Annotated in this window: 50 protein-coding genes, 1 tRNA gene and 1 riboswitch; of the genes, 29 read left to right on the forward strand and 22 right to left on the reverse strand. The window is 66.0% G+C overall.

The genetic code is table 11. The annotated features are described in order from the left end of the window. Nucleotides 1–715 precede the first annotated feature (715 nt). The 4 genes from QW881_RS31105 to leuB form a co-directional block, all read right to left on the reverse strand. The gene (locus tag QW881_RS31105) at nt 716–1,657 is read right to left on the reverse strand and encodes an ABC transporter substrate-binding protein (RefSeq protein ID WP_315758738.1); all 942 of its coding nucleotides are present in this window, start codon (nt 1,655–1,657) and stop codon (nt 716–718) included. A gap of 135 nt (nt 1,658–1,792) precedes the next feature. Then, complete coding sequence (locus tag QW881_RS31110) at nt 1,793–2,833, reverse strand: ABC transporter permease (RefSeq protein WP_315758737.1); 1,041 nt, start codon at nt 2,831–2,833, stop codon at nt 1,793–1,795. A gap of 4 nt (nt 2,834–2,837) precedes the next feature. Further along, a complete protein-coding gene (locus tag QW881_RS31115; RefSeq protein ID WP_315758736.1) occupies nt 2,838–4,349 on the reverse strand; it encodes a sugar ABC transporter ATP-binding protein in 1,512 nt (503 codons plus the stop codon). Nucleotides 4,350–4,941: 592 nt separating this feature from the next. Then, nucleotides 4,942–6,054, reverse strand: coding sequence for a 3-isopropylmalate dehydrogenase (leuB, locus tag QW881_RS31120; RefSeq protein ID WP_315740665.1), 1,113 nt, complete (start codon nt 6,052–6,054; stop codon nt 4,942–4,944). A gap of 214 nt (nt 6,055–6,268) precedes the next feature. Here leuB and QW881_RS31125 point away from each other — a divergent pair, with 214 nt between their 5' ends. Beyond that, nucleotides 6,269–7,501 (forward strand): YbfB/YjiJ family MFS transporter, encoded by a 1,233-nt coding sequence (locus tag QW881_RS31125; protein WP_315758735.1) that lies wholly within the window; start codon nt 6,269–6,271, stop codon nt 7,499–7,501. Between the two features lie 167 nt (nt 7,502–7,668). Here the strand turns inward: QW881_RS31125 and QW881_RS31130 are convergent, their stop codons facing one another. The 3 genes from QW881_RS31130 to QW881_RS31140 all read right to left on the reverse strand — a co-directional run bounded on the left by QW881_RS31130 (nt 7,669) and on the right by QW881_RS31140 (nt 9,888). Continuing rightward, complete coding sequence (locus QW881_RS31130) at nt 7,669–8,451, reverse strand: molybdopterin-dependent oxidoreductase (RefSeq protein ID WP_315758734.1); 783 nt, start codon at nt 8,449–8,451, stop codon at nt 7,669–7,671. Between the two features lie 14 nt (nt 8,452–8,465). After that, nucleotides 8,466–9,119 carry a cytochrome b/b6 domain-containing protein gene (locus QW881_RS31135; protein WP_315758733.1) on the reverse strand — a complete coding sequence of 218 codons (654 nt, stop codon included), beginning with the start codon at nt 9,117–9,119 and terminating at the stop codon, nt 8,466–8,468. A 214-nt stretch (nt 9,120–9,333) separates the two neighbouring features. Then, complete coding sequence (locus QW881_RS31140) at nt 9,334–9,888, reverse strand: fasciclin domain-containing protein (protein ID WP_315758732.1); 555 nt, start codon at nt 9,886–9,888, stop codon at nt 9,334–9,336. Between the two features lie 482 nt (nt 9,889–10,370). Here QW881_RS31140 and QW881_RS31145 point away from each other — a divergent pair, with 482 nt between their 5' ends. Next, the gene (locus QW881_RS31145; protein ID WP_315758731.1) at nt 10,371–10,739 is read left to right on the forward strand and encodes a hypothetical protein; all 369 of its coding nucleotides are present in this window, start codon (nt 10,371–10,373) and stop codon (nt 10,737–10,739) included. Nucleotides 10,740–10,751: 12 nt separating this feature from the next. Here QW881_RS31145 and QW881_RS31150 read toward each other — a convergent pair whose 3' ends face one another. Beyond that, nucleotides 10,752–11,939: a DNA topoisomerase IB gene (locus QW881_RS31150; RefSeq protein WP_315758730.1), complete on the reverse strand. Its 1,188-nt coding sequence runs from the start codon at nt 11,937–11,939 to the stop codon at nt 10,752–10,754. 377 nt (nt 11,940–12,316) lie between these two features. Here QW881_RS31150 and acs point away from each other — a divergent pair, with 377 nt between their 5' ends. Together acs and QW881_RS31160 are read left to right on the forward strand one after the other, a co-directional pair. Beyond that, a complete protein-coding gene (acs, locus tag QW881_RS31155) occupies nt 12,317–14,269 on the forward strand; it encodes an acetate--CoA ligase (RefSeq protein WP_315758728.1) in 1,953 nt (650 codons plus the stop codon). A gap of 216 nt (nt 14,270–14,485) precedes the next feature. Next, nucleotides 14,486–14,992: a L,D-transpeptidase gene (locus tag QW881_RS31160; protein WP_409997711.1), complete on the forward strand. Its 507-nt coding sequence runs from the start codon at nt 14,486–14,488 to the stop codon at nt 14,990–14,992. Between the two features lie 84 nt (nt 14,993–15,076). On the opposite strand, the gene QW881_RS31165 is transcribed toward QW881_RS31160, so the two are convergent. Beyond that, entirely contained in the window at nt 15,077–15,331 is a 255-nt protein-coding gene (locus tag QW881_RS31165) for a DUF1674 domain-containing protein (protein ID WP_315758726.1), read from the reverse strand. Between the two features lie 195 nt (nt 15,332–15,526). Here QW881_RS31165 and QW881_RS31170 point away from each other — a divergent pair, with 195 nt between their 5' ends. From QW881_RS31170 to purH, 3 genes are all read left to right on the forward strand, one after another. Beyond that, complete coding sequence (locus QW881_RS31170; protein WP_315758724.1) at nt 15,527–16,879, forward strand: RsmB/NOP family class I SAM-dependent RNA methyltransferase; 1,353 nt, start codon at nt 15,527–15,529, stop codon at nt 16,877–16,879. 244 nt (nt 16,880–17,123) lie between these two features. Further along, a complete protein-coding gene (locus QW881_RS31175) occupies nt 17,124–18,839 on the forward strand; it encodes a heparinase II/III family protein (RefSeq protein WP_315758723.1) in 1,716 nt (571 codons plus the stop codon). 172 nt (nt 18,840–19,011) lie between these two features. Beyond that, nucleotides 19,012–19,092, forward strand: a riboswitch (ZMP/ZTP riboswitch). A gap of 23 nt (nt 19,093–19,115) precedes the next feature. Beyond that, a complete protein-coding gene (purH, locus tag QW881_RS31180; protein ID WP_315758722.1) occupies nt 19,116–20,708 on the forward strand; it encodes a bifunctional phosphoribosylaminoimidazolecarboxamide formyltransferase/IMP cyclohydrolase in 1,593 nt (530 codons plus the stop codon). 78 nt (nt 20,709–20,786) lie between these two features. On the opposite strand, the gene QW881_RS31185 is transcribed toward purH, so the two are convergent. Beyond that, nucleotides 20,787–22,190 (reverse strand): MFS transporter, encoded by a 1,404-nt coding sequence (locus tag QW881_RS31185; protein WP_316159233.1) that lies wholly within the window; start codon nt 22,188–22,190, stop codon nt 20,787–20,789. A 169-nt stretch (nt 22,191–22,359) separates the two neighbouring features. Between QW881_RS31185 and ggt the strand changes: the two genes are divergently transcribed. Then, the gene (gene ggt, locus QW881_RS31190) at nt 22,360–24,066 is read left to right on the forward strand and encodes a gamma-glutamyltransferase (protein ID WP_315758741.1); all 1,707 of its coding nucleotides are present in this window, start codon (nt 22,360–22,362) and stop codon (nt 24,064–24,066) included. A 167-nt stretch (nt 24,067–24,233) separates the two neighbouring features. After that, a complete protein-coding gene (locus QW881_RS31195; protein WP_315758719.1) occupies nt 24,234–25,640 on the forward strand; it encodes a serine hydrolase in 1,407 nt (468 codons plus the stop codon). Nucleotides 25,641–25,643: 3 nt separating this feature from the next. On the opposite strand, the gene QW881_RS31200 is transcribed toward QW881_RS31195, so the two are convergent. Continuing rightward, nucleotides 25,644–26,309, reverse strand: a complete 666-nt coding sequence (locus tag QW881_RS31200) for a glutathione S-transferase (protein WP_315758717.1) — start codon at nt 26,307–26,309, stop codon at nt 25,644–25,646. 164 nt (nt 26,310–26,473) lie between these two features. Here QW881_RS31200 and QW881_RS31205 point away from each other — a divergent pair, with 164 nt between their 5' ends. The 5 genes from QW881_RS31205 (at nt 26,474) to panE (ending at nt 31,110) form a co-directional block, all read left to right on the forward strand. Next, a complete protein-coding gene (locus QW881_RS31205) occupies nt 26,474–27,046 on the forward strand; it encodes a DUF2239 family protein (protein ID WP_315758716.1) in 573 nt (190 codons plus the stop codon). 166 nt (nt 27,047–27,212) lie between these two features. After that, nucleotides 27,213–28,511 carry an MATE family efflux transporter gene (locus QW881_RS31210; RefSeq protein ID WP_315758740.1) on the forward strand — a complete coding sequence of 433 codons (1,299 nt, stop codon included), beginning with the start codon at nt 27,213–27,215 and terminating at the stop codon, nt 28,509–28,511. 104 nt (nt 28,512–28,615) lie between these two features. Next, nucleotides 28,616–29,224: a 2-hydroxychromene-2-carboxylate isomerase gene (locus QW881_RS31215; RefSeq protein ID WP_315758714.1), complete on the forward strand. Its 609-nt coding sequence runs from the start codon at nt 28,616–28,618 to the stop codon at nt 29,222–29,224. Nucleotides 29,225–29,332: 108 nt separating this feature from the next. Next, nucleotides 29,333–30,070 carry an SDR family oxidoreductase gene (locus tag QW881_RS31220; RefSeq protein ID WP_315758713.1) on the forward strand — a complete coding sequence of 246 codons (738 nt, stop codon included), beginning with the start codon at nt 29,333–29,335 and terminating at the stop codon, nt 30,068–30,070. A gap of 116 nt (nt 30,071–30,186) precedes the next feature. Further along, on the forward strand, nt 30,187–31,110 hold the full coding sequence (gene panE / locus QW881_RS31225; RefSeq protein WP_315758711.1) for a 2-dehydropantoate 2-reductase: 924 nt from the start codon (nt 30,187–30,189) through the stop codon (nt 31,108–31,110). 250 nt (nt 31,111–31,360) lie between these two features. Here panE and QW881_RS31230 read toward each other — a convergent pair whose 3' ends face one another. Together QW881_RS31230 and QW881_RS31235 are read right to left on the reverse strand one after the other, a co-directional pair. After that, a complete protein-coding gene (locus tag QW881_RS31230; protein ID WP_315758709.1) occupies nt 31,361–31,942 on the reverse strand; it encodes a c-type cytochrome in 582 nt (193 codons plus the stop codon). Nucleotides 31,943–32,121: 179 nt separating this feature from the next. Next, nucleotides 32,122–33,399 carry a PQQ-dependent sugar dehydrogenase gene (locus QW881_RS31235; RefSeq protein ID WP_315758708.1) on the reverse strand — a complete coding sequence of 426 codons (1,278 nt, stop codon included), beginning with the start codon at nt 33,397–33,399 and terminating at the stop codon, nt 32,122–32,124. 340 nt (nt 33,400–33,739) lie between these two features. On the opposite strand from QW881_RS31235, the gene QW881_RS31240 reads away from it, so the two are divergent. The 3 genes from QW881_RS31240 (at nt 33,740) to QW881_RS31250 (ending at nt 38,038) form a co-directional block, all read left to right on the forward strand. After that, the gene (locus QW881_RS31240; protein WP_315758707.1) at nt 33,740–35,086 is read left to right on the forward strand and encodes an amidase; all 1,347 of its coding nucleotides are present in this window, start codon (nt 33,740–33,742) and stop codon (nt 35,084–35,086) included. 96 nt (nt 35,087–35,182) lie between these two features. Next, nucleotides 35,183–36,487: a nicotinate phosphoribosyltransferase gene (gene pncB, locus QW881_RS31245; protein ID WP_315758706.1), complete on the forward strand. Its 1,305-nt coding sequence runs from the start codon at nt 35,183–35,185 to the stop codon at nt 36,485–36,487. Between the two features lie 117 nt (nt 36,488–36,604). Further along, complete coding sequence (locus tag QW881_RS31250) at nt 36,605–38,038, forward strand: caspase domain-containing protein (protein WP_315758705.1); 1,434 nt, start codon at nt 36,605–36,607, stop codon at nt 38,036–38,038. A 37-nt stretch (nt 38,039–38,075) separates the two neighbouring features. On the opposite strand, the gene QW881_RS31255 is transcribed toward QW881_RS31250, so the two are convergent. After that, nucleotides 38,076–38,150, reverse strand: a tRNA-Gly gene (locus QW881_RS31255). A 288-nt stretch (nt 38,151–38,438) separates the two neighbouring features. On the opposite strand from QW881_RS31255, the gene trxA reads away from it, so the two are divergent. Both trxA and QW881_RS31265 read left to right on the forward strand, forming a co-directional pair. Next, nucleotides 38,439–39,359 carry a thioredoxin gene (trxA, locus tag QW881_RS31260; RefSeq protein WP_315758704.1) on the forward strand — a complete coding sequence of 307 codons (921 nt, stop codon included), beginning with the start codon at nt 38,439–38,441 and terminating at the stop codon, nt 39,357–39,359. 48 nt (nt 39,360–39,407) lie between these two features. Next, the gene (locus tag QW881_RS31265; RefSeq protein WP_315715855.1) at nt 39,408–40,082 is read left to right on the forward strand and encodes an LON peptidase substrate-binding domain-containing protein; all 675 of its coding nucleotides are present in this window, start codon (nt 39,408–39,410) and stop codon (nt 40,080–40,082) included. Here the strand turns inward: QW881_RS31265 and QW881_RS31270 are convergent, their stop codons facing one another. From QW881_RS31270 to QW881_RS31280, 3 genes are all read right to left on the reverse strand, one after another. After that, nucleotides 40,083–40,913 carry an FTR1 family protein gene (locus QW881_RS31270; protein ID WP_315758703.1) on the reverse strand — a complete coding sequence of 277 codons (831 nt, stop codon included), beginning with the start codon at nt 40,911–40,913 and terminating at the stop codon, nt 40,083–40,085. It lies immediately after the preceding gene. A gap of 11 nt (nt 40,914–40,924) precedes the next feature. Continuing rightward, on the reverse strand, nt 40,925–41,272 hold the full coding sequence (locus tag QW881_RS31275) for a cupredoxin domain-containing protein (RefSeq protein ID WP_315758702.1): 348 nt from the start codon (nt 41,270–41,272) through the stop codon (nt 40,925–40,927). A 295-nt stretch (nt 41,273–41,567) separates the two neighbouring features. After that, nucleotides 41,568–41,918, reverse strand: coding sequence for a hypothetical protein (locus QW881_RS31280; protein ID WP_315758701.1), 351 nt, complete (start codon nt 41,916–41,918; stop codon nt 41,568–41,570). A gap of 92 nt (nt 41,919–42,010) precedes the next feature. Here QW881_RS31280 and QW881_RS31285 point away from each other — a divergent pair, with 92 nt between their 5' ends. Genes QW881_RS31285 through QW881_RS31295 form a run of 3 tightly spaced genes read left to right on the forward strand, consistent with a single transcriptional unit; the run spans nt 42,011 to nt 43,740 of the window. Continuing rightward, nucleotides 42,011–42,553, forward strand: a complete 543-nt coding sequence (locus QW881_RS31285; RefSeq protein ID WP_315758700.1) for a TetR/AcrR family transcriptional regulator — start codon at nt 42,011–42,013, stop codon at nt 42,551–42,553. Between the two features lie 56 nt (nt 42,554–42,609). After that, on the forward strand, nt 42,610–42,807 hold the full coding sequence (locus QW881_RS31290; RefSeq protein WP_006613415.1) for a Trm112 family protein: 198 nt from the start codon (nt 42,610–42,612) through the stop codon (nt 42,805–42,807). Between the two features lie 3 nt (nt 42,808–42,810). After that, complete coding sequence (locus tag QW881_RS31295) at nt 42,811–43,740, forward strand: alpha/beta hydrolase (protein ID WP_315758699.1); 930 nt, start codon at nt 42,811–42,813, stop codon at nt 43,738–43,740. A 3-nt stretch (nt 43,741–43,743) separates the two neighbouring features. On the opposite strand, the gene QW881_RS31300 is transcribed toward QW881_RS31295, so the two are convergent. Beyond that, nucleotides 43,744–44,964: a ubiquinone biosynthesis hydroxylase gene (locus QW881_RS31300; RefSeq protein ID WP_315758698.1), complete on the reverse strand. Its 1,221-nt coding sequence runs from the start codon at nt 44,962–44,964 to the stop codon at nt 43,744–43,746. Nucleotides 44,965–45,119: 155 nt separating this feature from the next. Here QW881_RS31300 and tesB point away from each other — a divergent pair, with 155 nt between their 5' ends. Next, nucleotides 45,120–45,995, forward strand: a complete 876-nt coding sequence (gene tesB / locus QW881_RS31305) for an acyl-CoA thioesterase II (RefSeq protein ID WP_315740635.1) — start codon at nt 45,120–45,122, stop codon at nt 45,993–45,995. Between the two features lie 5 nt (nt 45,996–46,000). Here the strand turns inward: tesB and QW881_RS31310 are convergent, their stop codons facing one another. Then, nucleotides 46,001–46,876, reverse strand: coding sequence for a DUF4339 domain-containing protein (locus QW881_RS31310; RefSeq protein WP_315758697.1), 876 nt, complete (start codon nt 46,874–46,876; stop codon nt 46,001–46,003). Between the two features lie 207 nt (nt 46,877–47,083). Here QW881_RS31310 and QW881_RS31315 point away from each other — a divergent pair, with 207 nt between their 5' ends. From QW881_RS31315 to QW881_RS31340, 6 genes are all read left to right on the forward strand, one after another. Continuing rightward, the gene (locus QW881_RS31315) at nt 47,084–47,422 is read left to right on the forward strand and encodes a P-II family nitrogen regulator (RefSeq protein ID WP_172112996.1); all 339 of its coding nucleotides are present in this window, start codon (nt 47,084–47,086) and stop codon (nt 47,420–47,422) included. A 90-nt stretch (nt 47,423–47,512) separates the two neighbouring features. After that, complete coding sequence (locus tag QW881_RS31320; RefSeq protein WP_315758696.1) at nt 47,513–48,823, forward strand: ammonium transporter; 1,311 nt, start codon at nt 47,513–47,515, stop codon at nt 48,821–48,823. Between the two features lie 332 nt (nt 48,824–49,155). Further along, complete coding sequence (locus tag QW881_RS31325) at nt 49,156–49,494, forward strand: P-II family nitrogen regulator (RefSeq protein WP_006611147.1); 339 nt, start codon at nt 49,156–49,158, stop codon at nt 49,492–49,494. 39 nt (nt 49,495–49,533) lie between these two features. Next, complete coding sequence (locus QW881_RS31330; protein ID WP_315758695.1) at nt 49,534–51,036, forward strand: ammonium transporter; 1,503 nt, start codon at nt 49,534–49,536, stop codon at nt 51,034–51,036. 541 nt (nt 51,037–51,577) lie between these two features. Then, nucleotides 51,578–52,954: an IS30 family transposase gene (locus QW881_RS31335; RefSeq protein ID WP_315715219.1), complete on the forward strand. Its 1,377-nt coding sequence runs from the start codon at nt 51,578–51,580 to the stop codon at nt 52,952–52,954. 550 nt (nt 52,955–53,504) lie between these two features. Beyond that, on the forward strand, nt 53,505–54,008 hold the full coding sequence (locus QW881_RS31340) for a DUF2059 domain-containing protein (RefSeq protein WP_316159101.1): 504 nt from the start codon (nt 53,505–53,507) through the stop codon (nt 54,006–54,008). 225 nt (nt 54,009–54,233) lie between these two features. Here the strand turns inward: QW881_RS31340 and QW881_RS31345 are convergent, their stop codons facing one another. From QW881_RS31345 to QW881_RS31355, 3 genes are all read right to left on the reverse strand, one after another. Further along, nucleotides 54,234–54,449: a dodecin family protein gene (locus QW881_RS31345; protein ID WP_042340486.1), complete on the reverse strand. Its 216-nt coding sequence runs from the start codon at nt 54,447–54,449 to the stop codon at nt 54,234–54,236. Nucleotides 54,450–54,616: 167 nt separating this feature from the next. Then, entirely contained in the window at nt 54,617–55,030 is a 414-nt protein-coding gene (locus tag QW881_RS31350) for an EVE domain-containing protein (protein ID WP_315758693.1), read from the reverse strand. 181 nt (nt 55,031–55,211) lie between these two features. Further along, nucleotides 55,212–56,192, reverse strand: coding sequence for an NAD(P)H-dependent glycerol-3-phosphate dehydrogenase (locus tag QW881_RS31355; RefSeq protein WP_315758692.1), 981 nt, complete (start codon nt 56,190–56,192; stop codon nt 55,212–55,214). Nucleotides 56,193–56,274: the final 82 nt, after the last annotated feature.

Here is a 56,274-nt window from a genome sequence, read left to right on the forward strand (position 1 = left end):
CAGAGGCGCTTGACGAGCTGCTGTCACGAATGAAAACACTTGGTGTTGCGACCACCGCTTGAGCCCGCCACCCGGCCTTCCCTGCGCGATGGTTTTCACGCTTACTCTACGCTCTCCCCGGTGTCCGGCCTGTTAGCCACCGTTGTCGTCGGGATCATCGCCCTTCCGACTTGGCGCCAGCATCGGGGCGCCAGGACCACGCAGCTTCACGTCCGCAAGAGCCTCGTTCGTCCGCATGCCCCTAGGACATGCTGCGAGCCTTCGCGGCCACCGCATTCCCGCCTCGCGCCTCGTGACGATCGCGAAACGCCCCTCGCAAGCGAAGCGGGATGGAGGGAGAAGACCATGGATTCTGGAAAAACGAAAGTGAAATTTTTGACGGAGTCCGACTGATCGAGCGGACGAGATTGAAATCGCGGGCGAAATAAGTTCTTCGCCGCGAAGGGAATAGAGCAACGGGACGACCGGCAACCTCCGTCAATCGCCATCGATCGCACCCGAGAACTGATCCGATTTGCCCGACGGGCAGTCGCGACAAGCAAGCGTCCGAGTGGGTTGCTCCGTCATGCCCGGGCTTGTCCCGGGCATCCACGTCCTTCCCGGGATGCCTCGCGACGTGGATGGCCGGGACGAGCCCGGCCATGACGACGCGGAGATGGACCGCCACAAACTCAGATCATCATATGCGATCACCCGGCCCGACCTCGCACCCGTCTCAATCGTATAGCACCGCCGCGATCTTCGGATCGGTGATGTTGGACTTGTCGTACCAGTAGAAGCCGGTGTCGGTGACCTTCGGCAGCTTCTCGCCCTTCAACGCCTTGACCGCTGACTCCACGGTGCAACTGCCGATGCCGATCGGGTTCTGGGTGATGGCGCCGGCCATCTCGCCCGACATGATCGCGGCCTTCTGCTGCTTGCCGGAATCGTAGCCGATCACGGCGATCTTCTTCTTCATCTCCTTGACGCCGTTGAGCACGCCGATCGCCGAGCCCTCATTGGCGCCGAAGATACCCTTGAGATTCGGATTGGCCTGCAGGATCGACTTGGTGATCTCGGTCGATTTGAGCTGATCGCCGCCGCCATACTGCACGCTGACGATCTTGATGTTCGGATGCTTGTCCTTGATGCGCTTGAGGAAGCCGTCGCGACGGTCGATGCCGGTGCGGCTGGTCTGGTCGTGCACGACCACGGCGACGTCGCCGGCATCGCCGATCATGTTGGCCATCTTGTCAGCGGCGAGGCCCGCCGCGGCGACGTTGTCGGTGGTGCAGGTGGTCAGCGGAATGTCGCTGTCGACACCGGAGTCGAAGGCGATCACCGGGATCTTGGCGGCTTGCGCCTTCTTCAGGAGCGGAATGGCGGCCTTGGAATCGAGCGCGGCGAAGCCGATCGCCTGCGGCTTCTTGGCGAGCGCCGCGGAGAGCATGTCGATCTGCTTGTCGACCATGGCCTCGGTTTCCGGACCTTCGAAGGTGATCTTGACGTTAGCGGCCTTCGCGGCCTGCTCGGCGCCGAGCTTCACCGCCTGCCAGAATTGGTGCTGGAAGCCCTTGGAGACGAGGGGGATGTAGACATCATCGGCACGCGCGCTCGCGGACACTCCCGCGACCATGAGGGCGCCGAGCGCGACGCCGAGGAGATGCTTGCTCAACATTGGTGTTTCCTCTGCTCTCTTCAGTGACCTTGTCGTTACATTGATGATCGTGGTCGTGGCCGCTCGCTGTCGGCGGGCAGCGCAATCTTCAGCGCGACGTCGTAGCGGTGCTGGTAGCTGGTCCTCCTTGAAGGGTCAGGCGCGGGTTCGACGGAGCATGTCGGCGTAAACAGCGAGAATGATGATGACCCCGGTGACGACGAATTGCCATTCCTGGGCCACCGAGAGGATGCGCAAGCCGTTGGTCAGAACGCTCATGATGAAGGCGCCGATGATGGTGCCGAGAATGGTGCCGGTGCCGCCGCTCAGCGACGTGCCGCCGATCACGACGGCAGCGATCGCATCGAGCTCATAGCCCTGGCCGAGCGCCGGCTGGGCGGAGTTGATGCGCGAGGCGAGCAGCAGCCCGGCGACGCCGCAGATCGCGCCGCCGAGGCCGTAGATGACGATCTTCCAGCGATCGACATTGACGCCGGACAGCCGCACCGCCTCCTCATTGCTGCCGATCGCGAAGGTGTAGCGGCCGAGCGCGGTGCGGTTGAGAACGACGGCCGCCAGCACCGCCATCACGAACAGGATCAGGGCCGCGTTGGGAATCGGCAGGGCGGGAACGACATAGCCGAGCAGCGAGTCCTGCGAGATCATCGAGAAATTCTCGGTGTTGCTGAAATAGATCGGCTTGCTGCCGGAGACGACCAGCGCCAGCCCCTTCAGCACCAGCATCATGCCGAGCGTCGCGATGAACGGCGGCACCTTCATCTTGGTGATGACCGTGCCCGACACGGCGCCGCTGAGCGCGCCGGTGACGATGGCCGCGACGATGCCCGTCCACATCGGCAGCTCCCAATAGGTGAGAAACACACCCGCCATGACGGCGCAGAAGGTCATCAGCGTGCCGACCGACAGATCGATGCCGGCGGTGATGATCACGAAGGTCGAGGCGATCGCCAGCACGCCATTGACCGCGGTCGCCTGCAGGATGTTGATCATGTTGTCGGTCTGCATGAACGCCGGCGACGCGAAGCTGAAATAGACCAGCAGCAGCACGAGACTCGCGAACGCCAGCAGCTTCTGCAGCGCCGCGGGCCCGAGCAGACGGCGGCGCAGCGCCGCCATCGCGCCGCTCGGCGCGAGGCCATCCCTGACCTGATCCTTGACCAATGCGGGGTCGCTCATGCCGTCAGCCTGCCTTCATGGTTTCGCGCTGGGTGGCCAGATGCATGATCCGCTCCTGCGTGGCCTCGTCCGGCGACAATTCGCCGGTGATGCGGCCCTCGCACATCACGACGATGCGATCGCTCATCCTGATCACCTCGGGAAGCTCCGAGGAGATCATGACGATCGCCTTGCCCTGGTCGGCCAGCGAGCGGAGCAGGCGGTAGATCTCGTTCTTGGCGCCGATGTCGATGCCGCGGGTCGGCTCGTCGAAGAACAGGATGTCGCAATCGCGATCGAGCCATTTGGCGATCACGATCTTCTGCTGGTTGCCGCCGGAAAGCAGGCGAACCTGCTGCGACACCGAAGGCGTGCGGATGTTCAGCATCCGGACGAAGCGGCCAGCGGTGTCGCGGATCGCGCGCTTCCTGAGCACGAACTTCATTGCAAGGTAGTTCGCGAGGTTCGACATCACGACGTTGGATTCGACGTCCATGCCGGTGGCGAGGCCGAAGCGCTTGCGGTCCTCGGAGAGATAGCCGATGCCGTGGGCGACCGCATGCGCCGGCGAGCGGATCGTCACCTTGCGATTGTCGACGAGAATATCCCCGGACGGAACGGCGTCGGCGCCGAAGATCGCGCGCGCGACCTCGGTGCGGCCGGCGCCCATCAGGCCGGCAAAGCCGAGAATCTCGCCCTTGCGCAGGGTGAAGCTGACGTCACGGACCAGCGGCCCGCAGTTGAGCCCGCGCACCTCCAGCGCGATCGCGCCGGCGGGCTGCGTGCCCGCGACGCGCGCGTCGCCCAAGGTGCGGCCCACCATCATGCCGATGATGGTCTCGATCGTGGTGCTCTCGGCCGGCACCGTCGCGACATACTCGCCGTCGCGCAGCACGGTGACGCGATCGGCGATCTGCTTCAGCTCGTCCATCTTGTGGGAGATGTAGACGATGCCGACGCCGCGTGCCTTCAAGGCGCGGATCATCTTGAACAGCTCGGCGATCTCGCGATTGTTCAGCGCGGCGGTCGGCTCGTCCATGATCAGGACGCGCGAGTTGAAGGACAGCGCCTTGGCGATCTCCACCATCTGCTGCCTGGCCACCGTCAGCCCGCCGACTGTCGTGCGCGGGTCGATCGACAGATTGAGCTGGGCAAGCAGCTCGGCCGCCTGCCGGTTGAGCCTGTCCTCGTCCAGCAGCAGCCCGAACGCCTTCATCGGCTCGCGCCCGATGAAGATGTTCTGCGCCACCGTGAGATGATTCATCAGCTGCAGCTCCTGATGAATGATCCCGATGCCGGCGGCCTGCGCCTCGCGCGGGCTCGGAAAATCGACGCTGGCGCCGTCGTAGATGATCTCGCCGGAGTCCTTGCGGTAGACGCCGGCGAGGATCTTCATCAGGGTCGACTTGCCGGCGCCGTTCTCGCCCATCACGGCATGGACCTCGCCCGCGAGCAGCTCGAACCTGATATTGTGCAGCGCCCGGACGCCGGGGAAGCTCTTGCACAGGCCGTGAACGGAGATGAGCGGCGCGCTCATGCGTCAGCGCATGTGGTGAGGGAGGTCGCGGGAGACAGGTCGCGGGCCGGCGCCGCGGCCTCAAGGCAACGAAACTGCCTGCCGCAGTTTGCATCGCGAGCGACATGTCGCATCGCGGTCGCGATCACATCCGTCCTCCCCGGCTCCCGCATCGTCTCTTGCGAATCCGCGTCCATCAGCGATGGCCAGCGATGGCGCGGCTTTGCCGTCAGGCTAATCCACCGGGGATGAAAGTCTACAGGTAAAATCGACAGGCGAGACTGCGCGGGTCCCGGAGGAGACACCCGCCTTCATCAGTTGCTTCCAAGCACTCTCGGCGATCGCGGTGAGCTCCCCTCCCCCTTGCGGGGAGGGGTCGGGGGTGGGGGTCCCCGGACAACGCTCTCTGATGGGTCCGCGCAAACAAGTAAGACGCACGCGCTTCGACGAAAGCGCGTCGGGACTGATGGCAGACATTGATGATTGGGAAAGTGAGACGCGCCTGAAGCGTGGGTCACTGGTTGTGGACCCCCACCCCCAACCCCTCCCCGCAAGGGGGAGGGGAGCACAGCGTCTTCGCGGCGAGAGCTGGATCCCGACCGGCGCCGTCCAACTACGCCGTGAGCTTCTCCAGCTCCTTGATGATCGCCTCGCCCATCTGCGCGGTCGAGGCCGGGGTCGAGCCTTCGGCCTTGATGTCGGCGGTGCGCAGGCCGGAGGCGAGCACGGCGGCGATGGCGGCGTCGAGCTTGTCGGCGAGTGCGCCCATGTCGAAGGAGTAGCGCAGCGCCATGCCGAACGAGGTCAGCATCGCGATCGGATTCGCCAGGCCCTTGCCGGCAATGTCCGGCGCCGAGCCGTGCACCGGCTCGTACAGCGCGCGGCGCTTGTGGGTCTTGGCATCGACCTCGCCGAGCGAAGCCGACGGCAGCATGCCGAGCGAGCCGGTCAGCATCGCCGCGATGTCCGACAGCATGTCGCCGAACAGATTGTCGGTGACGATGACGTCGAACATCTTCGGATATTTCACCAGGTTCATGCCGCCGGAATCGGCGAGCTGATGCTCGAGCGTGACGTCCTTGTATTCGCGATTGTGAACCGCGGTGACGACCTCGTTCCAGAGCACGCCCGACTTCATGACGTTGCGCTTCTCCATCGACGTCACCTTGTTGCGGCGCTTGCGCGCGAGGTCGAAGGCGACGCGGGCGATGCGCTCGATCTCATAGGTGTCGTAGACCTGGGTATCGATCGCGCGCTTCTGGCCGTTGCCGAGATCGGTGATGGTCTTGGGCTCGCCGAAATAGACACCGCCGGTGAGCTCGCGCACGATCATGATGTCGAGGCCCTCGACGATCTCGCGCTTCAGGCTGGAGGCATCGGCGAGCGCCGGGTAGCACACCGCGGGGCGCAGATTGGCGAACAGGCCGAGATCCTTGCGCAGGCGCAAGAGGCCCGCTTCGGGGCGGACCTCGTAGGGAACGCCATCCCATTTCGGGCCGCCGACGGCGCCGAAGATGATGGCGTCGGCCGCCTTGGCCTTGTCCATGTCGGCCTCGGAGATCGATGCGCCGTGGGCGTCATAGGCCGCGCCGCCGACCAGCCCGTCCTCGGTCTCGAACGAGGCGAGCCCCTTGGCGTTGAGCCAGCCGATCAGCCGCTTCACCTCGGCCATCACTTCGGGGCCGATGCCGTCGCCGGGCAGCAAAAGGAGCTTCTGGGTCGCCATGGTCGTTGTCCTCACGGGGCTTGTCATGCCCGGGCGTTGCGCGGGCATCCAGCATTCTTGGCCGGATTGCCGGCCAAACCGGCAATGACGGGAACGAAAATCCGCGCGGAGTGCTAAAGCCCTCCTGCACGGTTGGCAAGCCACCATTGCCGCCGCACGTCTTCTGGACCGGCGTGCCGAGCTGCTATGTTCTCCGGGATCGCCGCTAGAGAGCATGGACTGCCGGACGATCGCTGCGCCGGAGCATGTCTTGCTGAATCCCACGCCCGATCCGCCTCCGGCCCATCCGGCGCGGCTCAACCTGACGCTCTCGCTCGGCCCCATCGTCGGCCTCGGCATCGGCCGCTTCGCCTATGCGCTGGTGCTGCCGGACATGCGGGACTCGCTGCACTGGTCGTACTCGGCCGCGGGTTTCATGAACACCGTGAACGCCGCCGGCTATCTGATCGGCGCGCTGATCGCGTCGCGTCTGATCGGCCGAATCGGCGCACCGGCGACGGTGCGTGGCGGAACCCTGGCGGCGCTGGCCTCGCTCGCGGTCTGCGCCCTGACAGGCGACTTCGTCTCGCTCAGCCTGGCGCGGCTGATCACCGGCGTCGGCGCGGGCGTCGCCTTCGTCGCGGGCGGCACGCTGGCGGCGCGGATCGCGCAATCGCGGCCGGCCCAGGCGAGCTTCATCCTCAGCCTGTTCTATGCCGGACCGCCGCTCGGCATCGTCGCCTCCGGCCTGGTGGCGCCGTTCGTGCTGCAGGCGTTCGGGCCCGGCTCGTGGTGGATCGTCTGGCTGGCGCTGACCGCGCTGGGCTGCGTGCTGATCCTACCGCTGCTGCTGACGCCGATCCCGGCGATGGCGGCTGTGTCCGGCGGCGGCGCAGCCCCGGTCTCGCTGCGGCCGATGGCGATCTATCTGTTCGGCTACTTCCTCTATGGCGCCGGCTACATCGCCTATCTCACCTTCATGATCGCCTATGTCCGCGACCTCGGCGGCGGCGCCGCCGCCCAGTCCGCGTTCTGGTGCCTGATCGGGCTGGCCGGCTTCACCACGCCCTGGGTGTGGCGCCGCGTGATCGCGCTGGACCGCGGTGGGAGGCCGGCCGCGATCATCCTCACCGTCAACGCCATCGGCGCCGCACTGCCGGCGCTCAGCCATTCGCCGGCGATGCTGGCACTGTCCGCCGCGATCTTCGGCGTCGCGTTCTCGACCGTCACGACGGCGACCACCGCGTTCGTGCGCTTCAATCTGCCGCAGGCGGCGTGGTCGCGCGCGATCGCGGCCCTGACCATCGTGTTCGGCATCGGCCAGACGTTGGGTCCGTTCGTGGTCGGGGCAATCACCGATGCGATGGGCAGCCTGACCTATGCGCTGAATGTGTCGGCGGCCTTGTTGCTGTTAGGGGCGGTCATGGCGGCGATGCAGGGGAAGTTGAAAGCCGCCGATCGAGCCTAACAAATGGTGTCGTCCCGGCGAACGCCGGGACCCATACCGCGGAAGCCATCGAGGGACGAGGCTGCCAGTTGCCCGCGTCATCACCGCCGTTGGCTATGGGTCCCGGCTCAAGGCCGGGACGACAGCCGAGGATGTGGCGGCGATCGCGGCTCTATCGATCGACGTCTTCAGCTCCCGCTGAACGAATTGTACCCCTGATCCTCCCAATAGCCGCCCTTGTAGTCGTTGGTGACTTCCATCGCGACGACGTATTTGGGGTTCTTGAAGCCGAGCTTGGTGGGGACGCGGATCTTCATCGGGTAGCCGTAGGCGCGCGGCAGAATCTGGTCGGCGAACTTGAAGGTCATCTGGGTCTGTGGATGCAGCGCGGTACGCATGTCCAAAGGCGAGTTGTAGCCGTCCTTGTCGGCGCAGTTGAACCAGACGTATTTCGCACGGGTGTCCGCGCCGATCAGCTTGAGGAAATCGCGCAGCGGCGTGCCGGTCCAGGAGCCGATCGCGCTCCAGCCCTCGACGCAGATGTGGCGCGTGATCTGCGTCACCTGGGGCAGTGCGTGCAGCTCGTCGAGCGTCCACGACTTCTTGTTGTCGACGAGGCCGCGCACCTCGAGCTTCCAGTCGGCGGCGTCGATCTCCGGCGCCTCGTCGAGCGTGTAGTAGGCGTTGAACGGGAACGGCTTGGTGATCGCGCTCTCCGGAAAGGTCGGTGCCAGCGCGTCCGGATTGAACATCCAGGCCTGCACCGCGTCGTTGAACTTCGAGACCTTCTTGAGCAGCTCCTCGGCGGTGTCGCCGTCGACGACGTCGCAGCCGGCGAGCAAGGTCAGCGCGCCGAGGCTGGCGCCACCGGTGATGAAGCGGCGCCGCGTGAGATCGGGCATCACCTTCAGCGAGTCCTTGATCAGGAGCCGCTTGTCGACGCCGGGAATGAAGAACGGACGTTTCGCCATGGCTGTCTCTCCTCTCAGCGGCCGATGATCATCGCGCGCAGGCTCTTCGGCACCAGCAGCGCGAGCAGAATATGGATCACCAGGAAGGCGCAGATCAGCGCCATGCAGACGAAATGGACGTAGCGCGCCGCCGGATAGTCGCCGAACAGGCTCACCAGCCAATGCAGCTGCACCGGCTTCCACATCGACAGGCCCGTGAGCACGACGACGATGCCGACGCCGATGATGCCGAGATACAGCAGCTTCTGCACCGCGTTGTAGACGGTGAGGTCGTCATGGGCGAGCTTGAAGGTCAGCGCGGCCCTGAGGTCGGCGACGACGGACGCCGGCGAGATCGGCAGCAGCTTGCGGCGGAACCGGCCAGTGGCGAGACCGGTGACGAGATAGGCAAGGCCGTTCAGCATCAGCAGCCACATCGCCGCGAAATGCCACAGCAGCGCGCCGCCGAGCCAACCGCCGAGCGTGAAGCTGCGGTCGAAGCGGAAGTCGAACAGCGGCGAGGCATTGTAGATCTGCCAGCCCGACATGATCATCATGATCATCGCGACGGCGTTGATCCAATGCATGACGCGCACCCAGGCCGGCTGAACGACCTTGGTCGCGACTCCGGTTACAGGTCCCCCGGTCGCCGCGAGGGTCGAAGGGGCGCTGGTGGTGGCGCTCGTCATGGCGGTCGGCTCCGTCGCTTGCGTTTACGTCGCTTGCATTCGTCACGCCAATTATACGCCGGCTCGGCGGGCTCCGTTACACCGCGGCGCCGATCAAAACGATACGCAGAAACTATCGCGTTCACAAAAAAGCGAGCCGGGGTGGCCCGGCTCGCTCCTGGTCACATCCGCGAGGAGGAGGAAGAAACGGATGTGTCCGGTGTCGCGCCGGGCCTCACGACGCCGGCATCAGCACGGTGTCGACCACGTGGATGACGCCGTTCGACTGGTTGACGTTCGGGATCGTCACCATCGAGGTGCCGCCCTTGGCGTCGACGATCATGACGTTCTTGCCCTCGCGCTTGACGGTGAGCTGCTCGCCCTCGACCGTCTTCAGCATCTGGCCGTCCTTCAGGTCGGACGCCTCGAGCTTGCCGGGCACGACGTGATAGGTGAGGATCTTGGTCAGCGTCGCCTTGTTCTCCGGCTTGACCAGGCTGTCGACGGTGCCGGCCGGCAGCTTGCCGAAGGCGGTATTGGTCGGCGCGAACACCGTGAACGGTCCCTTGCCTTCCAGCGTCGGCACGAGCCCGGCGGCCTTCACCGCGGCGACCAGCGTCGTATGATCCTTCGAGTTGACCGCGTTCTGCACGATGTTCTTCGACGGATACATCGCCGCCCCTCCGACCATCACGGTCTTCTCCTCGGCGCTGACAGGCGCGACGAAAGCCGAGGTCAGCGACAGCGCGCCGAAGGCGGCGGCAGCGAGAAAGGCAATGCGCTTGGACATGGGTAGCTCCCTATGAAAGGCGGCGGCAGAGCCGCGTGATGAGTTCGACTGCGACACCGATGCTGATCTTGAGCGGATGCGCTCTTGCGTCGTGTCAGGCCGAGCTACGCCGCGTTCGGAAGCGAGTTTCGGCGCATAATTTAACGTGATCCGTGAAACCTCAGGGCATCGAGATCGTCTCGCCGACTCATTGAACGAGAGCCGCGCCGCAATGTCGCAGCCTGCTGCGAACTGATCAGCTCTCTGTCGGTCATTGGCCGATGCCGATGATCGATCATCGTCGTCATTAACTACAATGCGAGCCAAGCCCGGCCGAACTTGCCGAAAACATTGCGAGTAAGACTTTCTTAAGGTTGATTGGTCGGCACGGCGCCGGCTGCGGGAAGGGGATGTCCCGCACTGTCCGGCGCGATCGGCGGGGGTTTCCTACAGTGAACAGAACGATCTGGATTGCGGGGTTCTGCCTCGTGATAATCTGCTGCTTGCTTGCAACGAAGATGGTGCTTGCCGCGGTATCGCCCGGCGACATCGCGGGCGAAGCGACGTCGTCGCTGATCCGCGAGCCGATTCCCGGCGTTGATACGTTGAACGAGTCCGATCGCAGTTTCGAAACACCGCCGCTCGATCTCAACGAAGGCGCGCGCCTGCCGCTGCTCTCGAGGGCCGTGCGCGCGGAGGGACGTGGTGCGTCGGCTGCCCGCCGCGCCAAGCCGGCCAGCAAGTCGGCCGTGCTGCGGCCGGCCAAGCGTGAGGCCACGACGGTGAAGAGCGCGGCGGTGCCGTGCCGGCAGCTCGATCCGATCGCCCGCTTCCTTGCATCGGCCAAGATCGGGACGCGCTGCCAGGCTTGATCGTTAGCTGCGTCAGGCCGAGACGGCCGTCAGCACTTGCGCCAGCAATTGCTCGCGCCGCGTCTGCGAGCGCTGGCCCTTCATGGTGGCGGCGAAGCGTTCGAGAATGCCGTCCTCGAACGCCGTGACGATGGTGTCGTGCACATAGCTGCGGCGGCAGATCGCCGGCGTGTTGGTGAGCTCGTCGGCGGCGGCGCGGATCGCTTCCAGGATCTGCTTCTTGCGGCCGCGCGCGCTCGCCGCCGGCGTGATCCGCGACAAGGTCTCCAGCGCGACGGCGGAGGCCATCAGGGTGCGGAAATCCTTCAGCGAGATCTTGATGCCGGCGATCTCGCGCAGGAAGGCGTTGACCTGTGTGGTCGAGACCGCGCGCACCACGCCCTGGGCGTCGCGATAGTGGAACATGCGGCGGCCGGGCACGCCGCGCAGGATGCCGACGGCGCGCACCAGCTTGGCGGCGTCGCATTCCTTGCGCACGGCCTTGCCGCCCTTGGCCTTGAAGGTGAGCACCAGGCTGTCGTCCTCGAGCGCGACGTTCGACTTCAAGAGCGTGGTGGCGCCGCGGGTGCCGTTCAGCCGCGCATAGGATTCGTTGCCGGGGCGGATCGCGGTGCGCGCAATCAGCTCGATCACGGCTGCGAGCGCGAACTCCCGCGTCGGCTCGTCGCCGGCGAGATGTTTCGATACCGCGCGACGGATGCGCGGCAGCGCGCCGACCAGCTTGGCGAGGCGATGCGCCTTGCGATGCTCGCGCACCTTCTCCCAGTCGGCGTGATAGCGGTATTGCAGCCGGCCGGCGGCGTCGACGCCGACCGCCTGCAGGTGCAGGCTCGGGTCGGGGGCGTAGCGTACCTCGCGATAGGCCGGCGGCACTGCCATGGCGTGCAGGCGGCGGATCGTGCCGGCGTGGCGGATCGGGGTGCCATTGGCGCGGATGAAGGTATAGCTCTTGCCGCGCTTGATGCGGCGGATGGTCAGCTCGGCCTGGTCACCGAGCTTCAGCCCGATGCGCTTGGCGAGCTCCTCGACCGAGGTCTTGGCATTGCCCTGGGCGTCGGCGGTCTTGGCGTGGGCCAGATCCTTCAAGGTCAGCTTGCGGCGCGGCGGCTTGGACGGCCACTGGCCCAGCGCTTTCGCGAGCGCGACCTCGGCGTCGGCCGGGCCGACCCGCGGGCTCTCGAAATTCTGCTGGTCCATCATTGCTTTAGACGCCCTGCCGTCGTGTTGATCCGCTCAATGCCCCGGAGTCCGGTTTGGATCCGGCCCAGTTATCCACAGCTTCAAGGCGATTTAGGGCGTGATGGGCCGGATAGCGAGTCCCTAATTTTGGGCAAAGCGGTTTCAAAATACCGGACGGCGACCCGATTCCGGGTAACCTTGATGCTGCTGATTGTCGCGACCTCTGCCGCGCGGCCGGCTGCCGCAACCTCCGCGCACAATTCTTTGATCCTGCGCAGACCGGGTCCCCGCCGAAGGTTCTACTTGTCTTGCCTTGTCGCCGCCGGTTACGCGGACGCATAGTGGGAACAACGACGGCCTGCGCTGGACCACGGCGGGCCGCATGTGGAGGGTGTGAAATGTCCGAGAAGATCTACGACGTTCCGGCCGAATGGGCGAAACGCGCCTTTGTCGACGACGCGAAGTACCAGGAGATGTACGCGCGCTCGATCAAGGATCCCAACGGCTTCTGGGCCGAGCAGGCCAGGCGCGTCGACTGGGTCAAGGCGCCGACGAAGATCGAGAACGTCTCCTTCGCCCCCGGCAACATCTCGATCAAATGGTTCGAGGACGGCGTCCTCAACGCCGCCTACAACTGCGTCGACCGTCACCTCGCCACCCGCGGCGACCAGACCGCAATCATCTGGGAGGGCGACGACCCCTCGCAATCCAAGCGCATCACCTATCGCGAGCTGCACGACGAGGTGTGCAGGATGGCCAATATCCTGCGCAACCGCAACGTCAAGAAGGGCGACCGCGTCACCATCTATCTGCCGATGATCCCGGAAGCCGCCTATGCAATGCTGGCCTGCGCCCGCATCGGCGCCATCCACTCGGTGGTGTTCGCCGGGTTCTCGCCGGACTCGCTTGCCCAGCGCATCAAGGACTGCGATTCCAAGATCATCATCACCGCCGACGAGGGCCTGCGCGGCGGCCGCAAGGTGCCGCTCAAGGCCAATGTCGATGCCGCGCTGAACAAGGTCGACAATGTCGACTGGGTCGTCGTGGTCAAGCGCACCGGCGGCAAGATCGAGATGAACCCGAGCCGCGACCTCTGGTACCACGAGGCCGCGGAGATGGTGACCACCGAGTGCCCGTGCGAGCCGATGCATGCGGAGGATCCGCTGTTCATCCTCTACACCTCGGGCTCGACCGGCCAGCCCAAGGGCGTGCTGCACACAACCGGCGGCTATCTCGTCTACGCCGCGATGACGCATCAATACGTGTTCGACTATCACGACGGCGACGTCTACTGGTGCACCGCCGACGTCGGCTGGGTCACCGGCCACAGCTACATCCTCTATGGGCCGCTGGCCAATGGCGCTGTCACGCTGATGTTCGAAGGCGTGCCGAACTATCCGGACAATTCGCGGTTCTGGAACGTCATCGACAAGCACAAGGTCAACATCTTCTACACCGCGCCGACCGCGATCCGCGCCCTGATGCAGGGCGGCGACGGGCCGGTCAAGAAGACCTCGCGCGCGTCTCTGCGCCTGCTCGGCTCGGTCGGCGAGCCGATCAATCCGGAAGCCTGGGAGTGGTATCACCGCGTCGTCGGCGACGACCGCTGCCCGATCGTCGACACCTGGTGGCAGACCGAGACCGGCGGCATCCTGATCACGCCGCTGCCGGGCGCGACCAAATTGAAGCCGGGTTCGGCGACGCGGCCGTTCTTCGGCGTCGTGCCGGAGATCGTCGATGCCGACGGCAAGCCGCTGGAGGGCGCGACCGAAGGCAATCTCTGCCTCACCCGCTCCTGGCCGGGCCAGATGCGCACCGTCTATGGCGATCATGCCCGGTTCGAGATGACCTACTTCTCGACCTACAAGGGCAAGTACTTCACCGGCGACGGCTGCCGCCGCGACGCCGACGGCTACTATTGGATCACCGGCCGCGTCGACGACGTCATCAACGTCTCCGGCCACCGCATGGGCACCGCCGAGGTGGAGAGCGCGCTGGTCGCCCACGCCAAGGTCTCGGAAGCCGCCGTGGTCGGCTATCCCCACGACATCAAGGGCCAGGGCATCTACGCCTATGTCACCCTGATGGCCGGCGAGCAGCCGAGCGAGGAGCTGCGCAAGGAGCTCGTCGCCTGGGTGCGCAAGGAGATCGGCCCGATCGCCTCGCCCGACCAGATCCAGTTCGCCCCTGGCCTGCCCAAGACCCGCTCCGGCAAGATCATGCGCCGCATCCTGCGCAAGATTGCCGAGGACGAGCCGGGCGCACTGGGCGACACCTCGACCCTCGCCGATCCCGGCGTGGTCGACGACCTCGTGCAGCACCGTCAGAACCGCAAGGAGAAGCAGGCGTAGGCACGCCGTGCCCGGCGGGCGCGAGAGGCGCTCGCCGCATTCGTCAAGGCTCATCGCACTCCCGCGGCTGATTCCGCGGGAGTGTTGTTTTCAGGTCATTTACTTGCAGACGAAGTTTTTCTTTCCTCAAGCCATCCGCGTGCTCCCGGCCGGGGAGCAGGCGCCGCGGAACGGCCTGAGGGGATGGCAATGCGGACTGGGGCGGGCAGGCTGACAATGAAGGCGGCGATGGTGGCCGCGTCGGTGGTCGGAGCCATGGTCACGACGGCCGACTCTGCGTCGGCCCGTCCCGAGCTGGTCGCCATCGCCGGCGACTATTCGCCGGGCACGATCGTGGTGAGGACCGGCGAGCGGAAGCTCTATCTCGTGCTCGATGGCAGCCACGCCATGCGCTACACGGTCGGCGTCGGCAAGGCCGGCCGGCAATGGGCCGGCACCACCAAGATCGACGGCAAGTACAAATATCCGGCCTGGGCGCCGCCGGCCGACGTCAAGCGCGACAAGCCCAACATCCCCGACGTGATCCCCGGCGGCTCGCCGCAGAACCCGATGGGCGTCGCCGCCATGACGCTCGCCGGCGGCGAATATGCGATCCACGGCACCAACGTGCCAAACTCGGTCGGCGGCTACGTGTCCTACGGCTGCATCCGCATGCTCAACACCGACATCACCGATCTCTATGAGCGCGTATCGATCGGCACAACGGTGGTTGTCACGCGCTGAGTCACCGCTGCGATCCGGGAGCGCGGAGAACGCGGGACCGGCAAGCCCGGCGCCGAACAACGAAAGCCGCGCGCGGACATCCCGTCAGAAGTCCGAGATGATTCCCTTTTTCTCCCAGTCGCCGTAACGGGTCGGCTCCGGCCCTTTCGGCCCCTGCAACTCCGTCGGCATCGGCTTCGTCTGTTCTGCTGCCAGTCGGCGGCGTTCCTCAGCCTCGGCCAGCGCGCGCTGCGCGGCCGGCGTCAGCGGCTTGCGCGGATTGTCGTTGCTGGCGACCACCGACAATGCGGGCCTGGTCTCAGGCCCGCTCTTGGACTCACTCCTGGGCTCGTCACTCATCGTACCATTCCACCGTTGAACCGGATCGTTCCCGATATCATCAGATCGTGTGAGCGCACGCGATAAAACAGGTCTAAAAAATGCGGAGCCGATTCTTACATTTGGCATATTCCGGTGACAGAGGACCCGCAAGCTGATGGCATGCACCCGATCGTCGCGGAACTGCCTTTCTTCTTTCGCGAGTAATTCCCAGGCATGCCTCCGCCGCGTTTTGCGACCCCTTCCGAAGTCCCAGGCCTGGCGGCACGCCGCATCGCCGCCGACGTGGTTGACGGCGTGCTGCACAAGCATCGCACCCTCGACGATCAGCTCGACGGAACCGGCGCGCATCCCGGACTGAAGCATCTCGCCGACCGCGACCGCGCGCTGATGCGCCGGCTGGTCGCCACCACCCTGCGGCGGCTCGGAACGCTCGGCCACGTGCTGTCGCGGCTGTTGGATCGCGGCGTGCCGACCGACGCGCCGCGGGCGCAGAGCGCGCTCTTGATCGGCGCCGCCCAGATCCTGTGGATGGACGTCCCCGACCACGCCGCCGTCGACCTCTCCGTCCGCCTGGTCCAGGCCGACCGCCGCGCAGCGAAGTATGCCGGGCTCGTCAACGCGGTGCTGCGGCGCTGCGCGCGCGAGGGCGCGGGCCTGCTCGACGACGCCACCGGCCAGCCGCTCGACATCGCGCCCTGGCTGCTCAAGCGCTGGATCGATCATTACGGCGAAGCGACCGCAAAGGACATCGCCGCGGCGCTCGGCCAGGAGCCGTCGCTCGACCTGACAGTGAAGTCGGACCCGGCGCAATGGGCGTCGCGGCTGCATGGTGAGGTGCTGCCGACCGGGACCGTGCGCACCGTGCTGCATGGTTCGGTGACAGTCCTGCCGGGCTTCGCCGAGGGCCAATGGTGGGTGCAGGACGCCGCCGCCGCCTTGCCTGCGCGGCTGCTCGGCGACGTCGGCGGCAAGACCATCGCCGATCTGTGCGCGGCGCCGGGCGGCAAGACCGCCCAGCTTGCCCATGGCGGCGCCCGCGTCACCGCGGTCGACCGGTCGCCGGCCCGGATGAACCGGCTGAAGGACAACATGACCCGGCTGCAGCTCACGGCCGAGACGGTCGTGGCCGATGCCGCCGAATGGCAGCCCGCCGAAAGCGGCGGCTTCGACGGCCTGCTGCTCGATGCCCCCTGCACCTCAACCGGCACCATTCGGCGCCATCCCGATGTGGGCTGGTTGCGCAGCGAGGCCGACATCGCCGCCCTGTCCGCACTCCAGGCGCGGCTGCTGACCCGAGCGAGCGGCCTGCTCAAGCCGGGCGGAACCCTGGTCTACTGTACCTGTTCGCTGGAGCCCGAGGAGGGCGAGCAGGTGGTCGAGCGCGTGCTGGCCGAAACCACCGAGCTGCGCCGCATCCCCGTCACCCCTGGCGAGGTGGCAGGACTGGCCGAGCTGGTCACGCCGGCCGGCGACCTGCGCACTCTGCCCTGCCATTTGCCGCACCAGGACCCCCGGCTTGGCGGTCTCGACGGTTTTTATGCGGCGAGACTGGAGCGCCGGCCGTGAGCGTGTCATCGTACGCGCGGTGCGCCGGCCCTGCGTCGGTCGGGCTTTAAGGGCGTCGGCGTTGCGTTAGTCCGTTAAATCCTGATTTTGCACCAGATTCTGGTCCCGCGATGGTGCTGCACCGGGGCCAAAAATGGTGTATCGGCGGCAGTTGCGATCTATGAAGGATGCGCAACCGAATCCCCCTCTGAATCCAAGGCTTGGCGTGTCCGCCGCTCAACGCAGACGCATATCGACGCTGGTGATGGGCCGCTTTGCGCGCAGCCTGATGTCCAACGTCAGCGGTGTATCGGTATCCGTGTCCGGGTTGTGGCCCGGACGGGCGGACCGACTCATCATTGCGCCGCATGATCTGCGCACTTCGGACGCGACGCGGGCCGCCGAGATCTATGCCGGCCGCTTCGTCTTCGCCGGCAAGATCGTGACCTGCCATGGCCGCTCGATCTTCGACCTGGAGCCGCCATCGGAGGATTGGGAGGTCGCCCTGCTCGGCTTCGGCTGGCTGCGACATCTGCGCGCAGCCGACACCGCGCTGACCCGCGCCAACGCCCGTGCCCTGGTCGACGACTGGATCACCAACCAGATCGGCCGCCATCCGCTGAGCCGGCGCGCCGACGTGCTGGCCCGGCGGGTGATCTCGTTGCTGTCGCAGGCGCCGCTGGTGCTGGCCGATTCCGACGGCAAGTTCTACCGCCGCTATCTGCGGGGGCTAACCCGCGAGATCCGCTATCTGCGCTATTCGACCATCGACATCCCGGATGGCGCGCCGCGGCTGCAGGTGCTGATCGCACTGTGTTACGCGGCGCTGTGCCTCGCCAACCAGGCCAAGCACATCCGCAGCGCGACCCGAAAACTCTCCGACGAATTGCAGCGGCAGATCCTGCCCGATGGCGGCCACGTGTCGCGCAATCCGGGCGCGCTGATCGAGCTGCTGATCGACCTGCTGCCGCTGCGGCAGACGTTTGCGGCCCGCAACATCGCCCCGCCGCCGGCGCTGCTCAACGCCATCGACCGCATGATGCCGATGCTGCGCTTCTTCCGGCACGGCGACGGCAACATGGCGCTGTTCAATGGCATGGGCGGCACCCCGTCCGACCTGCTGGCGACCCTGCTCGCCTATGACGACACCCACGGCACGCCGATGGCGAGCATGCCGCATTCCGGTTTCCAGCGGCTCGACGCCGGACCGATGACGGTGATCGTCGACACCGGTGCGCCGCCGCCGCCGCATCTGAGCCATGAGGCCCATGCCGGCTGTCTCGCCTTCGAGATGTCCTCCGGACCGTGCCGTATCGTGATCAATTGCGGCATGCCGTCGACCGGCCGCGACAATTGGCGCGCCTTCGCGCGCAGCACGGTGGCGCATTCGACGCTGACCTATCACAACACCTCGTCCTGCACCTTCGTCGAGATGTCGGCGATGAAGCGCCTGCTGCACGGCGCGCCGATCGTGTCGGGTCCGACGCGGGTCGAGAACTTCCGCGAGGTCGTGCCGGACGGCACCGTGCTGTCGACCTCGCACAATGGCTACGCGGCGAAGTTCGGCCTCGTCCACCGCCGCGTGCTGGTGGCGGCCGAGGACGGCTCGCGGCTGGACGGCGAGGACACCGTGACGCCGGCGCAGGGCGCCCGTCTTCGCGGCGGCGGCTCGGACTACGCGCTGCGCTTCCACCTGCATCCGGCCGTCAAGGCCAGCCGGCTCAGCGACGGCCGCGGCGCCATGCTGGTGCTGCCCAATCGCGAGGTCTGGACGTTCGAGACGTTCGACGATCGCGTCGATCTCGAGGACAGCGTGTTTCTCGCCGGCAATGACGGTCCGCGCCGCACCACGCAACTGGTGATCCGGCAGGACGCGCAGCAAGCCCCGTCGATCCGCTGGAGCTTCGTGCGCTCGTCGGCGTCGCCGACCGAGACCAACGGACGCCGCAACGCGCGGAGAGAGCCGGAATTGCCGCTGTAACGCTTCTCACATCATCTCACATCACCGTCCGTCGAGCCGTCCGCCTTCGGCGGGCCCTCGGGACGCGGCCGATGTTCAGGCGAGACCGTGCACCCTCATGGTGAGCCGTGAGGCCAAGATGGTCGTTCGATCGCCCACCCGTTGTCGCGGGCGGCAAAAGCTGATATGAGGCCCGCTCTCGTGCGACTGGCGACTTTGGATGGAGCACCATCGGGGAGCGCGGGATTGACCGCCGTGCGCCTGGGCAAATTGAACTCCTGCACAAGGACTCTGCCCATGACCAATCAGCTTCGTCGCGTTCACCGTGCCCTGTTATCCGTTTCCGACAAGACCGGTCTGGTCGAGTTCGCGCGCGCGCTTGCGGCGCGCGGTGTCGAGCTCGTATCGACCGGCGGCACCGCCAGGGCGATTTCCGAGGCCGGCCTGAAGGTCAAGGACGTCTCCGACCTCACCGGCTTTCCGGAGATGATGGACGGCCGCGTCAAGACCCTGCACCCCAAGGTGCATGGCGGCCTGCTCGCGATCCGCGGCAATGATGAGCATGCGGCGGCGATGAAGAGCCACGACATCGCGCCGATCGACCTGCTCGTCGTCAATCTCTACCCGTTCGAGGCCACGGTCGAACGCGGCGCCCCGTTCAACGACTGCATCGAGAACATCGACATCGGCGGCCCGGCGATGATCCGCGCGGCGTCGAAGAACCACGAGGACGTCGCCGTCGTCGTCGACGTCAACGACTATCACGCCGTGCTCGACGACCTCACGCGGCATGACGGCTCGACCACGCTGCTGCTGCGCCGCCGGCTTGCCGCCAAGGCCTATGCGCGCACTGCCGCCTATGACGCCGCGATCTCCAACTGGTTCGCCGCCACCATCCAGAACGACGCGCCCGATTACCGCGCCTTCGGCGGCAAGCTGATCCAGTCGCTGCGCTATGGCGAGAACCCGCATCAGCATGCGGCGTTCTACGCGCTTCCCGGCCGCCGTCCGGGCGTCGCCACCGCACGCCAGTTGCAGGGCAAGGAGCTGTCCTACAACAACATCAACGACACCGACGCGGCCTATGAGTGCATCGCCGAGTTCGATCCGGCGCGCACCGCCGCCTGCGTCATCGTCAAGCACGCCAACCCGTGCGGCGTCGCGGAAGGGCCCGATCTCGTCACCGCCTATCAGAAGGCGCTGGCCTGCGATTCGACCTCGGCGTTCGGCGGCATCATCGCGATGAACCGCAAGCTCGACGCCGCCACGGCACGCGCGATCACCGGCATCTTCACCGAGGTGATCATCGCACCCGACGCGACCGAGGAAGCGATCGCGATCATCGCCGGCCGCAAGAAGCTGCGGCTGCTGCTCGCCGGCGACCTGCCCGATCCGCGCGAGGCCGGCCTGACCGCGAAGACGGTGGCCGGCGGCCTTCTGGTGCAGAGCCGCGACAATGCCGTCGTCGATGACATGGAGCTGAAGGTGGTGACCAAGCGCGCGCCCACCGAGGCCGAGCTGCGTGACCTGCGCTTCGCCTTCCGCGTCGCCAAGCACGTCAAGTCGAACACCATCGTCTATGCCAAGGATTCGGCAACGGTCGGCATCGGCGCCGGGCAGATGAGTCGGGTCGATTCGGCGCGCATCGCCGCGCGCAAGGCGCTGGATGCGGCCGCGGAGCTGAAGCTCGCCGAGCCCCTGACAAAGGGATCGGTCGTCGCCTCCGACGCGTTCTTCCCGTTCGCCGACGGCATGCTCGCCTGCATCGAGGCCGGCGCCACCGCAGTGATCCAGCCGGGCGGCTCGGTGAAGGACGACGAGGTCATCAAGGCGGCTGACGAGCACGGCATCGCCATGGTGCTGACCGGCGTGCGGCACTTCCGGCACTAGCGAGGTCGTCATTGCCGGGCTTGACCCGGCAATCCATCGTCTAAAGAAGAGCCTGTCGAAGCGGGATGGATGCCCGGGTCAAGCCCGGGCATGACGGTCTGAGTTGACCCGCGCCAGCAACACCAGCCCCACCGCAAAGAACGGCACGAGCACGGCCATGCCGGCCTTCTGACTCGCAGTGACCGCGGTGATGGTGCCGATCAGCAGCGGGCCGATGAACGACGTGACCTTGCCGGTGAGCGCGAACAGACCGAAATACTGCGCCACGCGCTCCTTCGGCACCATGCGGATCAGCAGCGAGCGCGAGGCCGCCTGCAGCGGCGCGCCGCAGGCGCCGATGATGCAGCCGAGCAGCAGGTAGGCGCGCTCCGGCAGCGAGGCGAACAGCGGGCCGCCGGGCACCGCCGGCGTGACCGCGATCAACAGAACCGAATCACGGCTCACCATGAGAATCGCGATGATCGCGAGCAGCAGCAAGGTCATGCTGCCGGCGATCACGCGCTTCGGCCCCAGGAAATCATCGAGCTTGCCGCCGAGCCAGCCGCCGAACGTGCCGGCGGCGGCGAGGATGATGCCGAAGGTGCCGATCTGGATCGTGTTCCAGCCGAACGTGCCGGCGGCATAGATGCCGCCGAAGGCGAACAGCGAGACGAGGCCATCGGTGTAGATCATGTTGGCGAGGAGAAAGAACGCAACGTCACGTTGCTGCGGCAAGCTGCGCAATGTCTCCTTCAACTGACCGATGCCTTCGCGCACGGCCGCGCCCAACCGGTGCCGCGCCGGAAAGTCCGGCGTGAACAGGAACATCGGCAGCACGAACACGATGAACCAGAGCCCGGTGAGCGGACCGGAGATGCGGTCGCCTTCATGGCTCACGGGATCGAGCCCGAACAGCGGCTTGAATCCAAACAGCGTGCGGCCGCTGTCGGGATTGGCGGCGAGAAAGCCCAGCACGATGACGAGCGAGAGGATGCCGCCGACATAGCCGGTGGCCCATCCGGTGCCGGACAGCCGGCCGATGCGTTCCGGCGGCACCAGGGTCGGCATCATCGCGTTGTTGAACACCGTGGCGAACTCAACCCCGATGGTGGCGATCACATAGACCGCGAGCAGCGGCGGGATCAGCTCCGGCGCGCCGGGACGCCCGATCCACATCAGCGAGGCGCCGATCACCAGCATCGCGCCGAACGCCGCGATCCATGGCTTGCGGCGGCCGGTGGCATCGGCGATCGCGCCGAACACCGGTGACAGCAGCGCGATGACGATGCCGGCCGCGGCGGTCGCAAAGCCCCACAGCGCCTGGCCGCTCGCCGCGTCCGGCGCGACATGCGCCGCGAAATAGGGCGCGAAGACGAAGGTCGTGATCAGCGTGAAATAGGGCTGCGCCGCCCAATCGAAGAAGATCCAGCTGACGACGGCCGCGCGCCCGGGATAGACTCGGCCGTCGGCAGTGCCAGAGGTCTCGATCGTGGTGACGGCCATTCGAAGATCCTTTGCGATCACGGCGTCGCATCTTGCGACGATCACGGTGTCGCGTTTTACGCCGGCGACGCGGCCCTATAACATCTGACGATCCCAGGCGGATGTCAGCAACGGCGGAATTGCGATGACCACGTTCACGATTGATCGACGACGGCTCCTTGCGGGTTTCATGCTGTTGCTGGCCGGCTGCCTGCCGGCGCGGGCGCTGGATTCGCAAGCCATCGACATCCCGCAGCCACCCGGTGTCGCCGCGCCGGCGCAGCCGCCCGCGCATGGCATGGTGGTGGCACAGGAGAGGATCGCAGCCGAAGTCGGCCAGCGCATCCTCGCGCTCGGCGGCAACGCGGTCGATGCCGCCGTTGCCACCGGCTTTGCGATGGCGGTCACCTATCCCGTTGCCGGCAACATCGGCGGCGGCGGCTTCATGGTCATTCACATCGCCAGGACCAACGAGGACGTGGCGATCGACTATCGCGAGACCGGCCCCGCTGCCATCACGCGCGACATCTTCCTCGGCGCCGATGGCAAGCCCGACAATGCCAAGTCGCGCGACTCCGCGCTGTCGATCGGCGTGCCCGGATCGGTCGCAGGTCTCGCGCTGGCGCTGGAGAAATACGGCTCGGGCAAATTCACGCTGGCGCAGTTGCTGCATCCGGCGATCGTGCTGGCGCGCGACGGCATCCCGGTCACCGACGACGTTGCCGTCACCCTGCCGATGATGGCGCCGCGGCTGGCCAAATGGAAATCGTCGGCCGCGATCTTCATTCGTCCCGACGGCACGGTGCTGAGGGAAGGAGACCGGCTGATCCAGCGCGATCTGGCGGCGACGCTCACCGCCATTGCCGAGCAGGGCCCGCGCGGATTTTATGAAGGGCCGGTCGCCGACCAACTCGCCAAGGCGATCCAGGATGCCGGCGGCATCATGACAGCGGACGATCTCAAATCCTACCAGCCGGTGCTGCGCACGCCGGTGCGCGGCACCTATCGCGGCTATGACATCGTGTCGATGCCGCTGCCGTCGTCGGGCGGCACCGTGCTGGTCGAGATGCTGAACATCCTCGAAGGCTTTCCGCTCGCTGAGTTGAAGCAGGGCTCGCCCGCGTCGCTGCATCTGCTGATCGAGGCAATGAAGCGTGCCTATGCCGATCGTGCGCGCTATCTCGGCGACCCCGCCTTCGTCGACGCGCCGGTGCGCGCGATGCTGTCGAAGGACTATGCCGCGCGCCAGCGCGCCGGGATCGATCCCGCGCACGCCACCAGCGCCGGCGACGTGCTCAACACCACGCCGCTGCGGGAGGGCAGCAACACCACGCATTTCTCGGTCGTCGACAATGACGGCAATGCCGTCAGCAACACCTACACGCTGAACTTCCCCTATGGCGTCGGCCTCGTCGCCGAGGGCACCGGCGTGCTGCTCAACAACGAGCTCGACGATTTCACCGCCGCGCCCGGCGCCTCCAACGCCTTCGGCCTGGTCGGCTTCGAAGCCAATCTGCCCGGTCCCGGCAAGCGGCCGCTGTCGTCGATGTCGCCGACCATCGTGCTGAAGGACGGCAAGCCCGTGCTCGTCACGGGCTCCCCGGGCGGCAGCCGCATCATCTCGACTGTGCTGCAGGTGACCGTCAACGTGCTCGACTATCGGATGGACGTCCGACAGGCCGTCACCGCGCCTCGCCTGCATCACCAATGGATGCCCGACGAGGTCCGAATCGAGAAGGGTTTTGCCGAGGACGTGCTCGCCGGTCTGCGCGCCCGAGGTCACAAGCTCGAGGAGCCGATGGGACGGACCTCGGCCAACTCCATCCTGGTGACGTCGGATGGATTCGTCGGCGCGCCGGATCCGCGCAGCAAGGGCGCCACCGCAGCCGGGCGCTGAGGCGCCGGTTCCCAGGCGATGTCGGACATCGTGGCCCCGGATGACGATTTGCCGCCGTCCGGCGGGGCCCTTCACCCGCTTCCCTCCGTTGGCGTGGTGACCGAGGCGCGTTAGAAGTATACCAGGGCGCAGCGAGGCTCGCCCGCGAGACGGTGTCGGACGTTCTGGTGCATTTGCGAAGATTCGTGGTCGGTCTGCTGGTGTTTGCGGCCCTGCTGGTGGCGGGGTGGCTCACCTATCGGCCTGACCGGGCGCTGCGCGTCGCGACCAGCGCGGTCGCCGAGATGATCTGCGCGAAGACCTACGTCTCCGGCCTCGATCCACAAACGGTGTTTGCGGAGACCATGGAACGGCCCGGTCTGCGCCGGTTGCGGGCTGTGATGCGCTACCGGGTGGAGCCCGACATGCGCCTAGTGGAGGCGTCGCTGCTCGGCCTGCACGCCACCCGCGCCTCGTTTCACGACGGCCTCGGTTGCGTGACGCTCCAGGGCCAGAAGCCGCCTTACGTGCCGCATACCGACGTCGCTGCGCTGCGTGCTGCGGGGCCTGCTCCCGCCCTGCCCGACTTCGCGGAAAACACGGCGGTGGAGCCCAGCGATCCCGCGCTGAAGGCGGCGCTCGATCACGCCTTCGAGGAGCCGGCCAACCCGCCGTTCCGCCGCACCAAGGCGGTCGTCGTCGTCAAGGACGGTCACCTGATCGCAGAGCGCTATGCGCCGAGCATCGGCGTCGAAACGCCACTTGTGGGCTTCTCGATGACCAAGACGGTCACCAATGCGCTGCTGGGCATCCTCACCCGGCAGGGCAAGCTGAGCCCGTCGATCCCGGCGCCGGTCGCGGAGTGGCGCGAGGCCAGAGATCCGCGCCACGACATCACGATCGAGCAGTTGATGCGCATGACATCAGGCTTGGCGCTGGACGAGACCAATTCCGGCTTCGATCCGTCGAGCCAGATGGACATCCACCGCGACATGGCGGCGTTCGCGGTGCATGCGCCGTTGATCGCGCCGCCCGGCCAGCGCTGGGCCTATTCGAGCGCGAGCGCCCAGATCCTGGCGCGCATCATCCGCGACGCCGCCGGGGGACCGGAGCAGACCATCGAGCTGGCCTGGCGCGAGCTGTTCAACCCGCTCGGCATGCGCAGCGCGACGCTGCAATACGATGGGAGCGGGACCGTTCAGGGCTACGGCAACATGCTGGCGAGCGCGCGCGACTGGGCGAAGCTCGGACTGCTCTATCTCGGCGACGGCGTCGTCGGCGACCGGCGCATTCTCCCGGAAGGCTGGGTCGCGATGTCGGCAACTGCGACGCTGGACACCGACTACGGCGCCGGGCTGTGGACCAACCGCAGCCAGCATTTTCACGCGCAGGGACGTGCCCGCGCGGGAATTCCACCGGACGCGTTCTTCGCCTTCGGCCTGCTCGGCCAGCGGTTGGTGATCATGCCGAGCCAGCGCATGGTCGTGGTCCGGCTCGGCGATTCCGTGGATCCGAACGGCGACATCAAAGGCGTCGCCCGGCTGGTGCGCGAGGTGATTGCGGCGACCGCGGCGCCGGCGACGGCCACAAAATAGCGCTCAGCGGCCGACCTCGTAGGGCCCGCCCTTCTCCAGCGCGATCTTGTAGGCAGGCCGCGCCTCGATGCGCGCGAGGAAATCCATCGCCCGCGGATGGCCCTGCTCCAGGCCGCCGCGCGATGCCGCCGCCTGCAGCGGGAAGCTCATCTGGATGTCGGCCGCGGTGAACGAATCGCCGGCGAACCACTCGCTTTTCTGCAGCTCGCTTTCCCAGAACGCCATGTGCTGCTTCAGCTGCGGATTGACCAGTGTGCTCAAGGCCTGGTTCGACACCTTGCGCACGATCGGACGCAGCAGCGCCGGCGCTCGCTTCGGCATGATGTTGAACAGCAGCTTCAGCAGCAGCAGCGGCATCGCCGAGCCCTCGGCGTAATGCAGCCAATAGGAATAGCGCAGCCGCTCCGGTGTCTTCGGCGGCGGGATCAGGCGGCCATTGCCGTAGGTCTCGATCAGATATTCGACGATCGCACCGGACTCCGCGACCGTGTTGCCGCTGTCGGTGATGACAGGGGACTTGCCGAGCGGGTGGATCGCGCGCAGCTCCTTCGGCGCGCGCATGTCGGGCTGGCGCTCGTAGCGAATGATCTCATAGGGCACGCCGAGCTCCTCGAGCAGCCAGAGCACGCGTTGCGAGCGGGAATTGTTGAGGTGGTGAACGGTCAGCATGGGGTTTCCAGGGACGGATCGGGTGGCGGGCGCCGTTCCGTAGCAGGACAGGGCGGGTTCGGCGAGGCGCCGGGATCCTCACCCCGGCATGAAATAATTACCCGGGTAATATTGACTTTAATTTCACCCGGGCTTTATTAGGGTGATCACATGGGACTGCCGATATGGACACCTTCACCGCATTTGCCGGCAAAACCCGGGTTGCCGCCGGGCCGCTGCCCAAGGTGGCGCTGGTACTGAAACACGCCGCGCCGGGCACCGAGCCGATCGTGATTTTCAGCGACCGCACCGGGCAGCCGATCGACCTCGATCTGCGCGGCAGCGACCGGGAGATCCTGGCGCGCCTGCCGGTCGAAGCCGGCGCGGCCGCGAACCAAGGGCCGAGCGAGCCGCGTGGCCGCGGCCGGCCGAAGCTCGGGGTCGTGGCCCGCGAGGTGACCTTGCTGCCGCAGCACTGGGACTGGCTGAACGCGCAGCCGGGCGGTGCCTCGGTCGCACTGCGCAAGCTGGTCCACGACGCCCGCCGTGCCAGCGGCGACACCGACCGCGCCCGTGAGGCACGCGATGCGGCCTATCATTTCATGTCCGGGATCGGCAGCAACCTGCCGCAGTTCGAGGAGGCGTCGCGGGCGCTGTTCGCCGGCGATCTCGGCCGCTTCGCCGCCTTGATCGCGGACTGGCCGGCCGACATCCGCGACCACGCCGTCGCGCTCGCGCACCGCCACCGCGCCGAGTGAGATCGGCTGATTTCAACAGCCAATGAGAGCGGCCGTTCGCGGCGGCTCTTGTTCCAATTCCTCGCAACGCGACCGCACTCCGAATGAAGAGCGGTCGACGGAGAAACATGCCGTGTCGCCGCCAACCGCCTCGCTGCGCAAGCCGTTCCTGACGTTCGTCGTTCCGATGATGCTGAGCAACATCCTGCAGTCGCTGTTCGGCACCATCAACAACGTCTATCTCGGCCAGATGATCGGCGTCGATGCGCTCGCCGCGGTCTCGGTGTTCTTCCCGGCGATGTTCTTCTTCGTCTCCTTCGTCATGGGCCTCGGCTCAGGTGCCGGCGTTCTGATCGGCCAGGCCTGGGGCGCCGGTGAGCCCGCGAAGGTGAAGCAGGTCGCCGGCACGACGCTGACCATTGCGCTGCTGCTCGGCGACCTGATCGCGGTATTGGGCGGCGTGTTCAGCCGCCAATTGCTGAGCGCGCTCGCCACGCCCGCCAACATCCTTGATGCAGCCGCGGGCTATGCCCGCATCATGATGATCACGATGCCGCTGACCTTCGCCTACATCCTGCTGTCGTCGCAGATGCGCGGCGTCGGCGACACCGTGACGCCGCTGGCCTCGCTCGCCGCATCGACCACGCTCGGGCTGGTGCTCACCCCGGTCTTCATCCGCGGCTGGCTCGGCGCGCCCGTGCTCGGCGTCGCCAGCGCCGCCTGGGCCTCGGCGATCTCGACGTTGACGACGCTGGCCTGGCTCCATGTCCATCTGCGCCGTCGCAAGCACCCGCTGGCGATCGATGCGGCATTCCTGCGGGGCATGCTGCCTGATCCGAAACTGTTGCGAGCCGTACTGCGGCTCGGCATCCCCGCCGCGATCGGCATGATCGTGATGTCGCTGGCCGAGATGGTGCTGATCGGCCTCGTCAACGGCTTCGGCTCGGACGCGACGGCGGCCTATGGCGCGGTCAACCTGGTGCTCGGCTATGTGCAGTTTCCGGCGCTGTCGATCGCGATCTCGGTCTCGATCTTCGGCGCCCAGGCGATCGGCCGCGGGCAAGCCGAGCAGATCGGCGACATCGTGCGCACGGGCATCGAGATGAACGTGGTGCTGACCGGCGGCCTGGTCGCGATCGGCTATCTGTTCTCACGGGTGCTGATGGGATTCTTCATCACCGACCCGGCCGTCATCGAGGTGGCGCAGCATTCGCTGCACATCGTGCTGTGGAGCTCCGTCCTGTTCGGCATGTCCATCACGTTCTCGTCGGCGATGCGCGCCTCCGGGACGGTGTGGATGCCGCTGGCGATCTCGGCGTTTGCAATCGCCGCGATCGAGGTGCCCGCCGCCACCTGGCTCAGCCGCAGCATCGGGCTCGACGGCGTCTGGCTCGCCTATCCCATCACGTTCGCCGCGATGATGCTGCTGCAGATGAGCTATTATCTCCTGGTGTGGCGCAAGCGGACGGTGCGCCGGATGATCTGACGCACCACCGGCGTCTTCCGACCGCTGGAATATGATGACCGTCATAAAACCCTGGACGGAGCTGCTGCGCTGGACCACAATGTGAAAAACCGAGGAGACCGCCCATGAGCCGTCCTGCGCCAGAATTCATGTTCGACTTCGGCAGTCCCAACGCCTATCTGAGCCATGAGGCGATCCCGGCGATCGTGAAGCGGATTGGCGTCCAGTTCTACTATGTCCCGGTGCTGCTCGGCGGCATCTTCAAGGCGACCAACAACAAGTCACCGGCCGAGTCACTCGCCGGCATCAGGAACAAGCGTGAATTCCACGAGGTCGAGACCCAGCGCTTCCTCAAGCGCTACCAGGTGCAGCCCTGGGTCTGGAACCCGTACTTCCCGGTGAATACATTGAACCTGATGCGCGCGGCGATCGCGGCCCAGCTCGAGGGCGTGTTCGAGGCCTATGTCGACGCGGCGTTCCACCACATGTGGCGCGAGCCGAAGAAGATGGACGATCCCGAGATCGCGATCGCCGCGATCACATTGTCCGGGCTCGACGGGGCCAAGCTGTTCGCCCGCGCCCAGGAGCCCGAGGTCAAGGCGAAGCTCGTGGAGAACACCCAGCGCGCGGTGGAGCGCGGCGCGTTCGGCTCGCCGACCTTTTTCGTCGGCAATGAGATGTTCTTCGGCAAGGAGCAGCTGCGCGACGTCGAGGAATATATCCTGGGCAAGTGATCGCCGTCATCGCGAGCGCAGCAACGCGATCCCGCCGCAAAGCAAGGCTGGATTGCTTCGTCGCTTCGCTCCTCGCAATGAGGCTGGAGTGAGATCGGGAGAGCAAGCATGCAACAGCGCAACGCTACCGTCGCGGTCGTCGGGGCCGGCGACTACATCGGCGCCGAGATCGTCAAGAAATTCGTGTCCGAAGGCTTCACGGTGTTCGCCGGCCGGCGCAATGGCGAGAAGCTCGCGCCGCTGGTCACGGAGGTCGAGGCCGCTGGCGGGCGGATCGTGGCGCGCTCGCTCGATGCCCGCAAGGAGGACGAGACCACCGCCTTCCTCAACGACGCCGACAGGCATGCGCCGCTCGAGGTCGTGATCTTCAATGTCGGCGCCAACGTCAATTTCCCGATCCTCGAGACGACGGACCGCGTGTTCCGCAAGGTCTGGGAGATGGCGTGCTGGGCCGGCTTCGTCACCGGGCGCGAGGCCGCCCGGCTGATGCTGCCCCGCGGCGGCGGCAAGATCTTCTTCACCGGCGCGACCGCCTCGCTGCGCGGCGGCTCCGGCTATGCCGCCTTCGCTTCGGCCAAGTTCGGCCTGCGCGCGGTGGCGCAGGCGATGGCGCGCGAACTGATGCCGCAGAACATCCATGTCGCCCACCTGATCATCGATTCCGGCGTCGATACCGCCTGGGTGCGCGAGCGCCGCGCCCAACTCTGGGGCAAGGAGGCGCTGGACAATCCCGACCTGCTGATGCCGCCGGCCTCGGTCGCGGGTGCCTATTGGCAGCTCTACCAGCAGCCGAAGAGCGCGTGGACCTTCGAGATGGAGATCCGTCCGTTTGGCGAGAAATGGTGAGAAGCGATGGCGAATAGGGAGTAGCGAGTAGGGCATGGTGGCCATCCCCATTCGCTACTCGCCATTCGCTATTCGCTCCTGCATGATGAGACCTCGGTGAGAGAGAGGACCTGCCCATGCGTATTCTCGTCGTCGGCGCCGGCGCCATCGGCGGCTATTTCGGCGGCCGGCTGCTGCAGTCCGGCGCCGATGTCACCTTCATGGTCCGCCCGCGCCGCGCGGCTGAACTCGCCAGTGCCGGCCTCGTGATCCGCAGTCCGACCGGTGACGTCACCCTCCCCAATCCGCCGACCGTACAGGCGGACACTCTGAAGCAGCACTTCGACGTCGTCCTGCTGAGCTGCAAGGCCTACGACCTCGATGACGCGATCACCTCGTTCGCGCCGGCCGTGGGTCCGAACACCGCGATCATCCCGCTGCTCAACGGCATGAAGCATCTCGACGTGCTCGACGCCAGGTTCGGGCGCGCGCGCGTGCTCGGCGGGCTCTGCGCCATCGCCGCGACCCTGAACGAGCAGCGCGAGGTCGTGCAGTTGCAGCCGATGCAATCGCTGAGCTTCGGCGAGCGCGACGGCGGATCGTCAGACCGCGTCCGCGCGATCTTCGAGATTTTCCAGCGCGGGAATTTCAATGCGTCGGCCAGCGACCACGTCATGCAGGACATGTGGGAGAAGTGGGTGTTCCTGTCCTCGCTCGCTGCATCGACCACATTGATGCGTGCGCCGGTCGGCGTGATCCTGACCGCGCCGGGCGGCAAGGATTTCCTGCTCGGCATGCTCGACGAATGCAGCGCCACCGCTGCGGCCGCAGGCTACCCCCCAGCCGGCGCGTTCTTCCAGCGCGTCTCCGGCATGCTCACCGCGGAGGGATCACCGATGACCGCCTCGATGTTCCGCGATCTCAGCGCCGGCCTGCCGGTCGAGGCCGATCACGTCATCGGCGATCTCGTCGCCCGCGCCGATGCCGCCAAGGTCCCGGTGCCGCGCCTGCGCATATCCTACACGCAGCTGAAGGTGTACGAGGCTCAGCGGCAAAGTTGACCGCAGTGGCCGGATAATCAGGCGATTTAGGTTGATCAGGCATAGTCCCGCGGCAAGTACAGGTGTCATCCCTGCGAACGCAGGGACCCATACTCCGCGGCCGCGGTGAGGCAGGCAACTCGCAGCGAAGTCCCTCGATGGACTCCGCGGTATGGGTCCCGGATCGGCGCCCGCCAACGCTTCGCGTCGGCAGGCTTGTCCGGGACGACAGCTGTGGGTGTGGCGCGAGACCCCATCCCATCACCAGCAACTACAGATGCGCCAGATAATGCGCCAGCGCCGTGATCTCTTCGTCGCTTAGCGGATAGGCAACATCGGTCATCGCGGCCTGGCTGCCGCCGACGCGCTGGCCGGACTTGTAGTCGTGCAGCGCCTTGACGAGATATTCCTCGCGCTGGCCGGCGAGCCGCGCCACGCCCTTGGTGCCGGCATAGCTGTCGAGATGGCATGAGGCACAGCGCCGGCCGGCGGCGGCTTGCGCGCCTTTGGCCGACAGATCCGGATCGTTGTCCGGCGGCGCCTTGGCCGGCTGCAGCGAGGCGAAATAGGCGCCGAGGTTGCGGATGTCCTCGTTGGTGAGCTGATCGATGATCGGCTTCATCGCCTCGTTCTTGCGCGTGCCGGCGCGGAAGAACACGAGCTGCCACTGGATGAACTGATCCTGCTGGCCGGCGAGCGAAGGAATATTCTCGGTCTGCGAGATGCCGTTCTCGCCGTGGCAGCCGGCGCAGAGCTCGGCCTTGGCCTTGCCCGCTTCGACATCGGCGGCGTCAGCCGGAGGCGCCGCAAGCATGAGCATGAGCATCAGCGCGGCGGCCATCACCTGGTGCATTCTGGAGGTCCCTGGATTCATCGCAGGCGTCCTCACTCCCATCATTGCTTTGGCGCGCGGACGATGCCCGAAACCCGCGACCGGGTGCGGCACGTCGTCCTCGATCAACGCGCGACATTCAAAATAGTTGGGGCTGCGGCCACCGTAAGGCAGCGCGCAGCCCCGCTTTCACGACGAGCTCATTTCTTCTCGTAGCTGATGCGATAGATCGCGCCGGCCCAGTCGTCCGCCACCAGGATCGAGCCGTCCTTGGCGAGGATGATGTCGTCGGGGCGGCCGAGATAGCCCTGGTCGCCCTCGAGCCAGCCGGAGGCGAACACCTCCTGCTTGGCGTCCTTGCCGTCGGGGCCGACGATGACGCGCATGATCCGTGCGCCCTGGTACTTGTGCCGGTTCCAGGAGCCGTGCTCGGCGATCAGGATGTTGTTCTTGTACTCCGCCGGGAACTGGTCGCCGGTGTAGAACTTCATGCCGAGCGGCGCCACGTGCGGACCGAGGTTCAGCACTGGCGGTGTGAACTCCGAGCACTTGTGACCCATCGCGAATTTCGGATCCGGCAGGTCACCCTGGTGGCAATAGGGATAGCCGAAATGCTCGCCGATCTTCGAGATCATGTTGAGCTTGTCGCTCGGCAGATCGTCGCTGACCCAGTCGCGCGCATTCTCGGTGAACCAATATTTGCCGGTGCGCGGGTCGACGTCGCCGCCGACGCTGTTACGGACGCCGAGCGCATAGATCTCGGCATTGCCGGTGCGCGGATCGACTCGGCGGATCTGCGCGACTGACGTCGGCGGGATGCCGATGTTGAAGGGCGGTCCAAACGGGATATAGAACCAGCCTTCCTTGTCGACCGCGATGTATTTCCAGCCATGCGCCGCATAGGACGGCATGTCGTCGTAGACGACCTTGCCCTGGCCGAGATGGTCGAGACTGGCTTCGGCATTCTCGTATTTGATCAGCTTGTCGACCGCGATCACGTAAAGATTGCCATCCTGGAAGGCGAGGCCGGTCGGCATGTTCAGGCCCTTGAGGACCGTCTTGACCTCGCGTTTGCCGCCCTTGTCGGTGATGGCATAGACGTTGCCGAGCCCGAACGAGCCGACGAACAGCGTGCCCTTGTCGCCCCAGGCCATCTGCCGCGCGGCGAGCACGCCCGAGGCCCAGACCTCCATCTTGAAGCCGTCCGGCAGCTTCACCTGCTTGACGATCTTCGCGAGCTCGGCATCGGACGCGCCGGTCGGCGGGCCTGACGGCGGCGCCAGCCCCTTCTGCGCCTCGGTCTCGTCGCCGAGGAACCAGTCGTCCGGCGGATGCGTCCAGAACTCCTTGGTGCCGGATTCGTATTTCTTCAGGCCCTTCCCCTGATCGGATTGCTGCTGCGCGCCGGCGATGCTGGTGCCGGCGAGGAGACCTATTGTTGCAAGCGCAAGAATGCTTCGGTGAAAAGCCGATGTCATCGCTTCACTCCCATGAGGCAGCTCATGTGGCTGCGTCTACTTATCGGAACGTATCTGAAGACGTCCTTTGGCCGACCACATCAGTGGTCCTGCTCGAAAATGGTAGCACATCCTGAGCGGGTGAGAAGCGGATTGCTGCCAGGTTCGCGCGTGTCCGTGCGCGTGCCTGGGCCGCATCGGCGATTGTCCGCCACGCGGCACGGGCCTGCCGCCATGCGCTGTATTCATATGCACCGATCGGCCGGACGATTGGCGTGTGCTTGAACAGCCGATAGGATCGGAACAACACGCTGCGGCCGTTCACCGCCCGGCAACGAGATCAAGTCGACAGGATCGATGAATGTCCGAGCGTTTCCCTGTGTCCACACCGAAGGCCGGTGCCGGCGTCCTCGACTTGCTGCGGCGGTTCGCAGCCGACCCCGCAGCGGCCATCGCCTATGGTGAAGAATGCCTGAAGAAGACGCAGGCGATCGAACCGCAGCTGAAAGCATTCGAATATCTGCCGCGGGATGTCGCTCCAAAAACCGGCCCGCTCGGTGGAATTCCCGTCGCCGTCAAGGACATCATCGCCACCTCGGACATGCCGACCACCAACGGCTCGCAGATCTATCGCGATCACGTGCCGGATGCGGACGCCTGGGTGGTCGAACGGCTGCGCAATCTCGGCGCAACCATCTTCGGCAAGACGGTCTCCACCGAATTCGCCTGGCGTCATCCCGGTCCGACCGTCAATCCATGGAACCCCGAGCACACACCGGGCGGCTCATCGTCCGGATCAGCCGCCGCGGTTGCGGCCGGCCTCGTGCCGCTGGCACTGGGAACACAGACACTCGGCTCGGTGATCCGACCGGCGGCCTTCAACGGCGTCGTCGGCTTCAAGCCGAGCTTCGGCGCGATTCCACGCGGCGGCGTGCATCCGCTTAGCACGTCGCTCGACCATGTCGGCTTCTTCGCGCGCCGCGTCGACGACGTGGCCTTCGCCCTCGCGTTGCTCGCCGGCACCAGCGCAGATGATCGCCACGGCCGGCCGCTGCCGGGCTTCACCGTCGACATCGACCAGGGCCTCACGCCGCTCCGCACGCCACGGCTCGCGGTGGTGCGCTTCGCCAAATGGGAGCGCGCCGAGGCGAAGCAGAAGACCGTATTCGAGTCCGTCATCGACAAGCTGCGCAGCGCCGGTGCGACGATCACCGAGGTCGAACTGAGAGAGCTCGACGCGGTGAACTGGCATGCGATCACCACGATCATGCTCAGCGAGGCGACCACGATCTTCTCCGATCTGATCGCGCGCCATCCCGACCGGGTCAGCGAGGTCATGAAGGGCCACGTCGAGAGCGGGCGAAGCAAGACGGCCATGGAATATCTCGCCGCGAAGGCGGCCCAGGCCCTAAGGCAGAAGGCGCTCGCCGCTGAGCTCGACGGCTTCGACGCAGTGCTCACCTTGCCGGCGTTCGGCGAAGCGCCGCGCGGCTTGGATTGGACCGGAGACGCCGAATATTGCGCGCCCTGGACCTTCGTCGGAGCGCCGGCAGTCTCCTTGCCGGCCGGGTTCGGCAACAACGGCCTGCCGCTGGGCGTACAGATCGCCGGCCCCTATCGCAACGACCTCCATGTGCTCCGCGTCGCGAAATGGGCCGAAGCGGTGCTGGCGTTCGACCCCGGCGTGCCGCTGCTGGCGCGCAAATAGCCGCCACGAACCCCGAGCAAGGATACCGCTGCGCCACGAGGGCCTCCTGCGACAAGCCCAGTGGCGGGTTTGCGGCCAGCGCTGTAAAACGATCACATGACAGTCACAGACATCGCGAGCAGAACCTATAATCACGGTTGGCGCCTCGATCCGATCGTGCGCAGCCTGCTCGACACCGATTTTTACAAGTTGTTGATGCTGCAGATGATTCGGGAGTTCTACCCGAGTCAGCAGGTGACCTTCTCGGTCATCAACCGGACCCGGCGGGTGCGGCTCGGCGACGTCATCGACGAAGGCGAATTGCGCGCCCAGCTCGATCACGCCCGCACCATCCGCTTCGCCAAGAAGGAGCTGATCTGGCTGGCCGGCAACACCTTCTACGGCAAGACCCACATGTTCTCGCCGGAGTTCATCGCCTGGCTCGCCAATTTCCGCCTGCCCGAATACGAGCTGCGCAAGTCGGAGGGCCAGTACGAGCTGCATTTCCACGGACCCTGGACCCACACCACGATGTGGGAGATCCCGGCGCTCGCGATCGTCAACGAGCTGCGCTCGCGCCAGGCCATGAAGGGCCAGGGCCGGTTCGCACTCGACGTGCTGTTCGCCCGCGCCAAGGCCAAGCTGTGGGCCAAAGTGGAGCGGCTGCGCAAGCTCGAGGGGCTGCGGCTGTCGGATTTCGGCACCCGCCGCCGCCACGGCTTCCTGTGGCAGCGCTGGTGCGTCGAGGCCGTCAAGGAAGGTCTCGGCTCGTCGTTCACCGGCACCTCCAACGTGCTGCTGGCGATGGACAACGACCTCGAGGCCATCGGCACCAACGCGCATGAGCTGCCGATGGTCGCGGCGGCGCTTGCCAAGGACGATGACGAGTTGCGCTTCGCGCCGTATCGCATTCTCGACCAGTGGCGGCAGACCTACGCAGGCAACCTCCTGATCGCGCTGCCCGACGCATTCGGCACCAAGGCCTTCCTGCGCGACGCACCCGACTGGGTCGCCGACTGGACCGGCTTCCGTCCCGACAGCGCGCCGCCGATCCAGGCCGGCGAGGAGATCATCGCCTGGTGGAAATCGAAGGGGCGCGATCCCAAGCAGAAGCTGCTCGTGTTCTCCGACGCGATGGACGTCGAATCGATCGAGCAGCTCCATCATCGATTCTCCGATCAGGTGCGGCTGTCGTTCGGCTGGGGCACCAACCTGACCAACGATTTCGTCGGCTGCTCGCCGGACGGCTCGGTCGACCTCGATCCGATCTCGCTGGTCTGCAAGGTGACGTCGGCAGACGGGCATCCCGCCGTGAAGCTGTCCGACAACCCGGAGAAGGCGACCGGCGATCCCGCCGAGATCGCCCGTTATCTCCGCGTGTTCGGCGATGCCGGCCGGGTGCGCACGCCGGTGGTCGTCTAGGCCGCCGACAGCCCACGGCGATTTCTCTTTCCTGCCACGTTTCTTGTTCCTGTTTTGTTCGAAATGCGGTAAAATCGTCGCACAAGCGCGCAGATCGGGTGACAGGAGATCGTTGGCATGCGTCGGGTGATCGGCCGAGTTGGACAGCTACTATCTGCAACCATCCTTGTCGTCGGCGCGATCCTGATCTCGACCGGGCCCGCTGCTGCCGACAAGCGCGTGGCGCTGGTGATCGGCAACGCCATTCACGAGCGCGCGCCGCTGCTGGACGAGCCGGCGGCGGATGCCCGGCTGATCGCCGACAGCCTGTCGCGACTCGGCTTCACCCTGAGCGGCGGTGCCGCGCAGATCGACCTCGACAGGCGAGGCTTCGATCGCGCGCTTGCCGAGTTCAAGGGCAGGATCGCCGACGCCGACGTCGCGCTGATCTATTATGCCGGCTATGGGCTCAACCTGGGCGGCGCCGATTATCTCGTCCCGGTCGACGCGGCACCGGCGACAGCTGCGGATCTCAACACCGAGCTGCGCGACCTGACTGCGATTCTGCGCGAGCTGGGCGGATCGAGCCCCCGGCAGAACGTGATCATTCTCGACGCCTTCCGCTCCAATCCGTTCGCCGGGCGCGGCATCGCCGGTCTTGCCGCCGGCCTCGTCCCGGTCGACGTTTCCGCACGGACCGTGATCTCCTTTGCCGCACAGGCCGGGACGGCAGGACAGCGCGGCCCGGACGGCCACGGCGTGTTCGCCGCAGCCCTTGCAGAGGCGCTCCAGCAGCCTGGCCAACGTCTGATCGAGATCCTCAACCAGACCGACGCCGCGGTGGAGCGCGCCACCAGCGGAGCGCAGCGGCCGCTCGTGATGTTCACGTCGATCGACAGCGGCGCTCAACTGAGCGCCGCCGCCGCGAAGCCGACGCAGCCGGCCGGCCCTGACGCCGCCCGGAGCAGCGCTCCCGTTTCGAGCCCGACCGCCTCGTCCGACGCGGCAGATGCGCGGACGCCCGGACTTGCCGTGCTGTATGATGAGGATCTCTCCGACCCCAAGGGTAGGCGCTATTCCGGCTCGATCACCTGGCGGACCGAGACGGTCAAGAACGCACAATCAGGACAGCTCATGCCGGTGATCCGTGGCGAGATCGACATTCCCGAGCGCAAGCTGAAGGTCAGCCTGCAGTTGCGCCGCAACGACGATCCCAGCCTGCCGGCCAGCCATGTCGCCGAGCTCACATTCAGGCCCGCTGCCGACTTCGTCGGTGGCGGCATCAGCAGCGTCCCGGGAATGCTGATGAAGACGGATGAGAAGTCGCGCGGGACGCCGCTTGCCGGGCTTTCCGTCAAGATCACCGAAGGTTCGTTCCTGGTGGGCTTGTCCAACGTCGAGGCCGATCGCACGCGCAACGAGGAACTCCTCGCACGGCGCGAATGGTTCGACATCCCGGTCGTCTATGCGAACCAGCGCCGGGGCATCCTCGCCATCGGCAAAGGTCCCAGTGGAGATCGGGTATTCGCCGACGCGCTCGCGGCCTGGGACAAATCCCCGCCGACGAAATGATGAGGCATAAGGCGAGAGGAGAACGGAGCGGAATTTTTGGAGCGGGCGAAGGGGTTCGAACCCTCGACCCCGACCTTGGCAAGGTCGTGCTCTACCACTGAGCTACACCCGCATCCGTGACGCCTTGGCGGCGTGGCCGCCAGCGACGGGCAGACCTATGCCAAATGCCGCGGACGAATGCAACAGGTCTGCGACAGGTTTCGTACGCCGACGACGTTCAAATTTTTGCGGTCGGGGCCGGCCGAACCGGGCCCAAACCTGCCCATCACCGGGCCGCGATGGGCGCTGATTGAAATTTCCAGCTGGACCGCCACTTAAAGTGGGAGAAAACGTGTATTGAGGCGCGGCGGCGGCCGGTTCCCGGTCGCCGTCCATCGGAATTTTTCGGACGAGGGACCCCGTGACCATTGTTGAGCAGGGCGGCGGAGCGGCGCCGCAGGTGCCGGATCTGATCAAGGACACCACGACGCAGAGCTTCGTGAAGGACGTCATCGAGGAATCGAAGCGGCAGCCGGTCCTCATCGACTTCTGGGCGCCGTGGTGCGGACCGTGCAAGCAGCTGACGCCCATCCTGGAAAAGGCCGTCAAGGCCGCCAATGGCAAGGTCAAGCTGGTCAAGATGAACATCGACGAACATCCGGCCATCCCTGGCCAGATGGGCATCCAGTCGATTCCGGCCGTGATCGCGTTCGTCGGCGGACGGCCCGCCGACGGCTTCATGGGTGCCGTGCCCGAGAGCCAGGTCGCCGCCTTCATCGAAAAGATCACCAAGGGCGTTCCCGGCGTCGGCGAGCCCGACATCGCCGAAATCCTCAAGGAAGCCGAAGCCGTGCTGGCCGAGGGCGATGCGGCCAGCGCGGCCGAGATCTATGCCGAGGTGCTCGCGGTCGATGCCGCCAACATCCCGGCGATCGCCGGGCTTGCGAAGTGCCAGGTCGAGCTCGGCGCGATCGACGAGGCCAAGCAGACGCTTGCGATGGTCCCGGACTCCAAGCGCAGCGATTCGGCGGTCTCCGCCGTGCAGGCCGCGATCGATCTGGCAGAGCAGGCCCAGTCGCTCGGGCCGGTCGGCGAGCTCGAACAGAAGGTCGCCGCCAATCCGCTCGACCACCAGGCGCGTTTTGACCTGGCGATCGCACTGAACGCCGCGGGCAAGCGGAAGGAAGCCACCGACCAGCTGCTTGAGATCGTGAAGCGTGACCGCAAATGGAACGAGGACGGCGCGCGCAAGCAGCTCGTGCAGTTCTTCGAAGCCTGGGGCGGCGCCGACGAGGCCACTATCGAGGGCCGCAAGCGGCTGTCGACGATCCTGTTTTCGTAACCCGGCTGGACGGGACGCGCGCTCGTTCCAGCGGACACGAGGTATCGCATGCCGATCAATGCCGAATATCGCGGTCCCGCCGAGCTGCCGGAGATCGTTCCGGTGTTTCCATTGGCGGGAGCCTTGCTGCTGCCGCGCGGCCAAATGCCGCTCAACATTTTTGAGCCGCGCTATCTCGCGATGGTCGACGATGCGCTTCGCGACGGCCATCGGCTCATTGGCATGATCCAGCCCGACGTCACGCATTCCTCCAGCGAGGAGCGGCCGGTGCTGTTCAAGGTCGGCTGCGTCGGCCGGATCACGCAGCTCGCCGAGTCCGGCGATGGCCGCTACATCCTCGAGCTCACGGGCGTGTCCCGCTTCAAGGTGGTCGAGGAAATGACGGTGCTCACGCCCTATCGGCAGTGCAAGGTCGATTATTTCCCGTTCGTCGATGATTTCACGGCGCGCAAGGGTGAGGACGCGGTCGACCGCGAGGCGCTGCTCGCGGTGCTCACCGACTTCCTCAAGGCCAACAATCTCAAGGTCGACTGGGCCGGCATCGAAGCCGCGCCGAACGAAGCGCTCGTGAACGCGCTGGCGATGATGTCGCCCTACGGTCCGGCGGAGAAGCAGGCGATGCTCGAGGCGCCGGACCTCAAGACCCGCGCCGAAATCCTCATCGCCGTGACCGAGATGGATCTCGCCAAGAAGCGGACCTCGGGCGATCCGCCGCTGCAATGATCATTCGGCGGCGGCAGCACGCGGTGCTGGCGGCGCCGCCGTGAGACGCATCAGCGCGATGGTGGCGAGGATCACCCCGATGTAAACCGCGAGCTGCATCGCGGTGGGCTGATCCGTATAGCCGATCAGGGCCTTGAGGGTCCGTCCGGCGACGCCACGCTCGGGCAGAACTGCGCTCGAATCCCACACCACCTGGTCGAACGATGTCAGCCAGTTGGCGCGGGCGAGAAAGAACACTGCCTGCGCGGCCATTCCCGCCGACAACAGGGTGATCAGCACGGTGGTGGTCTTGAACAGCGCGCGCGGCGGGATACGCATCAGACCCAGATAGGTCGCGAGACAGACGGCGACGCCGAGCAGCAGGCCAAGGACGCCGCCACCGAGCAGCGCCCGCCCGCCGCCGTCACCGGAGGCCGCCACGCCATAGAGAAACAGCGCGACCTCGCTGCCCTCGCGCAACACGGCGATGGCGATCACGGTCGCCAGCGCGACCAGCGGCTTGGCGCCTTCGGCCACCGCTTGGCCCATCGTCCGCAACTCGTTGCTCATCTCGCGGCCGTGCCGGGCCATCCAGACATTGTGCCAGGTCAGCATGATCACGGCAGCCGACAGGACCCCTGCATTGAACAATTCCTGTCCCATGCCTTCGAATAGCTGAGTCAGCGTTCCCGCGAACGCCGCGACGATGCATGCGCCGACCAGGCCGGCAAACAGCCCCGCGCCGATCCAGCGCAGGCGATGCGGGACCGCGCTGGTGACGGCAAGCACGATGCCGACGATCAGGCCGGCTTCGAACACTTCGCGGAAGACGATGATCAGGGCGGCGAGCATGGGATCTGGACCTATTGGACGTTGACGAAGCCGCGGGCCTTTTCGTTGAAGTCGTTATAGAACTCGTACCGCCCGGACTTCATGGCGCGGACGTTGAGCACCGCCTCGCTGTTGGCCGCGATCACCTTCTCGACCTTCAGGGTCTCGCTCTCGAACTCGATGGCCTTGCTCTCCATGTTCTTGACGCGGATCGTCAGCGGCGCGTCGGCAGGAACGGTCGGCTCCTTGGGCTCGAATTGACCATTGGCATAGGTGAGGCAGATCTCGTTCGATCCCCCGGCGTGCGCCTGCGCTGCCATCAGCAGCATGCCGACGCTTCCACCTACGACGACCAACTTCCGCACCACGTCGACCAACATCGATCCGTCCCCTCTCCTATCCCGACAAGCAAATCGGAGAACGGTTACGCGCCCGGATCGATGTCGACGCCGGGCACCCGTTCGCGACGACGAACAGCTAAGCGGCTCGCCGCCGTGTCTGCAAAGAGACTCCTTCTAAGTTGGAACCATTCTTGGCGAATGTGTCGTGGCAGTGGCCTCGCGGTGAACGGAGTGCGGCCGAACGGCAGTTGAGGCGATGCAGCGGTTGCAAAGCGTCGCAATGCCGTGATCTCGCCGAGTTTGTGCCGCGGCGATGTCGACCGGATTCGCAGCGTCAGTAGCCGGCGATGGCGAGGAGGACCACGCCGGCGAGCATGATCCAGCCGAAATGCCGCGCGCGCGTCGCCAGCGCATTGGCGCCAGCAGCGAAGGTGAACACGACGATGACCGTGACCACCGTCCAATGCCGCGCCGACTCCGACGCCATTCGCGGGGCGGCCGCGAGCAGCACGCCACAGCCGATCCACGCCACCGTGCCGGTCTGCCAGATCAGCCGCAGCAGGGTTCGCAACCGCTCCGGCGAGATGGTGGCACGCGCGAACACCATCGTCTCGCCGAGCACGCCATGGATCACGGCGACGGTGATCGCCATCAGCCCCGCGGTTACGAGCAGCGCATCGCGCATGGCACAACCTCCATACAGTTATGTATGGAAGTTGCACGAAGCCCTGGCGGCCGTCAATACAGTTATGTATGGTCGCTCCTGATGGTGACGACATGACGGATCAGCTCTCCGCCGACGATTGGCTGACACAGGGATTGAAGGTGCTGGCCACCCGGGGCTTCACCGCGCTGAAGGCGGAGCCGCTGGCGAAAGCCATGGGCGTGTCGCGCGGCAGCTTCTACTGGCATTTCGCCGATGTGGCCGCGTTTCACGCCGCCCTCCTCAAAAAGTGGCGGGAGATTGCGGCCGAGCAGATCATCACCGGGGTGGAGGCGAGCGCCGGCGACCAGCCGGCCATTGCCGTGCTCCTCCGGCGCACGTTCACCGTCAAGCTCACCCTGGAGCGCGCCGTGCGCAGCTGGGCCGGATCCGACCCCGCCGCGCGCCAGGCCGTCCAGGCCATCGACAGACGCCGGCTCGGCTATGTCGAGAGCCTGCTTTCAGCCGAAGGACTGATGCCGGCGATCGCGCACGCACGCGCCCAGGTGCTGTACTGGGCCTTCCTCGGCCACGCGCTGTCGGATCGGCCGTTGCCGGCCCAGCAACTGGACACGGTCATCGACGAGCTGATCCGGATCGCCCTGCACAAGCCTTGAAGGACGACAACCAGGCGGACGATATGCTACAGAGGCGCCCGCCGGAGACCCTTGCCATGAACGCCCCGCTCGAACGCCCCGCCAATTCCGTCGATCCCAAGCTGCTCGAGATCCTGGTCTGCCCGATGACCAAGGGCCCGCTGGAATACGACGCGGCGAAGCAGGAGCTGGTCTCGCGGTCGGCGAAGCTCGCCTACCCGATCCGCGACGGCATCCCGATCATGCTGCCGGAGGAAGCGCGGAAGATCGACTGACCGATGCGGCCCGTCGTGATCCGCTGCGCACTCGCCGTGGCGCTGATGGCCCTCACCTCGGTGGTCTCGGCCGAGGAGAGCGCCGTCCGCATTGGCGCACTCGACGCCGTCTTGACCACGCCAGCGGGCGTCGAGCGCCCTCCGGTGGCGCTGCTGATCGCCGGCTCCGGGTCGACGGACCGGGACGGCAATGGGCCGCAGCTCAAGCCGGCGACCTTGAAGAAGCTCGCCGAGCAGCTCGCCGCCCAGGGCATCGCCAGCCTGCGTTACGACAAGCGCGGCGCGCGCGGCTGGAAGGCGGAGTTCGGCCGCCCGGAAGACTTCCGCTTCAAGGATTATGTCGGGGACGCCGCCGCGCTGGTCGACTTCCTGCGCGGCAAGTTCGCCCGGATCGTCCTGGTCGGCCACAGCGAGGGCGGCCTGGTCGCCATCCTCACCGCCCGTCGCACCCCGGTCGACCGTCTCGTCCTGCTCGCGTCGTCGGCGCGGCGGCAGGGCGACCTGTTGAAGGCGCAGCTCGAGAAGAAGCTGCCGGCCGCGAAGATGGAGCCGGTCGCCAAGGCGATCGATGCCATCATGGCCGGGCAGGTCGTGGACCCGCCACCGCCCGAACTGCCGATCGCGCCGAGCATGCAGCCCAGCATCGGCTCCGCCTTCGCCGAGGATCCGATCGATCCGCTCAAGCAGCTCTCGATCCCGATCCTGATCGTCGGCGGCGCTCGCGACCACCAGATCGCGCGCCTCGACATGGTCGCGCTCGCCGCCGCCGCACCGGCCGCCAAGTCGCTGTGGCTGCCGGAGATGAACCACGTTCTGGTCGACGTCGCCAACGAGGACGAGAACCTCGCCTCCTACAACGATCCGGGCCGCCCGCTCGACCCCGACATGATCGACGCCGTCGCCGGTTTCATCGCCGCCGCAGGCCCGCGCTGAGCCTCAAAGCGCCTCGCCCTTCAACAGCCTCGGCATCTCTCCGGTCAGGCCCGCGGCCTGCTTGATGAACAGCTCCTTCAAAGGCGGCGCGCGATCGACGATCCCAAGGCCGATGTCGCGCACGGCCCGCAACAGCGTCGATTTATTGGAGAACAGGAAGTTCAGCGAGTTGGTGGCAACGCCCATCGCCATCGTGTCGAAGCGGCGCCAGCGCTGATAGCGCTCGAGGACATCGACCTGCCCCGGATCGATTCCCATTCTTGCCGCATCGACCACGACCTCGGCCAGTGCAGCGACGTCCTTCAGCCCCATGTTGAGCCCCTGCCCCGCGATGGGGTGGATCACATGGGCGGCGTCGCCGACCAGCGCCAGCCGCGGCGCGATGAACGAGCGGGCGACGAAGTAGGACAGCGGGAACGCGCGCGGCTGGTCAAGCACCTTCAACTCGCCGAGATGCAGGCCGGCGCGCTTCTCCAGCTCGGCCTGGAATTCATCCGCGCTGAGCGCGACGAGGCGCTTCGCCTCGGCGCGCCGCTCGGTCCACACCAGCGAGGAGCGCTTGCCGGTCAGCGGCAGGATCGCGAATGGTCCGGGCGGAAGGAAATGCTCCTCGGCGCGGCCGCCATGGTCGCGCTCGTGACCGATGGTCACGACGATGCCGGACTGGTCATAGTCCCAGCCATGGGTCTGGATGCCCGCGCGCTCGCGCAGCTTCGAACGCGCGCCGTCAGCGGCAACCAGCAGGCTCGCCTCGAGCTGGCTGCCGTCGCCCAGAGTCACCGCGATGCCGTCGGCCCGCGTCGCAAAGCCGGTCACCGGCATCGCCTTGAGCTCGACGCCTGCGGCCTCCGCATGCCGGACCAGCGCGTCGATCAAGAGCCGGTTCTCGACCATGTGCGCGAACGGCTCGCCGGCCTCGACCTGGCCCGCAAAGGTCAGGAACGCCGGGCGGATCGCATCCTCGGGCTTGGAGTCGGTGATGACCATGTCGAGGATCGGCTGCGCGTCGGGCGCGACATCGGCCCAGACCCCGATCGCGTCAAACAGCTTGCGGCAGGCCGCGACGATGGCGCTGGCGCGCGGATCGCGGCTCGGCCGGTTGGCGAGCGCCGGATCGGCCACGATCACCGGCACCTCGGGCCCAAGCCCCTGACGGAGCGCCAACGCCAGCGCCAGGCCGGCAAACGCCCCGCCACAAATGACAATGCTTCGCTGTGTCGTCATGCCGCCCTGCTCACGGTTACTCTTGCGAGTGGAGTATAGCTGGGCGAAACAGGGGCGTGAAACAAGGTCTGCCCTCCGAGACCGTCATTTCCGGATGCCTGATCCCGCTGGAACGGGGCCGGAGCGGACGGCCGAGCCAGCGAAAGCACCACGCCATGTCCAAGGGACTGATCGACCTGATCTCGATCCTCGATCTCGAGCCGATCGAGGTGAACCTGTTCCGCGGCAACAGCCCGAAGACGAGCTGGCAGCGCGTGTTCGGCGGCCAAGTGATCGGCCAGGCGATGATGGCGGCGTGCCGCACTGTCGAGGGCCGGCTGCCGCATTCGCTGCACTGCTACTTCATCCTGCCCGGCGACCCGCAGGTGCCGATCATCTACCAGGTCGAGCGCCTGCGCGACGGCAAGAGCTATGCGACGAGGCGCGTCACTGCGATCCAGCACGGCAATGCGATCTTCTCGATCATGGTGTCCTTCCACAGCGACGAGGACAGCGCATTCAACCACCAGGACAAGATGCCGGACGTGCCGCCGCCGGAGAAGCTGACGGCGGAGGAGATCTCCAAGCAGCCGATGTTTCAGGAGGTCTTCCAAAGGATGCCGGACTTCATCCGCCGCTACTACGAATCCGACCGGCCGATCGAGCTGCGCCCCGTCGAACTGAACCGGTACTTCGGCCATAAGATCGAGGATGGCCGCATCAACGTCTGGATCAAGACGGCGGCGAAGCTGCCCGATGATCCGGCGCTGCACATGTGCGCGCTGGCCTATGCGTCGGACTTCTCGCTGCTCGACGCGGTCATGGCGCGCTATGGCCGCACCTTGTTCGACAAGCGCATGATGCCGGCCTCGCTGGATCACGCGATGTGGTTTCACCGGCCGTTCCGCGCCGACGAATGGCTGCTTTATGCGCAGGATTCGCCGAGCGCGCAGGGCGGCCGCGGGTTGACCCGCGGCTCGATCTTCAAGCCCGACGGCACGCTGGTCGCCTCCGTCGCGCAGGAGGGCTCGATCCGCGAGCGCCGGACGTAGCAGCCTCACACCGGCTGCGCCGTCCGCGGCACGACCGCGAATTGCGACACGTACCAGGCGCTGTACCAGCGCAGCAGCCACGGGATCGGAATGATCACCGAGCAGCCGAGCACGAACGCGAAGGTGCGCCACAGCACCTGCAGGCCCGAGCCGGTGAACACGACCTCGCGCCGCGTCCCCTGGATGTTGCGGCAGACCCAGCGCATCCAGGCGGTCAGCACCCAGGCCCAGCCGATGATGGTGATGCCCGACACGATCATCAGCAGGTACCAGCCGGCATAGACGACGGGGCTGCCTTCGAAATGGATCGGCAACCGCTCGCCATTCGAGGCGAGGTTGCTCAGAAGCCAGCGCAGCACCATCCAGCCCAGGAACGCCGGAGCGACCAGCGAGATCAGGTTGAGGATCGGCCGGTCGCTGAGGCCGACATAGGCCAGCACGCCCATCGCGATGAAGACGTACCAGATGTCCAGCGGCTGGCCTGTGAAGGTCAGATTCGGCCGGCCGGGCACCCTCATCCGCTCGATCACGTAGCGGTAGAGGTAGACGGCGGTCCACGGCGTGATGACGATCAGGAACTGGCCGACGACATACAGCAAGGTCCAGCCGAGATAGGACCAGGTCTCGAGCGTGACCGAGAGCGCGCCGGCCGGGGCGGCGCCGCCGGAATCGAACGCGGGCGGCGTCGCCGGCGACATGCTCGGCACGCCCGACATCAGGCCGGGAATGCGCCCGGCCTTCTCCCAGCCGGCCATCCCGTCGCTCCACAGCAGCGTCTCGGCCGTGACGACACCCCGCGCGATCAGGTCGCGCAGTTCGTCTTCCGAAATGGGGCCCTGTTGCTGGCCTTGCGCCGCGTAATACCAGGAACGATTCGACATGGGATGTCCTTGAATGGAGGATGGCAGGAAACGTCTTCAGTCTGTCGGGCGATGTCGCGTTCCGTTCAGTGATATCCGTCACTCCTTGACGTTTTCGCTTAACGCTGCGCTGATTTTGTGCCATTTGCCTAGGAACAGGCCAAAACGGCCGTCCCAAGCCTGCCTCCGAAACAGGCGGCTTCGATCCGAGGAAACCAAGGCCCGCCCATGAAGCTCGTCGTCGCGATCATCAAACCCTTCAAGCTCGACGAGGTGCGCCAGGCCCTCACCGCGATCGGCGTCCACGGCATGACCGTCACCGAGGTCAAGGGCTACGGCCGCCAGAAGGGCCATACCGAGATCTACCGGGGCGCCGAGTATATCGTGAACTTCCTACCCAAGCTGCGCATCGAGATCGCGGTCAACTCCGACATCGCCGAGAAGGCGGTCGAGGTGATCACGACGCACGCGCGCACCGGCCAGATCGGCGACGGCAAGATCTTCGTGACGCCGATCGATCATGCCCGCCGCATCCGCACCGGCGAGACCGACACCGACGCACTCTAAGCCCGTCAAGCAGCCGCAACGGCTGCACGCCCGCCGCAACGGCGCGGCGGACTGCAAAATCCTAACATCTGACATGCCGGGGGGACTGTCATGGAGACCTGCGCGTCTCGTTGCCTGCGCGCGTCTGCAGCATTGGCTGCAGCGGGCGCGATTGCCTTCACCACGCCAGCAGCGGCCGCAGCGCCGTCCACGATCGAACCGGCCGACACCGCCTGGATGATCGTCGCCACCGCTTTGGTGCTGATGATGACCATTCCCGGTCTGGCGCTGTTCTACTCGGGCATGGTGCGCAAGAAGAACGTGCTGGCGACGATGGCGCAGAGCCTCGCAGCCGTGATGCTGATCTCGATCCTGTGGGTCGCATTCGGCTACTCGCTGGCCTTCGTCGGCGACGGCACCTGGATCGGCTCGCTCGACCGCGCCTTCCTCGCCGGCATGGGCATGGACAGCGTCCATCCCGGCGCCAGGACGATCCCCGAGTCGCTGTTCATGCTGTACCAGATGACGTTCGCGATCATCACGGTGGCGCTGGTGGCGGGCTCGGTCGCCGACCGCATGCGCTTCTCCGCCTATCTCCTGTTCAGCATCGCATGGTTCATCTTCGTCTATGTGCCGCTGGCGCATTGGATCTGGGGCGGCGGCTTTCTTGCGCAGGCCGGCGTGGTCGACTTCGCCGGCGGTCTCGTCGTGCATCTCTCCGCGGGCACCGCGGGATTGGTCGCGGCGCTGGTGATGGGACGCCGCCAGGGCTATGGCAGCGAGAACCTCTCGCCGTTCGATCTGTCGCTCGCGGTGGTCGGCACCGGCCTGCTCTGGGTCGGCTGGTTCGGCTTCAATGGCGGCTCGGCGCTCGGGGCGAATGCGCATGCGGTGATGGCGATCCTGACGACGCATCTGGCCGCCTGCGCCGGCGCCGTCACCTGGGGCGCGCTGGAATGGTCGACGCGGCGCAAGCCGTCGGTGCTCGGCATGATCTCCGGCGCGGTGGCCGGCCTCGGCACCATCACGCCCGCGTCCGGCTTCGTCGCCCCCTGGCATGGCCTGGTGATCGGCGCGCTCGCCGGTATCATCTGCTACTGGGCCTGCACCTCGCTGAAGCACCGCTTCAACTATGACGATTCGCTCGACGTGTTCGGCGTCCACGGCATCGGCGGCCTCACCGGCACGCTGCTGGCCGGCGTGTTCGCGACCGCCGCGATCGGCGGCACAGCCGGGCTGATCGAGGGCAACCCGAAGCAGCTTGCGGCCCAGCTCTACGGCGTCGCCGTCACCCTGGTGTGGTCGGGCGGCGTCACCTGGGGGCTCCTCAAGTTGGTCAGCGCCTTCGTGCCGCTGCGGGTGTCGCGCGAGCACGAGCTGGAAGGACTCGACATCTCCCAGCATGGCGAGGCGCTGCAATAGCTGCAGCAATTGGCGCCAATTGACCTGTTCGGCGTCGCGGGATTCTGCCCGCGCGGTGAGCAGCATTGTGTCTTGAGCCTGACATGCGCAACTTTTGCGCATGCCTGCCCATTCCTTGAGCGCGACGGAATAGCGCAGCCTTTGATGCCCCCGGTGAGGGGTGAAAAGGTCAGGATTCACCGCTCGTTAGCCCTGACCAGCCGTCTGGCACGGCATTTGATTCTATCGCTCCCGGCTGTGCCCGCGTCGTGAAGATTTCTCCGCGTGGTGAACCTCAGTCGACAGGAAGCGCTCGGTAACGTCCGTGCCGGGCCCAAGCGGGGATAGGACCCATGAAAATTGTTATGGCGATCATTAAGCCATTCAAGCTCGAAGAAGTCCGGGACGCCCTGACCGCCATCGGCGTTCATGGTCTCACGGTGACGGAAGTGAAGGGGTACGGCCGTCAGAAAGGTCATACGGAAATCTACCGCGGCGCCGAATATGCGGTGAGCTTCCTGCCCAAGATCAAGATCGAGGTCGCGATCCCCTCCGACCAGGTCGACAAGACCATCGATGCGATCAGCTCGGCCGCCAAGACCGGCCAGATCGGCGACGGCAAGATCTTCGTCATCAGCCTCGACCACGCCGTGCGCATCCGCACCGGCGAAGCGGACGCTGCGGCCCTTTGATTTCGCGCTCAAACCAGAACACTTACGGAGTACAATAAAATGACGTTCAAGCGTCCAACCAGCGCGGGATGGGTTACGCTCGCAATTGCAGGGCTCTGCGTCGCAGGCCTCGCCGATGTGGCGTTCGCCGAGGACGCGCCTGCCGCCGCTGCCGCAGCCGCCCCCGTTCCCAACAAGGGCGACGTCGCCTGGATGCTCGTGTCCAGCGCCCTCGTCCTGATGATGTCCATCCCCGGCCTCGCGCTGTTCTATGGCGGCCTCGTCCGCACCAAGAACATGGCCTCGGTCCTCACGCAGGTGTTCGCCATCGTTGCGATGGTCGGCGTGATCTGGACGCTCTACGGCTACTCGCTCGCCTTCACCGACGGCGGCAGCATGACCTCGTGGGTCGGCGGCTTCTCCAAGGCCTTCCTGCACGGCGTCGACGCCAACTCGACCGTTCCGACCTTCTCGAACGGCGTGGTGATCCCGGAGCTGGCCTACTTCGTGTTCCAGATGACCTTCGCGATGATCACCCCGGCCCTGATCGTCGGCGCCTTCGCCGAACGCATCAAGTTCTCGGCGGTGATGCTGTTCATCCTGCTCTGGGTGACCTTCATCTACTTCCCGATCGCGCACTGGGTCTGGTACATCGCAGCTCCCGATGACGTCGCTGCTGCTGCCAAGGCTCTCGCTGCCGCTGGCGACGCTGCCGCCAAGACCGCCGCCCAGGCCAAGCTCGACGAAGTCACCGGCGCTGTCGGCTGGCTCGCCGGCGCTGGCGCTCTCGACTTCGCGGGCGGCACCGTCGTTCACATCAACGCCGGCATTGCCGGTCTGGTGGGCGCGGTTCTGATCGGCAAGCGCACCGGCTACGGCAAGGAGCTGATGGCTCCGCACTCGCTGACCATGACCATGATCGGCGCCGCGCTGCTGTGGGTCGGCTGGTTCGGCTTCAATGCCGGCTCCAACCTGGAATCGAACGGCGTCACCGCCCTGGCCTTCGTCAACACCATGGTCGCCACCGCCGGTGCGGCGCTGTCCTGGCTGCTGTGCGAATGGGCGGTCAAGGGCAAGCCCTCGCTGCTCGGCATCTGCTCGGGCGCGGTTGCCGGTCTCGTCGCCGTCACCCCGGCCTCCGGTTATGCCGGTCCGATCGGCGCGCTGGTGCTCGGCCTGATCGTCTCCCCGGTCTGCCTGTTCTTCGTCTCCACCGTGAAGAACGCGTTGGGCTATGACGACGCGCTCGACGTGTTCGGCGTGCACTGCATCGGCGGCATCATCGGCGCCCTGGCCACCGGCATCCTGGTCAACCCGGCTCTGGGTGGCGTCGGCATCACCGACTACACCAACATCACCGGCAACAACGCCGGCACCTACGACTTCGCCACGCAGATGCTGGCGCAGATCAAGGCTGTCGTCGCCACGCTGGTGTGGTCGGGTGTCGGCTCGGCGATCCTCTACAAGGTCGTCGACGTGGTCATCGGCCTGCGCCCGACCGTGGAGCAGGAGCGCGAGGGTCTCGACATCACCGACCACGGCGAGCGCGCCTACAACTACTGAGTTCTCCCGGGACTTGGTCGTACGCGACCAGGTCCGCAACTTCGGTTCGGGCAAATACCCGGCAATGCCCTGACCGTTGAGGGGCTCCAGCGCAAGCTGGGGCCCCTTTCTTTTTGTTTGGATCGTGAGGGCCGAGCGCGCGCCAAATAACCGGTGTCGTCCCTGCGAACGCAGGGACCCATACCGCGCGATGTTTGTAAGAGGCAGGCTGCGAGTCCCGTGCAAGACAACTGAACCCTGTGGTTATGGATCCCGGGTCGGCGCGCTTCGCGCTTGCCCGGGACGACAGCTGTGGTTGGCGCGCCCGACGTTGCCTCCGAGAAGCAGCTCGAAGGCGAACGATCTCGTTCTCGCGACACGATGCGCCCGAGCTGTGCTGAAACTCACCGCCCTCGGAAAACAGAGGGCGCAGGGAAGGCCGGGCGCTGGCCGCGCCCGTGGCCCGCCTGCGAAAGAAAATGCAGGCGGCAGGTACCACAGGTCTGGCCGAACACACCGGTGGATTCAATTGGTCGTCGCAACACTCGATGAGGAGGTTGCGATGGGCATTCGAAAGAAACGGTCAACGCGGGGCAAGCTGGGATCATTGGGGCGCCCACCAGTTGCGGGGCGTGCGGAACAGCAGAAATTTTGGCGTGGGATTGCCGCTGGATTGAACAGCGAGAATGCTGCGCTGGCTGCTGGATTATCGGATGCTGTCGGCCCCCGATTATTTCGAAAAGCGGGCGGCGTGGCACCGGCAATGTTCCGACCTTCAGCGAAGCCGCTCTCCGGACGGCACCTCTCCTTTTCTGAGCGCGAAGAGATTGCGCTGCTGAATGCGCAGCGCCATTCTGTACGAGAGATAGCACGGCGCCTCAATCGGTCTCCCTCGACCATCTCCCGTGAACTCGATCGCAATGCAGCCACGCACGGCGGCAAGATGGCCTATCGGGCGACGGCCGCCCAGTGGCATGCAGATCGATCGGCCCGGCGTCCTAAGCCGAGCAAGCTTGCAAGCAACGCCGCCTTGCGCGCTTATGTTGAAGAGCGGCTTGCAGGGTTTGTCGCGCCTCCAGGCGGCGTTCGGCGGAAGGCCGGTCGTGCGGGCTCTAGCCAGGATCAGGGGTGGACGAAAGCGTGGAGTCCCGAGCAGATTGCCCGGCGCTTGCCGATCGACTTCCCGGATGACGAGGCGATGCGCATCAGCCACGAAGCCATTTACCAGGCGCTTTTTGTTCAGGGCCGAGGAGCGCTGAAACGCGAGTTGTCGTCCTGTTTGCGAACGGGACGTGCGCTGCGCGTGCCCCGAGCGCGTACGCGGAAGCGCAGCAAAGGCTTCATATCGCCGGAGATCATGATCAGTGAGCGTCCGGCCGAAGTCGCGGATCGAGCTGTGCCGGGACATTGGGAAGGAGATCTGATCGTCGGCTCCGCCAGCTCGGCAATCGGCACGCTGGTCGAACGCAGCACGCGGTTTACAATGCTCCTACACCTTCCACGGTTGCCGGGGTTTGACGACGGCCCACGTACGAAGGATGGGCCTGCGCTCTCCGGACACGGAGCTGAAGCGGTACGCGATGCGATCACGCGCACCATCGTCACCTTGCCCAAAGAACTCCGCCGCTCGCTAACCTGGGATCAGGGGACCGAAATGGCTCAACACAGTGACCTCAAGATCGATACAGACCTTCAGATCTACTTCTGCGATCCAAGAAGCCCCTGGCAACGTGGCACGAACGAGAACACGAATGGCCTGCTGCGGCAGTACTTCCCGAAAGGTACCGATCTGAGCGTCTACGATGCTGACGAGATCGCCGCCGTGGCCGCAGCGCTCAATTCCCGACCGAGAAAGACGCTAGGATGGAAAACTCCAGCAGAGGCGCTTGACGAGCTGCTGTCACGAATGAAAACACTTGGTGTTGCGACCACCGCTTGAGCCCGCCACCCGGCCCTCCCTGCGCAACGGTTTTAACGGCTGCTTCGCGTTCTCCTTGGCGCGCCGGGCTTGTTGGCCACCATCACGAGCGCGACACGTTAGCATCACCACCCGCTTGATATCAGCATCGGGATATCAGGACCGCGCGACTTGACCGTGCGTGCATCGCCGTTCGTCCGCGCAGACTGAACTACGCTGCGGCAACACACGCCCATCGCCTCCCACTGCCAACGGTCCGTGACGGTCGCGAAACGCCCCTCATGCGGCAACAGGATGCGCGGAAATGTGAAGGTGATTTGCCCGACGACACAAGCCGGCGCGGCTGCGGCAAACTAACTCGACGGGCAATTGGCGCATGTCGGGAATGCGGAAACTGCCCGACGGGCAACAGAGCAGGCTTTGATCCGCACAATAGCGCGGGGATGCCAATCCGGTTGCAGCGGCAGAAAACACAGCTTAGCAATACTGTTCGCTGGCTCCGGCTGATCTTAAGAATTGGAACCCGGCCGTAACAGCGATCGCCGCTGCAGCCGGCACATGGGGGATCAGGATGAAGCATCGCTGTCGGTACGTAGTCGTCGCCTCCGCCATTTGGCTCACCGCCGCAACGCCGCCATCGGCAAGAGCCCAAGCGACATCACAGGAGTCCTTGGCGGCGGCGAAAGAGCTGGTCTCCGTGATGCATATGAATGACCAGGCGACAGCCCTGTTGCCGATCGTTCTGAAGAACCTGAGACCGACGATCGTCCAGGGGCGCGCCGAGGTCGCTCTGCAATATGATGCGTTGATCCCGAAGTTCACTCAGGCCTTTCAGGGCAGGGTTTCCGAATTCTCGGATGCGATCGCGGTCGTCTATGCCAGGAACTTCTCGGCGGACGACCTCAGGACCATGGCTGAGTTCTACAGGACCCCGACAGGTCAAAGAGTCCTGCAGAAGCTGCCGTCCGTCACCCAGGAGTCGAGCATTGCCGGGCAGAAATTTGGTCAAGCTCTCGGCGAAGAGATCAGGAAGCAGATGGTCAATGAACTGAGGAAGAAAGGTCTCGATCTCTGATCCGAACTCCCGATCGTCATGCAGCGGCGCGCCCTGCGACATAACCGGCGCGACGGGCAATTTCCGTATGACAGGCTTGTGGTCCGTCCCGCCTCGCCATCCCCGGGAAGCCGAACCGAGACGTCCACGGTCATGCCCCCGATGGCGGGCACGACACCGGATTGCAGGCTCAAACCTTGCCGCGGCCGATAGTCCGGCGAACGACAACGCAGGTCGATGGTCAGCTCATGCGCCTTCGAACTTGAACGACACGTTGAGCTTGGCTCGATAGGCTTCCACCTTCCCCTTCGCGTCGAGCTGCATATCGAGCTGGACCACTTCTGCGACACGCAGGTCTCGGAGTGTCTTCGCCGCCTGCTCGACGGCGTTGGTAGCTGCCCTTTCCCAAGATTCGCTGCTGGTACCGATCAGCTCGATGACTTTGTAGACGCTGTCAGACATGTCGGTCTCCTGTTCGGTATGGAGCAGGAAGCAGGTGCTCCCTGCTACAACTGAACGTAGCATCATAGCGCGGCGCCTGAAAGGACGCAGCCTGCCCATGGCAGCCGCAGGTCCGGAGCTACCACGAATGGCGCTAACGCCTTGCGCGTCTCACAAGCCCTTGCGCCCTACACGCCGCCCAGCTTGCAGATGTGCTTCCACTCCTCCGCCGTCACCGGCTGCACCGAGAGCCGCGACTGCTTCACCAGCGCCATCTCCGACAGCTTCTTGTCAGTTTTGATCGCGGCGAGCGTCACCGGGGTCTTGAAGGGCTTGTGCGCCTTGATGTCGACGCAGACGAACTTGCCCGTCTTGTCGGTCGGGTCGGGATAGGCTTCCTTGATGATCTCGGCGATGCCGACGATCTCCTTGCCCTCGTTGGAATGATAATAGAAGGCGAGCTCGCCCTTCTTCATCGCCACCAGGTTCTGCCGCGCCGTGTAGTTGCGCACGCCGGTCCAGGCCTCCCCCTTCGCGCCCTTCTCCACCTGCTGGTCCCACGACCATACCGAGGGTTCGGATTTCACCAGCCAGTAGCTCATAGTTCCGTTCTCTTTCCATTCGTCGTGGCCGGGCAAGAGTGCGAAGCACGTCTGTCAAAGGCCCGGCCATCCACGTCTCACCGCCAGCCATATTATCTTAGACATGGATGCCCGCGACAAGCGCGGGCAAGAGGGCGGAGATGGCTGCATGATCAGCGGCGTGGAGTCGCGCCTACACCGCTCACTCCTCCGCCTTGAACGGGCGCATCATCAGCGCCTCGATCGCGGCATCGATCGTCACGGTGCCGGCGAGAATGGCGGCCACCGCCTGCGCCACCGGCATCTCGACGCCGCGCGACGCGGCGAGCTCGACCAGCACCGGCGCGGTGTACTGCCCCTCGGCGAGCTTGCCAGCAGGGAGCGGCTCGCCGCGGCCGAGCGCGAGGCCGGCGGCGAAGTTGCGCGATTGCGGGCCGGCGCAGGTCAGGATGAGGTCGCCGAGGCCGGACAGGCCGGTGAGCGTTTCGCTGCGGGCGCCATAGGCGCGGCCGAGCCGCACCAGCTCGGCGAAGCCGCGCGTGGTCAGCGCCGCCAGCGCCGAGGCGCCGAGCTTGCGGCCGGAAACGATGCCGGCAGCGATCGCCAGCACATTCTTGGCGGCGCCGCCGATTTCGACGCCACGCACGTCGGTGGAGTGATAGGGCCGGAAGGTCGGCGAGCCCAGCGCATGGACGAGATCAGCCGCGAGCGCCTCGTCGGGCGCGGCGAGCGTCACCGCGGTCGGGAGCCCGCGCGCGACGTCGTCCGCGAAGCTCGGACCGGACAGGATCGCCGGGACTGCGTTCGGCGCGGCCTCCGCGATCACCTCGGTCATGAATTTATGGGTGCCGTGTTCGATGCCCTTGGCGCAGGCGACGAGCGGCGTGCCCGGACGGAGCAGCGGGGCGAGATGCATGACGGCGCCGCGCAGATGCTGGGCGGGGACAACGATGAGAACGGCGTCGGCGCGGGCGGCCTCGGCGAGATCGGCGGTCACGGCGATGCGCGACGCGAGGGGAATGCCGGGCAGGCGCGGGTTCTCACGGGCAGCGCCGATGCGCGCGGCGTGGTCGGCATCGCGCGCATAGAGCGTGACGTCACGCCCGGCACGCGCGGCGACGGCGGCGAGCGCCGTGCCCCACGCACCGGCGCCGATGATGGAGATCGTTTGGAAACGAGTCATTCGCCGCGGATTCGGCTGCGCTCCCTCCCCCCTTGCGGGGGAGGGTTGGGGAGGGGGGTGCCACGAGCGAGAATTTTTATGG

The organism is Bradyrhizobium sp. SZCCHNS3016, assembly GCF_032484535.1.
Taxonomy (GTDB): domain Bacteria; phylum Pseudomonadota; class Alphaproteobacteria; order Rhizobiales; family Xanthobacteraceae; genus Bradyrhizobium.

What these genes read in the sequence shown, in the direction of transcription:
- QW881_RS31150 (WP_315758730.1), bottom strand. Translation starts at nt 11,939, where the DNA reads ATGATGGACCAGCAGAATTTCGAGAGCCCGCGGGTCGGCCCGGCCGAC.
- QW881_RS31140 (WP_315758732.1), bottom strand. Translation starts at nt 9,888, where the DNA reads ATGTCCAAGCGCATTGCCTTTCTCGCTGCCGCCGCCTTCGGCGCGCTG.
- QW881_RS31185 (WP_316159233.1), bottom strand. Translation starts at nt 22,190, where the DNA reads ATGGCCGTCACCACGATCGAGACCTCTGGCACTGCCGACGGCCGAGTC.
- QW881_RS31340 (WP_316159101.1), top strand. Translation starts at nt 53,505, where the DNA reads ATGAAGCATCGCTGTCGGTACGTAGTCGTCGCCTCCGCCATTTGGCTC.
- QW881_RS31250 (WP_315758705.1), top strand. Translation starts at nt 36,605, where the DNA reads ATGCGTCGGGTGATCGGCCGAGTTGGACAGCTACTATCTGCAACCATC.
- QW881_RS31330 (WP_315758695.1), top strand. Translation starts at nt 49,534, where the DNA reads ATGACGTTCAAGCGTCCAACCAGCGCGGGATGGGTTACGCTCGCAATT.
- QW881_RS31135 (WP_315758733.1), bottom strand. Translation starts at nt 9,119, where the DNA reads ATGACGAGCGCCACCACCAGCGCCCCTTCGACCCTCGCGGCGACCGGG.
- QW881_RS31345 (WP_042340486.1), bottom strand. Translation starts at nt 54,449, where the DNA reads ATGTCTGACAGCGTCTACAAAGTCATCGAGCTGATCGGTACCAGCAGC.
- QW881_RS31300 (WP_315758698.1), bottom strand. Translation starts at nt 44,964, where the DNA reads ATGACGACACAGCGAAGCATTGTCATTTGTGGCGGGGCGTTTGCCGGC.
- QW881_RS31335 (WP_315715219.1), top strand. Translation starts at nt 51,578, where the DNA reads ATGGGCATTCGAAAGAAACGGTCAACGCGGGGCAAGCTGGGATCATTG.
- QW881_RS31265 (WP_315715855.1), top strand. Translation starts at nt 39,408, where the DNA reads ATGCCGATCAATGCCGAATATCGCGGTCCCGCCGAGCTGCCGGAGATC.
- QW881_RS31170 (WP_315758724.1), top strand. Translation starts at nt 15,527, where the DNA reads ATGCCTCCGCCGCGTTTTGCGACCCCTTCCGAAGTCCCAGGCCTGGCG.
- QW881_RS31200 (WP_315758717.1), bottom strand. Translation starts at nt 26,309, where the DNA reads ATGCTGACCGTTCACCACCTCAACAATTCCCGCTCGCAACGCGTGCTC.
- QW881_RS31310 (WP_315758697.1), bottom strand. Translation starts at nt 46,876, where the DNA reads ATGTCGAATCGTTCCTGGTATTACGCGGCGCAAGGCCAGCAACAGGGC.
- QW881_RS31285 (WP_315758700.1), top strand. Translation starts at nt 42,011, where the DNA reads ATGACGGATCAGCTCTCCGCCGACGATTGGCTGACACAGGGATTGAAG.
- tesB (WP_315740635.1), top strand. Translation starts at nt 45,120, where the DNA reads ATGTCCAAGGGACTGATCGACCTGATCTCGATCCTCGATCTCGAGCCG.
- acs (WP_315758728.1), top strand. Translation starts at nt 12,317, where the DNA reads ATGTCCGAGAAGATCTACGACGTTCCGGCCGAATGGGCGAAACGCGCC.
- QW881_RS31270 (WP_315758703.1), bottom strand. Translation starts at nt 40,913, where the DNA reads ATGCTCGCCGCCCTGATCATCGTCTTCCGCGAAGTGTTCGAAGCCGGC.
- QW881_RS31295 (WP_315758699.1), top strand. Translation starts at nt 42,811, where the DNA reads ATGCGGCCCGTCGTGATCCGCTGCGCACTCGCCGTGGCGCTGATGGCC.
- QW881_RS31350 (WP_315758693.1), bottom strand. Translation starts at nt 55,030, where the DNA reads ATGAGCTACTGGCTGGTGAAATCCGAACCCTCGGTATGGTCGTGGGAC.
- QW881_RS31320 (WP_315758696.1), top strand. Translation starts at nt 47,513, where the DNA reads ATGGAGACCTGCGCGTCTCGTTGCCTGCGCGCGTCTGCAGCATTGGCT.
- QW881_RS31210 (WP_315758740.1), top strand. Translation starts at nt 27,213, where the DNA reads ATGATGCTGAGCAACATCCTGCAGTCGCTGTTCGGCACCATCAACAAC.
- leuB (WP_315740665.1), bottom strand. Translation starts at nt 6,054, where the DNA reads ATGGCGACCCAGAAGCTCCTTTTGCTGCCCGGCGACGGCATCGGCCCC.
- QW881_RS31205 (WP_315758716.1), top strand. Translation starts at nt 26,474, where the DNA reads ATGGACACCTTCACCGCATTTGCCGGCAAAACCCGGGTTGCCGCCGGG.
- QW881_RS31110 (WP_315758737.1), bottom strand. Translation starts at nt 2,833, where the DNA reads ATGAGCGACCCCGCATTGGTCAAGGATCAGGTCAGGGATGGCCTCGCG.
- QW881_RS31275 (WP_315758702.1), bottom strand. Translation starts at nt 41,272, where the DNA reads ATGTTGGTCGACGTGGTGCGGAAGTTGGTCGTCGTAGGTGGAAGCGTC.
- QW881_RS31235 (WP_315758708.1), bottom strand. Translation starts at nt 33,399, where the DNA reads ATGACATCGGCTTTTCACCGAAGCATTCTTGCGCTTGCAACAATAGGT.
- QW881_RS31160 (WP_409997711.1), top strand. Translation starts at nt 14,486, where the DNA reads ATGAAGGCGGCGATGGTGGCCGCGTCGGTGGTCGGAGCCATGGTCACG.
- QW881_RS31280 (WP_315758701.1), bottom strand. Translation starts at nt 41,918, where the DNA reads ATGCGCGATGCGCTGCTCGTAACCGCGGGGCTGATGGCGATCACCGTC.
- QW881_RS31165 (WP_315758726.1), bottom strand. Translation starts at nt 15,331, where the DNA reads ATGAGTGACGAGCCCAGGAGTGAGTCCAAGAGCGGGCCTGAGACCAGG.
- QW881_RS31315 (WP_172112996.1), top strand. Translation starts at nt 47,084, where the DNA reads ATGAAGCTCGTCGTCGCGATCATCAAACCCTTCAAGCTCGACGAGGTG.
- QW881_RS31230 (WP_315758709.1), bottom strand. Translation starts at nt 31,942, where the DNA reads ATGCACCAGGTGATGGCCGCCGCGCTGATGCTCATGCTCATGCTTGCG.
- QW881_RS31290 (WP_006613415.1), top strand. Translation starts at nt 42,610, where the DNA reads ATGAACGCCCCGCTCGAACGCCCCGCCAATTCCGTCGATCCCAAGCTG.
- QW881_RS31105 (WP_315758738.1), bottom strand. Translation starts at nt 1,657, where the DNA reads ATGTTGAGCAAGCATCTCCTCGGCGTCGCGCTCGGCGCCCTCATGGTC.
- QW881_RS31220 (WP_315758713.1), top strand. Translation starts at nt 29,333, where the DNA reads ATGCAACAGCGCAACGCTACCGTCGCGGTCGTCGGGGCCGGCGACTAC.
- QW881_RS31130 (WP_315758734.1), bottom strand. Translation starts at nt 8,451, where the DNA reads ATGGCGAAACGTCCGTTCTTCATTCCCGGCGTCGACAAGCGGCTCCTG.
- QW881_RS31125 (WP_315758735.1), top strand. Translation starts at nt 6,269, where the DNA reads ATGGACTGCCGGACGATCGCTGCGCCGGAGCATGTCTTGCTGAATCCC.
- QW881_RS31115 (WP_315758736.1), bottom strand. Translation starts at nt 4,349, where the DNA reads ATGAGCGCGCCGCTCATCTCCGTTCACGGCCTGTGCAAGAGCTTCCCC.
- ggt (WP_315758741.1), top strand. Translation starts at nt 22,360, where the DNA reads ATGCTGTTGCTGGCCGGCTGCCTGCCGGCGCGGGCGCTGGATTCGCAA.
- QW881_RS31355 (WP_315758692.1), bottom strand. Translation starts at nt 56,192, where the DNA reads ATGACTCGTTTCCAAACGATCTCCATCATCGGCGCCGGTGCGTGGGGC.
- QW881_RS31215 (WP_315758714.1), top strand. Translation starts at nt 28,616, where the DNA reads ATGAGCCGTCCTGCGCCAGAATTCATGTTCGACTTCGGCAGTCCCAAC.
- QW881_RS31240 (WP_315758707.1), top strand. Translation starts at nt 33,740, where the DNA reads ATGTCCGAGCGTTTCCCTGTGTCCACACCGAAGGCCGGTGCCGGCGTC.
- QW881_RS31175 (WP_315758723.1), top strand. Translation starts at nt 17,124, where the DNA reads ATGGGCCGCTTTGCGCGCAGCCTGATGTCCAACGTCAGCGGTGTATCG.
- panE (WP_315758711.1), top strand. Translation starts at nt 30,187, where the DNA reads ATGCGTATTCTCGTCGTCGGCGCCGGCGCCATCGGCGGCTATTTCGGC.
- pncB (WP_315758706.1), top strand. Translation starts at nt 35,183, where the DNA reads ATGACAGTCACAGACATCGCGAGCAGAACCTATAATCACGGTTGGCGC.
- purH (WP_315758722.1), top strand. Translation starts at nt 19,116, where the DNA reads ATGACCAATCAGCTTCGTCGCGTTCACCGTGCCCTGTTATCCGTTTCC.
- QW881_RS31325 (WP_006611147.1), top strand. Translation starts at nt 49,156, where the DNA reads ATGAAAATTGTTATGGCGATCATTAAGCCATTCAAGCTCGAAGAAGTC.